This window comes from Shewanella sp. MMG014 (genome assembly GCF_018100775.1).
Taxonomy (GTDB): domain Bacteria; phylum Pseudomonadota; class Gammaproteobacteria; order Enterobacterales; family Shewanellaceae; genus Shewanella; species Shewanella japonica.
The window spans coordinates 288357-346027 of record NZ_JAGJDZ010000003.1 but is presented as its reverse complement, the minus strand read 5'-3'; the positions used below and the strand labels follow the sequence as shown (position 1 = coordinate 346027).

Sequence of the window (57671 nt, the reverse complement as noted above, 5' to 3'; positions counted from 1 at the left end):
TCACTTCTTCATAAGTCATAGACTGAATCGTTTCGTTGTCTGGGTTGTACTTCTTAATCGCATCCAACATGCTCATACGTGCGTATGGGCCACCAAAATCAACGGTGTGCTCGCCATATGGCAGTTGTGGTGAACCACAAAGTTCAGTTGCGATTGAACTTAGCATTTCTTCTGTTAAGTCCATTAGGTCGTTGTAATCAGCATACGCCATATAGAATTCCATCATAGTGAATTCTGGGTTATGACGTGGCGATAAACCTTCGTTACGGAAGTTACGGTTAACTTCAAACACACGTTCAAAACCACCAACAACAAGACGTTTTAGGTAAAGTTCTGGCGCAATACGTAAGTACATTTCTATGTCTAACGCATTGTGATGTGTAATAAATGGACGAGCTGAAGCGCCACCTGGGATGCTGTGCATCATTGGGGTTTCAACTTCCATGAACTCTTTTTTCACCATGAAGTTACGAATAGCAGTAACGACTTTAGAGCGCATGATGAAGGCTTCACGTGAGTCTTCGTTAACGATTAGATCAACGTAGCGCTGACGGTAGCGCGTTTCTTGATCTGATAGACCGTGGAATTTTTCTGGTAGTGGACGCAATGCTTTTGTTAGCAATTGGTACTCTTCCATGTTCACGTATAAATCGCCTTTACCTGAAAGGTGAAGTTGACCGGTTACGCCGACGATGTCACCAATGTCTAAACCTTGGTAAGTCGCTTTTAAATCTTTTTGAACATCTTTACCTGCATAAGCTTGAATGCGGCCAGATACATCTTGAATAACCAAGAATGGACCACGTTTAGCCATAACACGACCCGCAATAGAACGTTGAACGCCCATTTCTTCTAGCTCAGGCTTAGTGTAGTGGCCGTATTCTTTTTGAATATCAGCAGCCTTGTGTTTTCGATCGAAGTTGTTCGGGTGACCATTAGCAGGGCAGTTTTCGCGGATGTGATCTAGTTTCGCGCGACGTTCTGCAATTAACTTGTTTTCGTCTTGGGTTTGTTCAGTCATCTTCTTCTCTCGTTAAAGGCCAGATTTCAGGCTAGCTTCAATAAACTTGTCCAAGTCGCCATCTAAGACGCTTTGGGTATTTCGGTTTTCAACACCAGTACGTAAATCTTTAATACGGGCGTCATCAAGCACGTACGAACGGATTTGACTGCCCCAACCAATATCGGATTTGGCGTCTTCCGCGGCTTGCTTATCAGCATTTTGTTTGAGCATTTCTAACTCATACAGTTTTGCTTTTAACTGTTTCATTGCAGCGTCGCGGTTCTTATGTTGCGAACGGTCATTTTGACACTGCACGACCGTGTTGGTCGGTAAGTGGGTAATACGAATTGCAGATTCTGTTTTGTTAACGTGCTGTCCACCCGCACCAGATGCGCGGTAGGTATCGACACGTAAATCTGCTGGATTGATATCAATCTCAATCGAATCATCAATTTCTGGGTAAACGAATACCGAGCAGAAAGAAGTATGACGCTTACCAGACGAATCAAACGGTGACTTACGCACTAAACGATGAACACCAGTTTCTGTACGCAGTGAACCAAAAGCGTATTCGCCAGTAAACTTGATGGTTGCGCCTTTAATACCAGCAACATCACCGTCGGTTACTTCCATTAATTCTGGTTTGTAATCGTGAGCTTCACCCCAACGCAGGTACATACGCAACACCATGTTTGCCCAATCTTGGGCTTCGGTACCGCCTGAACCTGATTGAATATCTAAATAGCAATCTGATGCATCATGTGGTCCTGAGAACATACGACGGAACTCAAGTTCCTCTAGACGTTTCTCAAGATCTTCTAGCTCAGAACTCGCATCGTTAAAGGTTTCTTCGTCCTCTTCTTCAACGGCAAGCTCAACCAGTCCTTCAATATCTTCAAGGCCACTGTCCATATCATCAATGGTTTTGACCACTGCCTCTAAAGATGAACGCTCTTTACCCAATGCTTGGGCGTTATCAGGATCGTTCCATACTTCGGCACTTTCTAACTCTCGGGTGACTTCTTCTAAACGCTCTTGCTTAGCAGCGTAGTCAAAGATACCCCCGAAGAAGTTCGGTGCGGTCAGCGAGTTCCTTGATCTTGAATTTAACTGGATTTACTTCAAACATGATGATTTCTACTTTATGGAAATTTAGATTGCTGCAAACCGAGTATTCTAACCTATCGCTAGCGCTAAACCTAGGTCGTTTTAATGACTTTTTGTCACTTTAGTTGGCCATGATTACAATCAAGTAAGTTGAATAAGTTTGATGAACACATTAACTGACCATTTATGAATTAATTAGACATAAAAAAGAGCCAAGCAACAAACGTTGCAATGGCTCTTTTATCTCAGTAAATACAATGAAATTAACTCACTGTTGAGCTTTATAATTCAATAATGGATTTACACCTTAAATTGACTCACCAATGTCGATAAGTAATCGCCAGAGCTTGCAACAGAAGTACTGACCTCAGCCGCTTGCTGGCTAGATGACAGCAGCTCATTAACGATTTCTTGCACCGAGGTGATATTGCGATTAATTTCTTCCGTTACTGAGCTTTGCTCTGTCGCAGCTGTCGCAATCTGGGTACTCATGTCATTAATGCTAGTCACAGACGATGTCACCGCACCTAAACTTTCTGAAATCGCTTTGGATGAGTCCACTGAGCGCACACCACTTTTTTGGCTTTGCTCCATTGCATCAACGGCTTGCCCCACTAACTTATGTAGTTCAGATAGCATTTCATTAATCTCGACAGTGCTAGCCTGAGTACGACTTGCCAAGCTACGTACCTCATCAGCAACCACTGCAAAACCACGACCTTGCTCTCCTGCCCTTGCTGCTTCAATAGCCGCGTTCAATGCCAATAAGTTGGTTTGCTCCGCAATACCGCCAATCACAGATAACACTGAATTAATCTTTTTAGACTGCTCACTAAGTGAAGAAATATTATCAGCAGCGCTGTCGATTTGATTCATTAATTGCGACACTTCATTTAATGAAATATCCACACACTCTTGAGCCTTTAACACATAGTCTGAAGCATCATCGGTTGCTTCGGCCACACTATTGGTATTTTGCGCAACATCATTAGCGGTCGCCGACATTTCAGTAATCGCGGTAACGATTTGATCGACTTCGCTGTTGTGGCTATATAGCTGATTTGAAATGGTTACCGTTTGATCGTTTATGGTTTTTGCTGCGCCTTTAACCTCATCAGTTGCGCCTGAAACCTCGGTAATGATCGCCTGCAGTTTTTCAACAAACAGGTTAAAAGCAAGACCAAGTTGTGCAATCTCATCTTTACCGCTCACTGTTAACCGCTTTGTTAAATCACCTTCACCTTTTGCAATGTCGTTTAAAGACTCTGCCATGTTCTGGATTGGTGATACCATTTTGTGTGAGGCGAATACGACAATCATGCCTGTGACTAACGCTAATATGATGGCAAGAAGTAGAAACATCCCTACTTGTTCATTCATCTTCTCTTGTGTGTACTGACGATATTCAGTGATGGATGCTTCAATATCATCAATGTATGCACCAGTACCCAGCATCCAGTTGGAGTTAGGGATCATCACAGCATAACCGAGCTTTTCAACTAACTCGTTACTTCCTGGTTTGCGATAAAAGTAAGTAAAACTGCCCTTACCTGATTTAGCCGCATCTAATAACCCCACAACAATTTTGGTGCCATTAGGGTCTGCCATATCAATTTTATTTTGCCCTTCCAACGAATCGTTAACGCCATGAAAAATACTCAAACCGCTATCGTCATAAATGTAGAAGTAGCCAGCACTGCCAAATCTCAGTGCACGAAGTGCCGTTTTAAAGTTTCCGTTATCACCTAGGCTACGCTGATATTCATAAACTGCTGTGGCAATTTCTAACTGCTCTTTCATTTGATTGTTGCGTTCTGCTATCAATTCAGAGCGAAAATGTTGAATGTCTTCTTCTAGTGCGCTCTTCTCAGTAAAATAATAAATGCTCAGCATCACTGCTAAAATGAAACTAAGGGGAATTAATGCTAAACCTAATAATTTATTACGCAGGGACAAGTTTGACATCATGTTGTAACTCTCTCTCGATTCTTGTTATGGCATAATTATAGTTACAAAAAAGCATTCATTCTGATACATGTGTAACTTTTTAGTAAACAACTCGTGAGCTAGATCAAATAAAGCTTAATTAGCAGCATACACATGCACATTCATCTGAATAGTAACTACTTTCCATTAAAAGGCTGATTTATTGGTTAGTTAGCGTCAGGCACCATTAAGCCACCTTGATCCCACCTTAGATCAAGATCAAACAAACCCTTTTTTTGCGAAGCACAAGCAAGCCTTTCAGTTTAAATATTAGCAAGCGCACATAAATACAGCATGATGTGAGCAACACAACAAAACCTAGCCCCATATTCCTCAGTTAATGTAGATCTAATAAAAATCGGTATATTTTGTAGAACTAATAAAAGGCATGTAAAGCCAACAAAGAATCAAACAAGGCCTACAAGATGATTACACTCAACATAGACGGCAAATCATTGTCGGTTCATAGTGGAAGGAATCTTCTCCAAGCTGCACAGGAAGCAGGCATCCTTATTCCGAGTTTGTGTGACTCAACCTCGCCACAGTCAGCGCACAAACAAGACTGCAATTTGTGTGTAGTCGATATCAATAATAATGACGGTAGTTGCCGCAAAGCTAAGGCTTGTAAGACCCAAGTTACCGACAATATGCACGTCACCACCCAGAGCGCAGAATTAAGTGAACTTCGCCGTGATGCATTAACCCATATTTTGTCTGATCATTTTGCTGACTGTGAAGCGCCCTGCCAGCAAGCTTGCCCTGCAGGTGTGGATATTCAAAGTTACTTATTTCATATCGCCCAAGGTAATCACACTGAAGCGGTAAAAATAATTAAACAAACCTTACCGTTACCATTATCTATCGGCCGAGTTTGCCCAGCATTTTGTGAGGCTGAGTGCCGCCGTAGCTTAGTTGATGAGCCCGTAGCGATTCGCCAATTAAAGCGCCACGCGGCAGATTTAGATTTAGCTGATGAGCACAGTTATCAAATTGAACGTCAACCAGATACCGGTAAGAAAGTCGCCATCATTGGCAGTGGTCCTGCTGGATTAAGCGCAGGCTATTTTTTAGCAAATCAAGGCCATGAAGTCCGCATTATCGAATCAATGCCGCAAGCTGGCGGTTGGCTGCGTTACGGCATTCCTGAATACCGCTTACCTAAAGCAATCCTTGATAAAGAAATCGCCTTATTAACCGCTAATGGGTTAACGATTTCAACCAATACCCGACTGGGTGAAGATGTTCATTTAAAGCAATTAACTGATGATTATGATGCAGTTTGTTTAGCCATTGGCGCACAAAAAGCCGTGCCAATGAATTATCCCGGTAGCGACTTAACAGGCTGTTACTTAGGCGTTGATTACCTACGTGATTATTGCACCGATAAGCGTTTTGTCATTGGTAAAAAAGTCGCTGTCATTGGTGGTGGTAACACGACCATTGACTGTGCTCGCACCGCAGTACGCGCTGGCCATGATGTCACTATTATCTATCGTCGTACTCGTGATGCCATGCCAGCTGAGCCTTATGAAATCCACGAGGCGGAAGTTGAAGGCGTTAAGTTTCACTTTCTGACTAACCCCGTTGAAAACATCAGCGATGAAAATGGTCATGTCACAGCAATTAATTTAGCTAAAATGGCATTAGGTGAACCAGACTCATCTGGCAGGCGTTCACCTAAAGCAACTGGCGAAACCTTTATTGAAGCCTTTGATACTGTCATTGCTGCCGTATCACAAACCCCAGATATGAGCTTTTTAGAACACCCTGACAGTTACTTAACCAGTGGTGAAATTGCCTTAAGTCGCTGGAATACCTTTATAGGCTGCGAGCACACCATGTCTGCAGGGGTTGATAAATTGTTTGTGATTGGTGATTCACGCACAGGTCCTGCCACCGCTGTTGCTGCGATTGGTGATGGCCGCAAAGCAGCTGTTGCCATTGATAAACTGCTCAATCAAGGTTTGAGCTGTGAGCTAACGCCACAACAATTTAATGCCACTAAAGCCCCAAAAACAGCGTCACTAAGTACAGGACTTGGTGCAGACCTTTACCCGAGTACCAAGCCTGAGGCTCGTTATAAAATGGCTGAACTCACAGCCATTGAACGCCAACTTAACTTTAATGAAGTGGAACAAGGTTTTGAACATAGTGAGGCGATGAAAGAAGCGGCTCGCTGTTTAGAGTGTGCTTGTCAGGCTAACACTGATTGTAAACTGCGAGACTACGCCACTGAATATCATGTGGATGCTAAAGCACTCGATACCACACAAATGCAGCAGTTTGCCGTCGATAAGACCAGCCCGTTTATTCAGTTTGATGCCAACCGCTGCATCAGCTGCGGCAAATGCGTCGATGTGTGTGGTCGGCAAAGTGGCCATCATGCCATTCGATTTGAAAAAGACAGCTTTCAAGCGCTGCCCACTGATGTCATCGCTGAAACAGAACGCACTCGTCAAGCCCCTCGAGTGGGCTTTAAAGCAACGATGGCAGACAGTGATTGCGTTCAATGTGGTAACTGCGTGCAAGTTTGCCCAACTGGAGCATTGGTTGATGCACGTGATAAGCGTCAAGGCAGTCAGGAACAACTTAACACCACATCAACCATATGTACTTACTGCGGTGTGGGCTGTCGAATTAACGTCAGCGTATCACCATCCACAGGTAGAATATGCCATGTAGAAGGCAGCAATGATTCAGACGTAAACGAAGGTATGTTGTGCGTTAAAGGTCGTTTTGGTTATGACTTTATTCAAAGTGAGCAACGTCTTACCACGCCGCTTATTCGTAAAAATGGCGAACTAATTCCTTGCAGCTGGGATGAAGCCATAGACACCATTGCAGATAAATTCGCTCAGGTAAAAGCTAATAAAGGCGGTGATGCGATTGCCACCTTAGCTTCTGCTAAAGCCACCAACGAAGATAACTATTTGCTGCAAAAGTTCGTTCGTAGTGTGCTCGGTACCAACAATATTGATCACTGCGCCCGCCTATGTCATGCCAGTACCGTATCAGCGCTGCAGCAAAGTTTAGGTAGTGGCGCGATGACAAGCGATATCCCAGGAATTAAAGATTCGGATTTGATCTTTATTTTAGGCTCAGATACTTGTAATGCTCACCCAATCATTGCATCTAAAATCAAACAAGCGATCCGTCATCACGGTGCACGCTTGATGGTCGCCGATCCTAAACACGTATCTATTGCAGACGAAGCCGAACTCTATGTGGCGCAAAAGCCTGGAACCGATGTTGCCTTAATCAATGCCATTATGGCCGAAATCATCCGCAATGATTGGCATGATAAAGATTATATTGCCGAGCATACCGATGGCTTTGACGCAGTTATCCATACGGTAAAGCAACCTAAATACTCGTTAGAAAATGCCGCTAAAGTCTGCGGTATTAATGCAGAAAAAATTGCCCAGATGGCAAGGTTGATCGGCACTGCTAAAAAGACTGCGATTTACTATGCAATGGGCATTACGCAACATACTTCTGGCCATGACAATGTCACTGCAATTTCCAATCTGCAAATGCTATGCGGTAACTTAGGTCAATCTGGCGCGGGTATTAACCCACTGCGTGGCCAAAGTAATGTGCAAGGTGCTTGCGATATGGGCGCGTTGCCGCAATATTACACTGGCTATCAAAAGGTCGATAATCCAGATGTACAAGCGAAATTTGAGCAGCATTGGGATACTTCTTTATCGCCAAATGTGGGACTCACAGCGACAGAGGTGATGCATGCAATCACTAAAAATAAAGTCGATGCGCTTTACGTGATGGGTGAAAACCCAGTGCTTAGCGATCCCGATCAAGCTCACGTGTTAGCTGCACTAGAGAAAATACCGCTTCTTGTTGTGCAAGATATCTTTTTGACAGAAACAGCTAAAATGGCCGATATCGTGTTACCAGCTGCATCGTTTGCTGAAAAGCTCGGCCACTTCACCAATACAGAGCGCCGTGTGCAGCGGTTGCAACCCGTGCTCCCACCACCCGGTCTTGCTAAGCAAGACTGGAAAATAGTTCACGCTATTGCCAACAAAATGGGGGCTAATTGGGATTATGCTAATGAGCAAGCCATTACTAATGAGATAAACCTAGTGACGCCGCAATATCAAGGCATCACTTGGGACAGGCTCGACAATGATGCACAAGGCAAACCTAGCAAAGGTATTCAATGGCCATGTGTCAATGAGCAAGACTCGGGCACTGCGGTATTACATCAACATGGACCAATAAAAGGTAAAGGCTTATTTACTGCGGTTGAACATCGAAGTCCTGCGGAGCCAATTGATGATGAATACCCATTAGTGTTATCTACAGGTCGCTTGTTGGAACAATTCCATACGGGCACTTTGAGCCGTAAAACCCAAGGCTTGGATAAGCTGGGCTCACCAAGAGTCATGATATCGGTGTTTGATGCAGAGCAATTGGGCGTAAAAAATGGTGATACCTTGAAACTATCAACTCGTCGAGGTGAAATTGAAATCAACGCCTTTGTAACCAAACGAGCTCAAGCTGGCGTGTTATTTTTGCCGTTCCATTTTGCTGAGTCTGCGGCAAATAAACTCACCATCAATGCCATTGACCCTGTGGCCAAAATCCCAGAGTTCAAGGTGTGCGCGGTAAAAGCGGAGCGTGTTTCCAAACCTGTTCTCAGCCAGAAAGTGAGCAGCAATCAAGCTGACCCCGCATTAGCTTAACCCTCGATATCACTTCAGATAAACAAAAAAGGCAGCGTAATCGCTGCCTTTTGTATGCTTAACGGTTTAATTTACCAGACTGATTAAAGCACCTGTCGCGGCAAAGCCCAATACCAATAATACGATGTTAGGCTTGGCAATTTTAAGCACCGCAAAACCGATTAACACAAGTGCCATATCAATCGGTTCAATAACCGCTGAAGTAAACACGGGACTATACAATGCAGCGAGTAACAGTCCGACTACCGAAGCGTTAACGCCAGCAATCGCACCTGATATAGCTGGGCGTTCACTGATAGCATGCCAGCTTTTTAATCCCACCAGCATTAATAAAAAGCCCGGAATAAAAATCGCAAGCGTTGCGACAATCGCCCCTAAAATCGGTTGCTCCAGCCACAAATCAGCCCCTAAAAATGTGGCAAGGGTAAACATTGGACCAGGCACTGCTTGCGCTAACGCATAACCCGTTAAGAATCGATCTGAATCTACCAACTCACCAACATTAGCTTCAAGCAGCGGCAGTACCACGTGACCGCCACCAAAAACTAAACTACCCACTTGATAAAACTGAGCAAAAACTTGACCTAATGTGCCGGTTTGATTAATCAAATAAAAACTACTGAGCAAACCTAGGATAAATACCGCAAGCCAGCCATAATTCAAGGTTATTGGCGTATTTTCTGGGGTAATATTTTCACCTTTTGTCAGCACGACAAAGCCAATAATTGCTGCAAGTAATAAGACAACTATTTGGGTCAGTAAAGATGGAAATAACATTATACTTGCTGCGGTTGCAACCATTAATACCCGTGCGGTTTTACGTTGACAAAATTGACCAAACATCGCCAATGTGGCATCAGCAACGACGACAACAGCGAGCAACTTTAATCCATGTATAGCGCCCGATACCGCTGTGGTTTCAAGCCAGTGAGCACTGGTCACTGCTAATAAGAACAGCAAGAAAAATGAAGGTAAGGTAAAACCAACAAACGCAGCAATTGCGCCCATTAAACCGCCACGGTGATACCCAATGGCAAAGCCAACTTGACTAGAGCCTGGGCCTGGCATGAATTGGCTTAATGCAACCAAACTGCCATAACGTTTATCATCAAGCCAGTTTAGTTCGTTCACAAAGGTTTGTCTGAAATAACCAATGTGCGCAGCAGGCCCACCAAAACTAATAAAGCCTAATGCCAAAAAGCGAGTAAAAATTTGCCACATAATCAAACGACTTCCAATTCCATTTATATAAGGATTGAACTTAAATCGATTGTACTCAAACCGATTCCACTCAAACCGATTGACTCAACCAATAGTGCTCACATCAATAGTGCTCAACCCAATGTTGAAATTGATGGGTATGTTAACTTTTGAGTATATGACAGTTTAATTTAACTTTTATGACAAGCTGTAAAATTAGTTTATCCCTGTAAATGCGTTAAAGCCTTTTCACTCAAGCGCTTTAGTTCACGTAACTCTTCACTATCACCGCCGACCTTACAACGCATTAATTCTGGTATTTTTTTGGCCTTCTGCTGCAAAGCTTTGCCGTCCCCAGTAAGGTGCAACACTCTAACTCGCTCATCATCTTTATTACGATCACGGATAACCAACCCCTTGGTTTCAAGTCGTTTTAATAACGGGGTTAATGTGCCTGAATCTAAATGTAGCTTTTCGCCTAGAATTTTTACGCTAATGCCAGACTCTTTCCAAAGCACCATCATTACAAGGTATTGCGGGTAGGTCAGTGAAAGTTCATCAAGTAGCGGTCTATAAGCACGAATTAACGCATTGGTGGCACTATACATTGCAAAACAGACTTGGTTTTCAAGTGCTAATGGATCTAGGGTTTCGGTTGCAGGTACTTTACTCATGGCAAATGCTCCATGTTTTTTGGCAATATAACACTATGATTAACTATAATTTGGCCCATCTTACCACACTTTAATTGCGCACAAGTTAATCGCTTAATAGGCCGTTTAGTTTGAAGAACTTTTATCTCAAATAATTAAAGTTTGCTAAAGAGAAGCCGATAATGACATATCACCGATACCGAGTAAGGGTATCAACGTCGTATGTTAAGCCGTAACGTCAATAAAGTGAGAAACTATGTCTTTATCTATTAATTCACCATCAGCAATGCCTACAAATATTGATTCTGGTACTAGTTTAAAAGTCGCCGTAATGGCAAAAGATCAGCAAAAAGTTGAAGGCCAAATGGCTTTACAGCTAATTGAAGCTGCATTACCACAGCAATCAGCACCACAGCCAGTAGGTAATAGCGGTCATATTATTAGCACAAAAGCTTAATTCGATAGTTCAGCCAACGTTGAACAACGGCTAAAAACGCTTCATATTTAAACTGAATACGCTATGATTTGATTTATACGACCTTATAAAACAGGATGTTTATCATTATGCGTATTCAGATTTCAGCTTCGATCATTTGCCTTTTATTATTACTCCCATCTCAGTTAACTCTAGCTGAAGAGCCTGTCATGCCATCATTTGATTGCCAACAAGCTCAAGGCCAAGTTGAAGAACTCATCTGCCAAGATAGTCACTTAGCCAGTTTAGATGTTGAAATTAACGAGATGTTTACCAAACTTAAATCTCAAACCAGTAATGATGAATTATCTCAGTTAAAAGCCTTTCAGCGAGGTTGGATCAAAGGCCGTAACGATTGTTGGAAAGCAGAGAATATAAAGTCATGCGTGCAAGATTCTTATGAGTCTCGACTCACAGAGCTACAAATTGCTGCTGGCGAGTTTGAAATACCTGAGCCAATTCAATATCTATGTGGCGAAACGGCCAATGGCAATCTTACCAAAATTACCGCTTATTTTTATAATGACACCGCAATACCAGCAGCGATGCTGACGGTTTCCCCCAAGAGCCAATACCTTAAAACGACCAATTTTGCTTTGTTAACTCGCACCGCATCAGGTGCCAAATACCAAGGACAAAATTTTAGTTTTTGGACTCATCAAGGGGAAGCCATTTTCAGTCAGTTTGAGCAAGCTGATCTCAACTGTATCACTCACGAGTAATGTCGTTACCAGTCTCAGGCATCTCATATTTTCAATGACATTGGCACATAAAAAAACCATGTCATTAGACATGGTTTCAATTCAGGTTAACTGAGCGCTATTAAACCTGTATCACTCAAGGCTCATCTCATCATCAGTCTCTGAAAACTCATGTTCACAGTGACATTAGCACATAAAAAAACCATGTCATTAGACATGGTTTCAATGCAGGTTAACTGAGCACTATTGCATCTGTATTAGTTCAGTATTGTATATCCACGATTAGCCATACAGTTACGAACGACTGTTTCTTTTTCAGCTTCGTAATTTGCTTCGTTTGCACGTCTATCACGTGAGCCGCCGAGTAAACCTGATGCTACACCGATACCTGCACCAATTTTAGCGCCGTCAGAACCACTACCACCAGCGATGGCAGTACCTGCAGCGCCCACTGCAGCACCTTTAGCAGCGCTACTGATTACGCCTCTTGAGCTATCATTTTTCTGTACTTGCTGAGACATTTCAATGCATTGATGTTCGTCATAAATAAAATCTTTATCATCTACGCCAGTTTTATCATAGATAATGTTTGCACTTGCTGAAAAAGCAAAAAAACTGAGTGAAAGTAATAATAGTTTTCTCATTGGGATGCCTCAAAAATTGAAAGGGTCAATCTGCATTGCAATAACGACAAGGCTGCGCAATACAAGTAATAATAACTATCCTAGCTAAATATTAGTGTAAAAACGGAATATCGTGTTTCACGAATGGAATAATACTGTTTAATCGACTTATTGGTTTTATTGATATTTGCGTTAATTATTATGGAGCTCACACAAAAAAAGCAGCGATGATCGCTGCTTTTTATTTTCTGCATCATGCTGACTTAATTCAGTTTACTGCTTTCATAGGTATGGCACATTTGTTTAGCTTGCTCTTCGTCATATTCGCGCAGGCCGCTCAAAACAAGGGTTTTAATACCCGAACCAATAACCTTGCCTTCGCTCTTTAGTGCAAACTGCAACGTCACATCTCCACGTTTGCCGGTGATTTCCATATGCTGCTCTACCAGCTCTAAGCTCATTTCACTAAATTCAAAGGTGTCTAATTGAAAAGACATGCTTTCATAAATCACTAATGGTCTATTTGGATTTATCATCATGCCGTATTCTTTCATCATAGGCACTAATACATGGATGAAGTTGAGACCAGAAAAAGCCACATAGCTTTTAATAAACGCAGCAGTTTGGGTATCGCACTGACAAACGTCACCCTGACGTTCAATGTGAAGGTATTCTTTACCTTTAGTATCGCAAATACTAAATTGCTCCCCAGCTTGCTTATCTAGTGTGAGTTCAACACCATCACCGACCATACCTGCAAATTTAAATTGCATATTTTGACTTAAGCCAAATTCAGTTAATACCAAGGCAAACAACAAATCGCCTGGCACACAAAAGCGTTTTGCGCCGACGTTGTGGATAGGATTAAAATCTTCAGCTACCAGTTTTGCGAAGTCACTGGCTTGTTGCGCTGAAATAAAAACACTTTGGTCTTGCTTGGCATAATAAGGTGACAAAAACATATACATCCATTCATTATTATTATGTGAAAGAAATCCCTCTCTCGGTGAGTTGGGCTTTTTGTGGCATAGAGTGTACTAGAAAAACACCAAAACACTCAGCCGATGACTATAACAAGCATAAGCTGCTGAAAAAATTAATTTATTTTAACTTGGGCGAGTTTTTAAAGGAAAAATACTTACTAAAGTGTCGAAATGAATACTTAAATGGGTTCAGATATATCCCCATTAACGTATCGTGCCCAGGATTTCCTGTTACGCCAATTTTTAGCTCACTTACGCTTGATGCCTTAATCAAACTACCATAAGCCCGATCCCATATTGCTAATGCTGAACCTAAATTAGTGTCTCTATGCTCTTTGGCAATACTGTGATGCACTTGATGTTGTGCTGGGCTGATAAACCAATTCTCAAGCTTATCTCCCCATGATAGCCAAATATGGCTATGACGAAGGTTTGAGCCAAATACATTGAATAAAAATACAAACACATTAGCACCTAACACATCAAACATTTTCAAATTTGGACCAAACAGATAATAACCGATCCCAACAGCGATCCCTTGCGTGAGTGCCATACGACAAGCATACAAGTAGCTTTCCACTGGGTGACTTCGATAAATAGTGAATGGCGTCATGACAGATGCTGAGTGATGAACTTTATGAAACTCCCATAAAAACGGTACTTTATGTAACACCAGATGCAAAATAAACCGAGTAAGATCATCAAGAATAAATAACAATACAGTAAATACTGCAATCACGATGGTGAGGTTTTCGGTAAGAGGTTGGATTGAGCCAAATAGCTTCTCTAAGATATCACTGAGTCCAAGCGCTACAGGCACCATAGTAAATAACAATGGCGCAAACAACACCGCTTTTAACAGCTTGTTGCATACTAACAAGAGGTAGTCGTGTTTTGCGGAGCAGGATAAGTAAATTTCAGCAGGTAGTAAAAATTTGCCAAAGCTTTTTAACGATTTATCAGTATGCAAGCGCCAATATACTGGTAGCGCTAGTAGTATCGCTCCCACTATATAAAGCCCAAAGATACGTTTATTTGCATCTAAAGGATATGACAACAATTCACCAATATTACTCGAAAAAAACTCAACTACAGGCATGCTAACCTCTATTTGCCAGCCTTTATTGCTCACTGCAATGAGGGTTATAAAGCCTCATCCACATCATCACAGTGAGCAATGCGTTATCGCATCTTAATTAAAAACGATACTGGTAACCAATTTGAAATTGTTGTGGCTTGCTCGGTCTTGCGCCATAAGGTCTGCGACTGACAATTTCTTGTGTATCAAATACATTATCAGCTTTAACGTAGACTAAGCCATACTCATTAAAATTATAACTCGCTGACATATCTACCACAGTTAATGCTTCCGTTTTACTGCCTGATAGCACCACACCGTCACCCGATGCTTCAAGCATTTCACCAATGTAACGTACTATCATATTTACGTCCCATTGGTTACTTACTAAACCTAAGTTAACTGATATTTGGTTTTCAGGTAAATAAGGAAGCTCATCACCCGCTTCAATGTCGCCCCACATATCAAAACCCGATTCAAAACTCGTTTTAAACTCTGACTCTGTATAGGTGTATGACACTGATACAGGAAAATCTAAGTTATCAGTTAACGTAAAGTCATAACCCGAGGTTAGCTCAAGACCAATCACATCAACTTCGCCACCATTGAACTCAGTATCATCATCGCTGCCACAGCTTGAGAACTGACAACCTTCTTTAAGGTTACTAATGTCGTTGAAAAAGCCAATAAGCTCTAAGTTAAAGTTTCCATCATTATAGCGACCACCTAGCTCATAGTTGACGCTACTTTCCGTTTCAATAGAAGGGTCTTGCTTAGGGCTTGTTGGTAAGAAACCTTCATGCACTCCAAACAATAAACCGGCTTCATCAGATAAAGCGTAGAATAAACTTAAACTTGGCAGCCAGATGCTGGTTTCTTTTTTCAAATAATCTTGCTCGGCACCTGGTGCACGATTTTGATATTCAGCATCAATAAACTCTCCACGAACACCGGCAGTAATATCGAGTGCATTGATACTAATGGTGTCTTGTAGATATATCGAAATAGCATCTGTGCTTTCGCGATCGGTTGTAGACGCTTTAGTCGCCACACCATCTGAAACCAACTGCGCATTTTGCATAAAATAATCATCAGTGGTGTGATCGCGCTCAATTTGATCTTGATGGAAACGTGCACCAACTTCAAAATGATTGTTATAACCGAGTAAATCCATATTCCAATTTAAATCAGACTGGATACCTTGGGTAAAGTAGGTTCTATCATTGTTACCCAAGGTCATTTTCTCATATTCAGCGACACTGTCTTGTTGCCCTGTTAATATTTGATAAAAGCGTTGGTTCGTCTCATCTTTATCTGGGTCGGCTAAGATCTCTTGCAAGCTTCGATTAACTAGGCCACCTTTAAATCCATTGACCTTATACCATGCACGTTCAAAATCATTTCGATACACACGAGTGGTTAATTCAAAGTGATCATTCGTAACATAGTGGTTGAATTGAAATTGGGTGTGAGTCCAATCCATATTATCGAGTTGGCTAGCCACATAACGACGATTAGGGTTAGCCGCAAAATCGTCATCACTTAAGCCTAAGTAGGTTTCATCTGAGGTTTCATTTGCATAGGCAAGTTTTAATTCAAAGACTTGATTTACTGTTTCACCATCAAGGTCATAGCGCAGCTTTGCCATCAGGTCATTTTTTTCAAAGCCTGTCTCACCGCCACCATCAAGCTCTTTAAAACCATCAGCCTGCATGTGCACGCCTTCAATTAAAAAACCAAAATTATCAATGGTGTCACCATAGTAAGCATGCGCTTTTGCTAACCCATCACTCCCCACAGATACATCAACTAAGCCTTCAGAGCTTTGCGGTACAGCACGGGTTACCATGTTTAACGAACCCGCTACGGTATTAGGGCCATATTTAATGGCTGCGGGGCCTTTAAACACTTCAATAGAAGTCATCTTAGACGTCATTGGGAAGTAATATGCCGATGCAGCAGAGTACGGCGCAGGGCCAATAAGTACCCCATCTTCCATGATATTAATCTTTTTACTACGTTCAGGGGTTGCACCACGAAAACCAATGTTTGGTCGTAAACCATAACCGTCTTCTTCACGAATATTCACGCCAGGTACGCTGTATAACACGCGGTTAATATCATCAAACTTAAATTGTTCAAGTGCCAGCTCATCAATCAATGTCGCAGAGCCCGTCGTTTTATTTAAACTCTGATCACGACCGATGATTTGCATTTGCTCCATGTAGCTATCATTGCTTTTAGCTGTTTCATCATCTTCGGCAGCAATGGCACTGTAACTTAGCAAAGAAGATTGAATGGCTAACACTAACGCTAATTTTTTAGTCATCAATAAACGATTCATTAGTCATTGTCTCCTGCTGATGTTTGCGGTAATTCTAAAGCCAAGGTGTTAATAAAATCAGATTTCAACGTATCTGTAACTGCTTTGACATCTGCGTGAGTTTCAACGACTTGTTGTTCATTATCAGTTAACGTTGCCGCTAAGCTTTGCTCATAGGCTTGCGCATTGGCAATGGCCGCATCAATACTTTGGGTAATCAATGCTGCTGTTGTTGCATCATTTTCATCAACGAGGTAATCATCGAAGCCAATACCTTGATCGCCTTCATACAAGGCTTTTAAAGCAATTAAGTTACTGGCGATATTATCAATTGAGTGAGCAGCTAGAGGAGATTCAACATCTTCAGGACAAACACTGGTACCACAGGTATTAGCAAAATACCCTAGCGGAGTGGCAAGCTTGCCATCTTTAGTGACACTGTCGATATAAAACAATGCATCACTGAGTTTGTTAACCGCTTCATGTACGGTAGCAAAACTACTTCCAGCCTCTCCCGCTGATTTTAATGTTGCAGCATAACCATTTTCACCAGACCACTCGGTAACAAGTTGATTGGCATTGTTGTTAATATCTTTTGCAACTTCGGCGGCAAACTCACAACGAGCAAGACGACGTGACTCATCGGTACGATTATCCCATCCTTCTGGAGTCACACTACCTGTGCAGCTATGCTCAAGGCTTGGATTAAATAATAAATACTCTAATGCCACCATGCCTTTACGTGCTGGAGTACGTGTTGTGATGTCATATGGAGTACCGTTAATATCGTTGTTCTCAAACGAAACAACATCTAAATCAACCCCACAGCGACTCATTACAGGCCAAGAATAGATCTTGTTTCTTAATGCGCCATCATCATTTAATAATGGGCCAATTTGCATCATTTCAACACGCTGCCATTGATTCATGGTCGTGCGCCAGCTTTGTGCTGCTGTTTCTGTTGCTGAAGTGAGTGCAGCATTGTCAATGCTACCTTGTTGTAAACCAGCTTCTGCTTGACATAATGCGGCGATATCATTGGCTTGAGTTAAACTTTTAGCTGCAAACTGCTGGAAGGTCGGCGTAATAACACCATCGACAATATTGCTAATTAATGCGGCTTGGTCAAAATCTGAAGAGGTATCTCCGTTATTACCGTAATCAGCGCCAGCTTCACTGCTGGTACTCTCGTTACAACCCACTAAAAAAGTGGCACTCATTGCGAGAAATAACATGGATAATGAATGCGGTTGTTTCATAAAATTCCCTTACTCTAAAAACGACAAAAGCTCGGTGTTTTTCAACACCAAGCTTTTTACTAATGTGAGGTCATATCACAATAGGATTTACCAGTTAGCAACGTTATCTGCATCAAGCTCATAGCTAGCTTGTAAAATATCACGCGCTTCGGTTAAGTCTTCGATATATCCATCAACATCACCCGTTAATTCTGGCTGTGTTGCGAATAATTCATGAACAGTTTCGAAGTCTTCATCACTGATGACAGCGTATTCACTGAACTGTAAACCTAATGCAAAACCTTTCATTTCTGAGTAATGCTTCGCTAGATTTTCGTAGTTGAAATCAGCACTGTCACCGCCAGTTGCTAGTGGTGCCAAATCAGCAGACACATCATTGATGTAATGAATAACTGTCGCAACGATTGCATTTTCCCATGCTTTCACACCCGCCATTGCATAGGTTTCAAGCTCAGTCATTTGAGCCTCAGTTAAAGCACTGCCCACGTTATCATTGATGATTTTACGACCAGCAATAAATGCTTCCATTGCTTGCATGGTGTAATCCGTTGGCATTGCATTATCAGCAGTACCTAAATCACGCTTTGCTGCATTGACAGATTGGCCAAAGTTGTACTCTGAACGTAAATCAATTTTGCCGTCACCGTCGGTATCATGTGAGCCATTCCAGTCCGCACGACCTTCATCTTCTGTCACCTTACCGGCAATTTCTACATCGCTGTATTCAAGGTAGTTACGCGCTGCACCAAAATAGCCAAAACCTTCATCAAATTGATGCTCAAGGTTAGTGTAAGCAGCACCATCTTTAGCAGGGTTAATGTTGTCAGTCGTTAAGCCCTTACCTTCAGTATCAACACCAAAGTAATCATCTGCTGATTGAGAGTAAGTAATAGACATTAATAAGAATTTTTGAATTAATTGTGCTAAATCAACACCGTTTTCATCAATATATACTTTCGAGATGTCATTACCACGAACGTCTTGACGTACTTCACCGTTAATTTTAGCAACTGCATTATCAGCTAAACGATCAAATAACATATCGATAAGTGCTGAAGGTGTTGTAGAACCTTTCGCGCCCCAACCTGCAAATGCACCGTTATTCCAGTCTTCATGTTGACCAGTAGCATCATTACCAGCCACTTTATCAGTAAGGTTTTTGTATCCTGTTAGCTCAGAGATAAGCCCATCTTTTGAGTTATCAATAAAGGTAATCGCAATATCAGGGTACTGAGTATCTTCATCAGGGTTGTAGAAGTAATTCAACTTAGCCAGTACTTCATCTTTCGTTGTTAATTCGTTGCTGTCGATTTCAGCTTCTAATGTAGAAGAGATGTATTGATTTAATTCAGCAATTAAAATGTGACGAGCATTTTGGCCAGTATAGGTCACACTTGACTCGCCATCATTTAACTTACTGTCAAATACGTAGCGATCCATGATGTCATTAACCGTTACAGTCACGTCTTTGGTAAACGTTGCACCATCGCCATCCGTTGCTGTGATGGCTAAAGTAAATTCTGTTGATTCTGCAGCATCGGCATCTAACACAACACCGTCAGCTAATTTTAGTGTTGTGCCATCAATAACAAACTGGTCACTGGTCAATGAGAAAGTATGAGAATCACCAGCATCACTATCAGTTGCAGACAAAGCACCTACTGTCGCGCCAGCAGTGTTTTCATCAACAGTTGAATCAGAAAGAGAGATATCAGTTGGTGCAGAATTAGTGGGTTCTGTAGTACCAGAGCTATCAGAAGAGTCTGAACCACCACAAGCTGTAAGTAAGCCTAATGAAAGTGCGATAGTTGTCGCTAATACTGTTTTATTAAGTTGCATAAATTTCCCTTGATACAAAAACTGTAATTGTGAAACCAAAATGTTAATGACTTATCGATTGAATGATACATAAATGCAAATGATAATTCATCTTATTCGCAATATTTTTTTAACCATTGCTAATTTATGCTTGACTAAACTTTATCCATACGCACCAAAATTAAACTAAGCCTTTGAAAATAAACTATATAAATTCCACCCTATAAATTAAAACCAAACAAAAAGGGCTGCTCAAAGTGAGTAGCCCTTCTAGTAAAATCGATGTAGCACTATCTATATAGGCTATTTAATGTACTGAATTGTTATTAATTAATAATCTTTTGCCACCAAGAACGTTCATCACCGCAATTATCTACTGGGTTATAACTATCAACTCTCGCTGGTAGTGCTACCACATTATCGCAGTCAGCTTGCTTAGCGACACCTGTACTTCTATCAAAGTAACCTTGAGTAACGCCATTAACGGGCGTCATACGTAAGCCCAAAGGTGGACGCTGCTTTAAGAACGCTTGATAGACGGCCATGGCACCACTTGAGCCATATAATCCCGTTTTTGAATTATCATCCTGCCCCACCCAAATGGCAGCGACATTTCGCTCATCAAAGCCTGCAAACCAAGAATCTCGACTATCGTTACTGGTACCCGTTTTGCCCGCTAAATCCACATTAGGAAACGCTTGGCCTAATCGTTTTGCAGTACCATTTTTTACCACCTGATTCATCGCATATTGGACTAAAAAGTCAGTCGCGGGTTCTAGTCCTTGTGTTGCGCTATCACGGCTCACTTTTAACGGCTGATTATTCGTATCTAACACTGCAGTAATCGAACTTAATGGTCGATAACGACCGTTATTGGCAATGGTTTGATAAACTTGGGCAACCATATATGGAGAGCCATTAATAGCCCCTAATAGCATTGAAGGATAGCGAGGGATCGTCTCACTCCAGCCTGCACTGCTCATGGTTTTAGCTACGTTATCCACGCCAATTTCAATCCCGACGTTCACCGTCGGGACATTCATCGAGTTTTTAAAGGCTGTTAGTAATGGCACTTCGTCTCTGAACACTTTATCGACATTTTGTGGTGACCACGTCTTACCCTGACCGTTTTGTAAGGTAATCGGTTTATCTGCCACTGGAGATGCCAAGTTATATTTGTGACCTTGTTGTAATGCTGTGGCATACACAAAGGGTTTAACTAACGAGCCAATGGGCCTGCGGATTTCAACAGCACGATTAAAGCCATCAAAGCTAGGTACTCTGTCACCTACCATAGCGGCAATCCCATTCGTGTACTTATCTGTAACGACCATGCCCACTTGCACATTTTTCGCTCTTTCATCCAGCGTTTTCATGGTAGAAACTACGGCTTTTTCAGCTGCATCTTGTGCCATAGGATCTAACGTGGTGTAGACCTTCACACCTGACTGTTGTAATAAACTATCGCCATATCGACTGCGTAGTTCATTTTTAACCACGGCAAAAAAGGCTGGTAACTTTTGATGTACCGATTTATTAAAGTCACGCAAGCCTAGAGGTGATTCAACTGCGGCTTTGTATTGTTCAACATTTAACTTGTCGTCTTCCATCAGTAGACGAAGTACCAAGTCACGTCGATTTTGCGCACGCTCTGGTGAGCGCCATGGATTGTAATATGAAGGCCCTTTAATTGCTGCGATCAAAAATGCTTGCTGTGAAACAGTGAGCTCTGCAATCGGGCGACCAAAATAAAACTGCGAAGCTAATCCCATACCATGTACGCCACGAGATTTGTCCTGCCCCATATAAACTTCATTTAAATAAGCTTCGAGGATTTCATCTTTGCTGTAGCGAAAATCAATAATGATCGCCATTAACGCTTCACGGATCTTACGTACAATCGAGCGCTCACTGGTTAAGAAGAAGTTTTTCGCCAATTGCTGGGTTAGCGTTGAGCCACCTTGAACGGTGCGCCCCGCGGTAATATTAACGATAGCAGCACGAGCTATGGCAAATGGGTTAACGCCATGATGTTCATAAAAACTGCGATCTTCTACTAGGATCAGTGCATCTACAATGGCTTGCGGCATCTCTTCTGTTGGCACAAATAATCTATCTTCACCACCTGAAGCTAAAATTCTATCTAACAATACAGGCTCTAAATGAAATACGGCCATTTGGCGTTTGTCTGACATACGCTGCACCGATGACACACCTTGGCTATCGAATGAAATCATCACTCGCTGAGCAACTTGATCGCCTTCGGGATGTAAAAACGGTCGACGCCATAATTCTATTTTGCTGCTTGATGCAGAAAACTCACCGACTTGCCTTGGGTTAGCGACTTTACGATATCCCAGTAATTTAAGCTCTGACAATAATTGCGGATGGCTAATGGCAGCGCCTGGATAAATCGCCATTGAGCGACTAAATACTTGGGCTGGTAAATGCCATTTCTGACCTTCAAATTTTCGGGCAATGATTTGATCGAGATAAATACCGTAAGAGCTAACGATAACTAAACCGATTAAACCCAGTTTCCACGTAAATGACCAAAGCGTTTTCCATTTCGAGCGACTATTTTTTTTGGGATTAACTCGTTTGACGCCAGATTTCTTGGGCGATGATTTTTTAGCAGGTGCCTTTTTAGCTGGAGCCTTTTTAGACGAGTCTTTTTTTGCCGTAGGCTTTTTTATTCTGTCAGTCATAATTTGCGTAATTCTATTTCGTCCTTGGCTATTACTTTAAGCCTGGCGTTTTCTTTTTAGTAAATTTGGTTGCTGTCGTGTTGGCAGGGTCATCTGGCCATAAATGACGAGGGTATCGGCCTCGCATTTCTTTCTTTACTTCAACATAAGGCCCTTGCCAAAAACTGGCTAAATCTGCAGTCAACGCTATTGGACGCTGCGCAGGTGATAATAACTCCATGGTAACCACCAGCTTACCATGAAGCAGTAATGGACTTTGTGATAAACCTAATGCCTCTTGCAACCTTACCCGTAATAAAGCACGGCCACGAACCGAATGACTTGCTAGTACTTCATCTGGCGCTTGATCGATATCTTCGCAGCCTTTATCACTCGCTTCGTCAATTTGATAATGAATAGGCGCTGATGTTCCAGTCGCCATTTTCCAATGAGTCGGCAGTAATTCATTTAAGGTTTGCTGCTGAGACCAAGTTAATAAATTTTTAACTTGGCTCAATATATCCAGTTTTTGTAATTTAGCAATCGAATTAACATCGACTAAATACGGTGCTAGCCACTCAGGTAATGTCGCTAATAAATCAGCGCTTTCTAACGATGGCCAGTCATACTCTGGTGCATATAACTGCGCAAGTTTTACTCGGCATTGTAACTGATAAAACCCCTCTTCAAGGTTAAGAATACTTAACCCTTTAGATTGAATGTGGCTGATTAGCGCTTGGACAATTAAATCTGAATCAACGTTAGACTCAAGCGAGCGACTCACAATAAGTTCACCAATTTTCTGCTGCTTTTCAGCAAAAAACCGTCCTTTTGCTTCGTCCCATTCACAAACTTTATGTTCGGATATAAGCAAACCTAAGTCGTGTTTAAGGTGCTCGGGGTTTATCGCAGCAGCTAAATATACCCGCCCAGCATTGCGCCCTTGAGATTCTTGAAAGTCGGCCACAACAAGCCATTCATGGGTCGACATATTATCTTCAATATCAATCGTTACCCCAGTACCGTTACTAAGCCTAAATCCTTGCTTACCACGAGCTTGAGCAATTCTATCTGGGTATGCCAAAGCCAGTAATGTGCTGATATCACGACTTGCAGCATCACGAGCAAGTTGTTTAATGTCTGAGGAAACTGATAATGACGCTTGCCATTTGTTAACTTGTGCCGCCATCAAACCTTGCGTAGCTAGTGGTAGATACTGGCTAATATCGACGCCTTTTTTCGGTAGCCCGCGCGCTTCTAACACCGCAGCTAATAAACACGCCAGCGACACTAATTCCGGTTGCTTTTGCGTCTTAGCCAATACAGTCGATTGCAATAGCATATGTGCTAACCGAGGATGGCAGCCTAACTCATAAGCCGCTTTGCCATGTGGCGAAATTTTATGATTAGCATCCACAAGCTCAAGTTGCGTTAATAACTGCCACGCTTTTTGTTGATGAATTGCGGGCGGCGCAGTAAGCAGTGGTAAGTTTTCAATATTGCTTTCCCCCCAATAAGCACATTCTAATGCCATGGTGGTTAATTCACTGACACTGATTTCAGGCGCTTCAGCTTTAGATAATCGGCTTTGTTCTTCTTGCGCCCATAAACGCACACAACAACCTGGAGCAAGTCGTCCAGCACGACCTGCACGTTGGATAGCAGAAGCTTGGCTAATACGTTTAAGAGATAGTCGGCTCACGCCAGTACGAGGATTAAAGCTTGCTTCTCGCTTATAGCCACTATCGACAACAAGGGTTATTCCATCAATAGTTAAACTGGATTCAGCCACGTTGGTTGCCAGCACAATTTTACGTTTGCCTTTCGGCGCACCAGCAATTGCGTTATCTTGCTCAGCTGGCGTCAGATCACCGTAAAGAGGGCATAGAAGAAATACCTGTGTATCAACCTTTTGACTTAATAAACGCTGCAGTTTATTGATCTCCCCCTTACCGGGTAAAAAGGCGAGGATAGAGCCCATTTGATATTGCTGCGGCACATGTGATGAGTTGTTTTTTACAGATTCTGCAATCACATTGGCCATGTGTTCTAGCCATGGTTGTTGCCGAGTCACTGGTCGATAAACCTGTTCAACATCAAAGCTGCGCCCTTCACTAACCAATAGTGTCGCCTCAGGCATAAGCTGCTGAAGCGGCAAGCCAGCTAACGTCGCCGACATTGCGATAAGGGTTAAGTCATCCCTTAAGGAATCTTGTACTTCTAGAGTAAGTGCTAAACCAAGGTCAGTAGGTAAGTGGCGTTCATGAATTTCGTCGAATATGATCACATCAATTCCATTGAGCTCTGGATCTTGCTGGATCATACGAGTGAGTATACCTTCGGTGACTATTTCTAAGCGCGTATGACGACTAACCTTAGTGTCACCTCGAACACGATAACCAACGCTATCACCTACTTTCTCACCTAATGATTGAGCAATAAAATGTGCCACACTCCGAGCGGCGACTCGCCTTGGTTCAAGCATCAATATTTTGCCGTTAATACTTGGCCAACTGAGCATAGCCAAGGGCAATGCCGTTGACTTACCCGCTCCAGTAGGGGCTTCAAGAATAATTTGACGATGTGTTGATAGCGCTTGTTGCAGTGGCTCGAACAAGGTTTGAATAGGTAATTGGCTCAAAAAAATAACTTACACAAGAAAAAACTGAAGTCAGTTTACTCACAATCGCTTGTTGATGCTATCTCAACAAGGGTTGTGTTATGTCTGCGCCATATGACAAAGAAAGGGTTGATATGATAAGTTTTCGCAGCTTCGCTTGGCCTATATTCAGTCGTTCAGCCAAGGTTGTCTTAGCCCAGAATCTAGTTCCATTAATCGTGTCGGCTTACCAATCGCGTAACCTTGAGCATAATCTACACCTAATTCACGCAATAAAAGTCCGATGTTTTGATTTTCAACAAACTCGCCAATCACTTCAAAATCCATGTCTTTACCTAGCTGGCAAATAGCAGACACAATGGCTTTGTCACTGCGATCATCACATACATTCACAACAAATTGACCATCAATTTTGACGTAATCTACATCAAGGCACTTCAAATAAGCAAAGCTTGAGAAACCTGAACCAAAATCATCCAAGGCAAGTTTACAACCAAGCGGTTTTAACAAATCAATCAAGGCTGTGGCTTGTTCAAGTTGGCTAACTGCGGCAGTTTCAGTGATTTCAAAACATAACTTATCAACTAATTCAGGTTCAACCATTAAGCGCATTTCAAGCCAGCTCATGAATTTACTATCTGATAAAGACACTGCAGATAAATTCAGTGAAACCATCTTAAGGTCGTCCCAGATCTCCATATGCCTTGAGCCCCACTTCAACAAGTTGTCGATAACCCAACGATCGATACGAGATGCGAGGTTATAACGCTCAGCTGCAGGTAAAAATACTCCAGGAGAAACATAGCGGCCATCTTCTTGAACCATCCGCAGTAAAATTTCCATATGAATGCCAGTATCTTTAGAAGACAGCGGCTCTATCAATTGGAAAAATAACTCAAACTGGTTAAGCGCTAATGCCGAGATAATATCCACAGACGCTAGCATTTGATTATAAAGCTGGTGCATTTGCGGATCATTTTTACTGTAAAAGTGCCAGCGATTTCGGCCATCTTCTTTCGCAATCCGACAAGCGGCATCCGCTTGACTCATGACGCTATAAATATCTTCTGAGCGGGAGTTAAGCTCGGACATGCCCATACTCATACTGACGTTATGAGTGATCTCCCCCCATGTGAATTCATGCTCTGAGAGTTGCTGACAAATCCGGCTCGCCACTTGCTCTGCTGAGGCTTTATCGGCGTGATACATTAAAATACCAAACTCATCGCCGCCTAAACGGGCCACAATATCCCCAGTACGAAGCAGAAGACTCAAGCGCTTGGATACCTGACAAAGCAATTCATCACCCGCTTGATGTCCACTGACATCGTTAATGACTTGGAATTGGTCCAGATCTAAAAACGCAACACAAGCAGGTAACCTATCTTTCTCATTTATGGTTTCTTCGAGCATCGCCTCAAACTGCACCCGATTAGGTAAGCCTGTTAGCGGGTCATAATTTGATTGAAATGACAGTTCATCTGCTAAACGATATCGCTCAGAAATATCTTCAACCATCATGAGTAGTCGATGCTCAATATCAAGAGCACGACAAAAACTCATTTTATACCAGTGCTTAACACCTGAAACGATCAAGGGCAGTTCACACCAAGATTGGTGTAATGCGCCTTCTCTAACAATGTGTAAACAGTCCTCAAGCAATAAATGATCATCTGAATTAATCACAGAAAATAGACTTTTGCCTATGGTAAAAGGCAGGCTTTGACTGGCGACATGATTTTGATTACTGACATTATTGTCAGTACCAATCAGCGCACACGCTACAGGTAATTGTTGGAATAACTCAAGGTATTGTATTTCTTTGTTTTGCAGTAATTCTGATACTCGAGTGAGCTCTGCATGTGAGCAAAGCTTTAGCGCAAATTCATTAGTGAGATAAAACTGGCAATCATCTCCACCAGTAGCATGTACCGACCAATTAGCTTGGTGTTGATAAGGGATGAGACACAGCCGAGTATGACCGATTTGCGCCACATGATTAATCAATAGTCTTATCGGCTTCGCTAAAGAATGACAAAATTGATTTAGTCCATCCACTAATGGCGCTGAAAAATGTAAATCATCATGTTCAACTTGGTCACAATGAGGAAATAACCCACTATGGTTATTCAACAAGAGTTGTTCACACAAGTCAGGATAAGAAGCGAGTGATAAACCGAGTAACTCTGCTGTTTGCGCATCAGAGTCATACACTTTTAAAGCATTGGCTTGCACAACACAGTCACTGGTGATGTGTTCTGATATTTGAGACAGTACGATCACTACGCCGTCACAGTCTAGTTTCTGCGTTAATCGCTCAACTTCTGCTGTGACTTTCTCTGATGATAAAAAGCGACTTAATTCAGATGACTGTTCACTGACCCATACCGATTTAAATTCGCTATCAACCATTATGCGACTCATTAATATTTGGCAATGTAGCTCTCATTATTGCTAAGATTTATCCAACCTCATGTTCGATAAATTCAATGGATTTTGTGCTGCTTGCATTAATCTTAGATTAAAAACGACAACTTTTTACATTAAATTAATTGTATTTAGTAACTAAATTACCCCATTAGCGACCCGCAAGCGATACAATTTGATTCAAGATATTTATAAGGATGGACTAATGTCTAAAAGTGTTAACAAACGCACTTTTGTCGGTTTTTCGGTTGGTGATTCAATCGCCAATGAGTTAAAGGCACAGCAAACCTTCATAAAGCCGTTAGTCGCTCAGAAAGCTAAAACCGTAGCAAAAGAGAACTTTCATATCACTGCCGCTTTTTTAGGAAATACAAGCTTGGCTGATAGGGTTGCACTTGGGCGCTTAATTGAAGCAGAAACCTTTCATGCTTTTACCGTATCAATGCCCCATATTGCTCATTGGCCACAAGCTAAGCTAATTTGTGCAGAGGGGATGGCTGTTGATAAGCTATCTTACATAGCCAACCAATTACAGAATATGGCAAAAGAATTAGGCCTTATGCAAAGTCAACACGACTACCGACCCCATGTAAGCTTATTTAGACATTGCACCTTACCAAGTGAGCAAACAAGTTTTCCATTCTTATTAAAGGCACCGATTACCGTCACAGCAACACAACTGACGTTATTTGAATCCCTCAATTTGCCTGGTGGGGTTAAGTATCTACCTATTCAGCACTGGCCTCTTACGCCATAAGTTCAACTGCTGTTCCAGTGGTTCAGTTTTGATGAAAGCCCAATAAAAAAGCCGCAATATTGCGGCTTTTTTATCTTATTAGCGTCAATACGACACTATCGAATTTACTCTTCTAGCAAAGCGGCAATAGTAAGTACACCATGCCCTGTCGCGCCAGCGCTCCATAACGCTGAATCAGAAGATGAGTAAGCCGCGGCTAAATCCATGTGTAACCAATTCATTCCCGGCGTGACAAAGCGCCACAAGAAGCCTGCGGCATTAGATGCACCACCTGCTCCACCACCTTTCATAGCACGACTGTTAGCTGTGTCAGCAAAAGGAGAAGGACACATATCTTTGTGCCATTCATTTAACGGTAATGGCCAAACATTTTCAGAAACGTCAGCAGCTTTTTGTTGCACACGTTGTAAGGTTTCAGTTTGTGGCGAGAATATCGCATTATAATTATCACCCACTGCCATCACTGCAGCACCAGTTAGCGTAGCAGCATCAATGATCAATTCAGCCCCGGTGTCTGATGCAGCTTGCAAACCATCCGCTAAAACAAGACGACCTTCTGCATCAGTATTTACGACTTCTACAGTGACGCCATTTTTGTAAGTCAGAATATCGCCCAATTTATATGCATGGCCACTAATTAGGTTTTCCGCACAACATAAGAACAACTTGACGCGTTTATTTAAACCGGCTTTCATTGCCAAGCCCAGTGCCGCAGTAACAGTTGCAGCACCGCCCATGTCACACTTCATGTCTAACATGCCAACAGAAGGCTTAATACTGTAGCCACCAGAATCAAATGTGATGCCTTTTCCGACTAACGCTGTCGAAACAGGTGCATCATCACCAAGCGGATTAAAATCTAACACTAACATTGCAGGTGGACGCTCACTGCCACGCCCAACAGCGTGCAAACCAATCCACTGCTTTTCAAGTAGTTCTTGACCTTCAACAATTTCGTAGCTGACATTGTCACCACCAATCGCTTTTAACCAATTAGCAGCATGATTGGCGAGTACCACTGGTGACAGCTCTTCTGGTGTCTCATTGACTAACATACGTGCAAAGCTAGCCGCTTCGAAACGATGGGTTAATGTGGTTTGAGTCGCTTCATCGCCACACCAACGTACTTCAAACTCGCCTCTTGCCGTTGTAAAGCCTTGAGAGAAAGCCCACTGTGAGTCGATATTCCATAATTCACCTTCAAGCTGGACACTTGTAACACCTTGAGCGCGAATTTTTCGAGCCGCCATTTGTACCTGACGAAGTACATCCGAATCAGTTAAATGAATTAACGCTTGATTACCTTGATAAGTCACACTTGCTTTACCCCAAAGGCTTTGTGGCGCATCTTGTGTTAGGGCAACGGTCATTATTTGCATTATTTTGTCCTTATTATTCTGCTTGTGCTGTTCTTTTTAGTGCTGTTTAGTTTTTTAATCGTTGTTGTGCTGTTCTTACATTGTAACGTATGTTTCCAATGGGCTAAGTGTACTGTAAATCGGTAATGAAACGAGACTAAAACCAGCACAAAGATTAATATTAATTGTTAAAAAGAATGTACTGCTAAAAATAGCCACTCACAGTAAAATCAACCTAGCATTCGCTCTTACTTATGCGCCCTTGAATAGTAGTTGAAGTCATACAAGCCCATGATATAACCTCTGCCTAAATAAAGTGAAAGTGATGATGCCAGTATGCATTCACTCCAAATCACTCAGCACTCCCAATCAGCCCTTTATTGCCTGGAGCACACTTTCTTATGGACTTTACCCCACCTTTACAAAAAGGAACGTTACTCAAACGCTATAAACGCTTTTTAGCTGATGTAAAACTAGAAGATGGTAGTGAGATTACCATTCATTGCCCAAATACTGGCTCAATGAAAAACTGTTTATTCCCAGGTGAAACCGTTTGGTTTTCTACATCTGACAACCCTAAGCGTAAGTACCCACATACTTGGGAAATCAGCGCTACGCCAGAGCAGCACTTAATCGGTATTAACACAGGACGTGCTAATGCCTTAGCCGAAGAGGCAATTAAATCAGGTGTAATCACTGAGCTTTCGGGTTACGCCAACATTCAACGAGAAGTAAAATACGGTGACGAAAATAGCCGAATTGATATTTTACTGAGTGATGACACACAGGCGCTGTGCTATGTAGAAGTGAAAAGTTGTACATTATTAGAGCAAACAGTAGGGTATTTTCCTGATTCTGTCACAGCTAGGGGGCAAAAGCATTTGCGTGAGCTAATGCATATGGTTAGTCTAGGTCATAGAGCAGTGTTATTGTTTGTCGTACAGCATTCAGGCATTAATCTCGTTCAAGCGGCAGAGCATATCGATCCACAATATGCATTATTACTTAAACAAGCGGTCAATAGCGGCGTTGAAGTTTTAGCTTATCAAACTGAAATCTCAGCAACCTCAAGTATCATTACCCGTTCATGCAAAGTTATTGTTTAGTTCAAAAATGAAAAAAATACTAATCAAATAGTTTGCCACGCTATAGAGTTTCTGCTATAGATAGCGGCCATAAATTTTACGACGCACATAAATCGCTAATTATTACAGGAGATGCGTTATGCCTGAAGGCACCAAAAAACTCGGCGTACTCGCTATCGCAGGTGTAGAACCTTACCAGGAAAAAGCTGGTGAGGAGTATATGGGTGAAGAGCAACGTGGTCATTTTAAAATGATTTTAGAAGCTTGGCGTAACCAGTTACGTGAAGAAGTTGATCGCACGTTGAACCATATGCAAGACGAAGCTGCAAACTTCCCAGATCCAGTTGATCGCGCAGCCCAAGAAGAAGAGTTTAGTTTAGAATTACGTGCTCGTGACAGAGAACGTAAGCTGATTAAGAAAATTGAAAAAACACTGCAAAAAATTGAAGAAGATGATTTCGGCTTCTGTGATTCTTGTGGCGTTGAAATCGGTATTCGCCGTCTTGAAGCTCGTCCAACTGCTGATCAATGTATCGACTGTAAAACACTTGCAGAGATCAAAGAAAAGCAAATGGCTGGCTAATACAGCAACCACTGAGAACTGTATATTCAGCTTATCAGATCGTAGGGCGAGATTATTCTCGCCCTTTGTTTTGGTATTTTTTATCGACTTCCACGCCAAAATCAATTTTGTACTGAACGCCCTTCTAAACATATATAGCAATAATAATGGGCAACAATAAGAAAGGCTCAATACCCTTTCTGATAATGATTTTGCTAACTTAATGTGTTCAACATTTCGATTTCAATTAAGGGTTTTGTCGTGAACTCACCAGATTACATTGGCCGCTTTGCCCCTTCCCCTTCTGGCCCTTTACATTTTGGCTCACTTATCGCTGCACTGGGCAGTTTTTTAAGAGCAAAACATCAGCAGGGCCAATGGTTAGTCAGAATCGAAGACATTGATCCCCCAAGAGAAGTTGCCGGTGCGAGTGATGACATACTCAGAACACTTGAAGCTTATGGCTTACACTGGGATCAAACAGCGTTATTTCAACGTGATCGTAGCGAAGTTTATCAACGGCATATTAATGAATTGCTTAGCAATGACCAAGCATACTATTGCCAATGTACTCGTAAACAAATTGGGTTAATGGGTGGCACTTATGACAGTCGTTGTGGCTCACTATCACCTAGGTTAACCCAAGGTGCGATTCGTATTCGCAATCATGCAAAAGTGAGTCAATTTCACGATGTTGTGATGGGAGACGTTAGCGTAGGTGATGATTTTGCTGGTGAAGACTTCATTATTAAGCGAAGCGATGGCTTATTTGCCTATCAACTTGCTGTAGTCATCGATGATGCTTTTCAAGGGATCACTGAAATTGTTCGTGGTTCTGATTTGCTAGAAACCAGTTGCAGACAATTGAGTATGAATAATATTCTTGGTTTTACTTCACCAAGCTGGTTGCATTTACCCCTTGCTTGTACCAAGCCTGGCTTTAAATTATCAAAACAGAATTATGCGAATGCTATCGATGTAAAACACCCTCAGGCCAGTATTAACGCCGCCTTGAGTTTTTTAGGTCAAGCAGAGGTTGATACCGATAATGTCGATATCATGCTAAAACAAGCTATCGAACAATTTAAGATAGCCGATATTCCTCAAGTATCTGAGATTCTGATAGCGCAGTGATATACTCATTAGCTTACAATTGGTATATCATAGCCGCCAGATTTTTAACCATTTAATTCTAACCATTAATCGTATCGTTCGAGGTGTATTATTTTTCGCCGTATTAGTCAGTTCTGCAGACAACTGTTTGAAGACAATAAATCCACTCCTGTCAATGAACCAGAAGTTCAAGATGACGGTCTTCGCTTGGACATTGTCACCAGAGATGCCCATACAATCTCTCGACGTCAAATCAGTGAAAATGCACTTAAAGTACTTTATCGACTCAGCAAGTCTGGCTATAAAGCTTACTTAGTTGGCGGTGGTGTTCGCGATATTTTATTAGGTATGGAACCAAAAGATTTCGATGTCGTGACTAATGCGACCCCTGAAGAGATCAAAAAATTATTCCGTAATAGCCGACTCGTTGGTCGTCGATTTAGATTAGCGCATATTGTGTTTGGTCGTGACGTCATTGAAGTGGCAACGTTTCGTGGTCATCACGGTGAAACTGATGACAAGATTTCGAAATCGAATGCTGAAGGCCGTTTATTGCGTGATAACGTCTATGGCGAAATCGATGAAGACGCTGAGCGTCGTGACTTTACCATCAATGCACTTTATTACGACATCAGCGATTACTCTATTCACAGCTATGGCGGCGGTATTCGCGATCTTGATGACCGTACCATACGTTTGATAGGCGATCCTGAAACCCGTTATCGTGAAGACCCTGTCAGAATGCTACGCGCGGTTCGTTTTGCGACAAAACTCGATATGAGTATCGAATCCAAAACGGCTGAGCCCATTAACGCATTAGCGCCATTATTAAAAGATATCCCAGCCGCAAGAATGTACGAAGAAGTACTCAAGTTATTCTTTGCCGGTAAAGCAAAAGCTAACTACGACATGATGCGTGATTTCGGTTTATTTCAGCCATTATTCCCGCAAATTTCAGCACTGATAAAAGAGCAGCCAAACGGCAATACAGCCAAAATGCTTAATGCTGTAATGACGAATACCGATTTACGTGTTAGCCAAGACAAACCTGTTACACCAGCGTTTTTCTATGCAGCGTTATTATGGTACCCATTAAAACAACGTGCTGATGATATTGCCCTAGAAAGTGGTTTAAGCCATTACGATGCGCACGTCGCCGCAATGGGTGATGTGATGGAGCAGCAATGCCGCACTATCAGTATCCCACGTCGATTTAGCACTCCCGCTAAAGATATTTGGCAATTACAACTGCGTCTTGAGCGAAGCCAAGGCACTCGTGCCTTTAAACTGCTTGAGCACCCTAAGTTTCGCGCTGCATATGACTTACTGCTGTTACGTGGTGAAGCTGAAGGTGGCAATATAGGGAAAATTGCGACTTGGTGGAAATCATTTGTTGAAGCAGATGAAACAGAGCGCTCTGACATCGCTAAAAGCAGCAATAAAAAAGGCCCTAGCCGCAACAGAAACGCCCATCAGCGCAAACGTCGTCGCCCAAAGCCTAAATCAGATAACTCAGGTTCATCTGAAGTAAAACCGACTAACAAAGGTTAATCATGAGCACCACAGTCTATGTGGCGTTAGGCGCAAACCTTAATGACCCAGTACAACAACTTGAAGATGCGGTACTGGCGTTAAGAAGCATTGCAGAAAATAATGCGGTGACCATCTCGCCGCTATATCGCTCTGTGCCTATGGGGGATGTTGAACAGCCAGATTATGTCAATGGGGTAGCAAGCTTTAACACGAACTTGACTCCCATAGCCTTACTTGATGCCTTACAACATATTGAAAATACCCAGGGCAGAGTCAGAGAAGTCCGCTGGGGGCCTCGTACATTGGATCTTGACTTGTTGCTTTATGGGCAAGAGTGCATTGACACACCAAGACTCACCGTCCCCCACTACGGCATGAAACAGCGCAGTTTTGTACTCATTCCATTGGCAGACATTAATCCGCAATTAATACTGCCTTGTAATACTGAATTAACACACTTAATTACCAGTGAAATGCGGGCTGAATTAGTCCAACTTTAATCAGCACTTAGCAATACGCACCGCAAATCGATAACTTGAATATGAATAACTTTTAAGAGTTTATTATGTCAAAAGTCACTAGCTCAACCCTTATCAAATTCAAACAAGAAGGTAAGAAATTTACCGCACTCACCGCATACGATGCGAGCTTTGCCGGCGCATTTGATAATGAAGGCATCGACGTTTTGTTGGTTGGCGACTCATTAGGGATGGTACTTCAAGGCCACAACGACACCCTACCTGTTACAGTCAATGATATTGCGTATCACACAGCCAGTGTTAATCGAGGTTGCAAGCGAGCGTTACTGATCGCTGATATGCCGTTTATGAGTTATGCCACGCCAGAACAAACCATGACCAATGCCAGCACCCTAATGCAAGCAGGGGCAACCATGGTCAAACTTGAAGGCGGTGAATGGCTACTAGAAAGTGTGAAAATGCTGACTGAACGCGGTATTCCAGTCTGTGCACACTTAGGCTTAACGCCTCAATCAGTACACGTATTTGGTGGCTTTAAGATTCAAGGTCGTGAAGAAGACAAAGCCCAACAAATGGTCGATGATGCATTAGCACTTCAAGCTGCTGGCGCTCAGTTATTGGTTGTTGAATGCATCCCTAGTGCGCTAGCAAAACGTATCACTGATGCGCTAACGATTCCTGTCATTGGGATTGGAGCGGGACGTGATACTGATGGTCAGATCCTTGTTATGCATGATGTACTTGGGATCTCTAGCGGTTACATCCCTAAGTTCTCTAAAAATTACTTACAACAAACTGGTGAAATTCGAGCAGCAGTAAGAGCCTACATTGAAGAAGTGGCTAATGGTACATTCCCAGCTGACGAACATGCGTTTAATTAATAACGCACTCTTTAATCGTTTATAGGTCAATATCAATGATTACCACAGCGAACATTGCTGAAATTAGAGCGCAAGTAAAACAGTGGCACATGCAAGGCGATACCGTTGCCTTTGTGCCAACGATGGGCAACCTTCATAAAGGTCACATTACCTTAGTCACTGAAGCACTAAAACGTGCGGATCATGTGGTCGTATCAATCTTTGTTAATCCTATGCAATTTGGCCAAAACGAAGATCTTGATGCCTATCCAAGAACGTTACAAGCAGATAGTGAAGCATTGGTAGCCGCTGGCGCGGAACTCTTGTTCACCCCCACACCAGACATTATTTATCCTAAAGGGTTAGCGCAACAAACCTTCGTAGAAGTCCCTCATATTGGTGATGAGTTTTGCGGTGCAAGTCGACCAGGTCATTTCCGTGGTGTCGCTACTATCGTTTGTAAGTTATTTAATATTGTTCAAGCTGATGTCGCCGTTTTTGGCCGTAAAGATTACCAACAGTTAATGGTCATCACAGCTATGGCTGAAGATTTATCATTACCGATTGAAATTGTAGGCATTGACACAATACGTGAAGCCTCAGGTTTAGCGATGAGCTCGCGAAATGGCTATCTAACGACAGAGCAAAAACAGCAAGCTGCCACCATTAAACGGACCATGGATGCAGCTGCGCAACATGTTATGGATGGTAAAACAATCACTGAAAGCGAGGCTGTAGCCGCTGACATGTTGACCCAAGCAGGCTTTAAAATAGATTACTTTTCAATAAGAAATGCTGTCAATTTAGCCATTGCGACTGCAGATGATAAACACCTTGTTATCTTAGCTGCCGCCTACCTTGGCAACACACGATTAATCGATAACCTCACTTTCCAACGTTAATCTATTCACCACTTGCCCTGTAAGACTTAGCTGATTTTTCACTAAGTCTTACATATTTAAAGCAAAGTTCTTCAGTGCCAATAAAAAATCTACTGTCAAAAAACTGGTTTTCTCGTTAAAATTAGGCCATAGTAAAAAAGTATACCTACATTATCGTTACAACCGACTATAATGATTTACAAACTTCTAGAGCCAATGGACATTGGCCAACTAGCGGTAAGCAACGGATATATTTTTTAACAAAAGGTGTTAAAAGGATATTTGTTTATCAAAAGGATATGTGGCCGCATGCCAATTAGACTACTACTAACATTGATGATTGTATTATTTATGGGGCCGACGTTTGCCTCTGCAAATACAATATATAAGTGTATGAAGGACAACAAAATTGCCTTCAGCCAAACGGTCTGTCCGAAAGAATTTCGTCAGCATAAAATTGAATATGAATTAGGTATCACAACCGAAGTCGATTCTGACAAAGTCGTATTAAAAGAAGATCCGTTAAAAGCACTATTGAAAAAAGAAACCATCTCAAAAGAGAAACTGATCCAGTTGCTCGATAGTGAGGTGTATCGCCTTAAACAAGAAAATAGCTATTTTGAAATTTTACGTGCAAGCGAAATACAAAAGCTAGATAGAAATCGTTACTGGCATAAAAAAGAAAAAGATGATCCAGACTATGTGGAAGATTTAGGTGAAATTAATCATCGCTTTGATGAGTTAATGAAAAATAACCGTCATGTCATCATCGTGCTCATCGAGCACAAAAACAAAATTCTTGCTGAAAGCGCCAATGATGGCGCTCTAGCCAAAGAAGAAGGCTAACGAACTCTTAGGCCGTTAGCCTTTACTTTTCTCACATTTAAGCATTGTCATCTTGAAAACTTAATCAGGTTTAAAGACCCCTATCACATCACCTGTGGCTTTTTTGGCAACTTTCGCCTCAGTTTGTTGCTCACGATAATCACAATCTGTGCATTCTACAGTTTCAATCCCATTTTCTTTAAATAACTGAATGCTATCTTGCGCATGACATTTAGGGCATTTAGCCCCAGCTACAAAGCGTTTCTTAATTTTTGTCATAATTTTATTATTTTTCTTCTACACATTTATCAATTCAATATCATTATTTTGCCATAGTTGTACTAATCCAGTCTCGCTCTGGTATTAAAAAACTGTCAATTACGCTATTATCCCTGCACTTTTTGTCTTATCACCAATCAAGTTGCTATTCATGATTAACATCAGTCAAGCCCAGCTCATCCGTGGAACAAAAACCTTACTCGATGACGCCGATCTCACCGTATACCCTGGTCATAAAGTTGGCCTAGTAGGCGCAAACGGAACCGGTAAGTCTTCATTGTTGGCCTTGATTTTAGGTAACTTACAACTCGATAAAGGTGATTTTAGCCTTCCAGCAGGCTGGCAAATTGCGACTGTAGCGCAAGAAACGCCTGCATTGGAAGTCTCAGCATTAGAATACGTGCTTGATGGTGACGTTGAGTTTAGACAACTTGAGGCTCAACTTAATCAAGCACAAGAAGATAATGATGGTCATAACATTGCGCTTATCCATGGCAAAATTGACGCTATTGGTGGCTATGCAATCCGATCACGAGCGGGGGCATTATTAGCGGGCTTAGGTTTTAGTGAAACAGAACAAAGTAGCCCAGTAAAAAGTTTCTCTGGTGGCTGGCGTATGCGCCTTAACTTAGCACAGGCTTTATTATGTCGCTCTGATCTTTTACTTCTCGATGAACCTACCAACCACTTAGATTTAGATACCATGTATTGGCTTGAAGGTTGGATTAAAGCATATCAAGGCACACTGATCCTTATCAGTCATGACCGTGACTTTATTGATGGTATTGTGGATGAAATTGTTCACGTCGAGCATGCAAAGCTTAACTATTACAAAGGTAATTACAGTGCCTTTGAACGTATTCGTGCTGAACGCCTATCGCAACAACAAGCCGCATTTGAACGTCAACAAAAAGAACGTGCCCACATGCAATCTTTTGTCGATCGTTTCAGGTATAAAGCCAGTAAAGCCAAACAAGCTCAAAGCCGCTTAAAAGCCTTAGAAAAAATGGCTAACCTGTTGCCTTCTCAAGTAGATAGTCAGTTCCATATGGCATTTAGAGAGCCTGATGCCCTACCAAATCCGCTAGTGACCATGGAAAATGTTTCTATTGGTTACGGTGATAAAACCATTTTAAGTGAAGTAAAGCTCAACCTTGTGCCAGGGGCTCGTATTGGCCTACTTGGGCGCAATGGTGCAGGTAAGTCGACCTTAATTAAGCTGCTTACTGGAGAATTAGCACCGAAAACAGGTAAATACCAACCTAATCCAGGACTAAATATTGGTTACTTTGCCCAGCATCAAATCGAATTTTTAAGTTTGGATGATAGCCCATTGCAACATATGGTGCGGTTAGCGCCAAATGCCAAAGAGCTTGAATTACGTAACTTCTTAGGTGGGTTTGGCTTTAATGGTGATATGGCTTTGTCTGCTGTCGGGCCATTTTCAGGTGGTGAAAAAGCCCGCCTGGTATTAGCGCTATTAGTTTGGCAAAAACCAAACGTTTTGCTATTAGATGAACCCACCAACCACCTTGATTTAGAAATGCGTCATGCGCTGACAATGGCCTTGCAAACTTTTGAAGGTGCCATGGTCATCGTGTCACATGATCGACATCTTTTACGGTTAAGCTGTAGCGATTATTACCTTGTAGACCAAGGCGCTGTTAAACCATTCCAAGGCGACTTAGACGACTATCATCAATGGCTGCTTGATGCGGCAAAAGCTGCACAACCGGTTTCAGATGATAATAATGTAAAGCCAGCAGTCGATAAAAAGCTGCAAAAACGGTTAGAAGCAGAGTTGAGACAAAAGGTATCGCCTTTACGTAAGCAACAAATCAAACTTGAAACTCAACAGCAAAAAATAACCAGTCGTTTAAGTGAGCTTGAAACAGAATTGGCAGATGGTTCACTGTATGAAGCTGAAAATAAAGCTAAAATGACGAAAGTGCTCAATGAACGAACAGAACTGACTCAAGCGATGGATGAAAGTGAAATGACTTGGCTAGAGCTACAAGAGCAAATCGAAGTTATTGAACAAGCATTTACGCTTAGCTAATTAAGTTATCAGTATTATTGGGGGGTTAACACTGTCAGCCCCGCTTGAATCACATAACGTCATTCAAGCAATGGAGTACCAATTTACAACAGGGCTAGAGTAGACAGGAACAAGCCCTATTGATGGACGCTAATATTTAAGGAGAAATAGCCAGTGCAACAGTTTAATTCGTTACTTTGGCGTGATTGTGATAACCGTTACGCCACTCATCGTTTAAGCTATATTAGCGTGCAAGACGATTATCAGGTCAATATTAATCTCCTTTTACTCGCTCAATATCTCGACCAACAGCAGCACCCTTTAGCGCTCGCTCAATGGGAAAGCTTAGCTGCAACTATTGAAGATTGGGATACCAAAGTGGTTTCGCCTTATCGTAAATTACGCCGCCTAGCAAAAACCTATTTGCAACCGGGGGAGTATCAACAGATGTTGGATATCGAGCTCATGATGGAGCGAAAAACCCAGCAAATGTTGCTTAAAAAGCTGAATCAGTTTGAAGCAGAAGGTGTTAGCGTGGTTGTTAACAATGACAATGACACCTATAACACGGACAATTATTTGTGTTTATTTGGTATTGATGCTGACTACTTTACCGGTCTGCAATCTGCTTAACATCATTTTGCTGGTTATCGCTTCTCAATAACCAGCAAAATGTTTATTAAAGATATCTAGCCTAAATTCTTAGCTTTACCTTCTTAACGATTAGGTTTTTTGTGTCATAGGTTGATGTTGTGGTAGCTTCAATGAAATCACTGCAGCCAACGCAATAAATCCACTTGAAATCCACAGGCACGCTTCTAAACCGTATTGCTGAAACACCCAACCAGACAGCAATGTGCCTATCAGTCTACCCATGGCATTTGCCATGTAATAAAAACCGACATCGAGAGACACGCCGTCTTGATCTGCATAGCTGACAATTAAATAGCTATGCATCGACGAATTAACCGCAAACAAGCCGCCAAAAATCAATAAACCACCGATCAATACTGTTTGGCTATGCCAGTCTGACACCAAAGCCAAAGCAATCAATCCAGGAATAACAGCTAATATCCCAGCCCAAACAAATGCGCTTTTACCATCCGGCACCTTGCCTTGCTTTTTACCAGTAAAGTAAGGAGCAAAAGATTGCACAGCGCCATAACCGATAACCCATGTCGCTAAAAAACCTCCGACAGACCAATGATCCCAATTAAACTGACTGGCTAAATACACTGGCAAGGCTACGACAAACCAAACATCTCTAGCAGAGAACAAGAATAATCTTGCGGCAGAAAGGTAGTTTATCGTGCTACTTTTAGAAAAAATCTCAGTAAATTTCGGCTTAGCTGTGGCCTTACCCATTTCACTTTTTAAACTAACAACACTGAAGAACCATACCAACAACAATGCCAGCGCCATAATCAAAATAGCAACTTGGAAACCAAATAGACTCAATAATGCACCACCTAAAAAGAATCCGACTCCTTTTAAGGCATTTTTAGAACCTGTTAAAATGGCGACCCACTGATAAAGCTTACTTTCCGCTCCAGCTGGTACGAGTGTTTTAATGGCGCTTTTAGCACTCATTTTATTCAGGTCTTTTGCAATACCAGATAGAGCTTGCGCTGCCATCACCCAGACGACAGTTAACCATTCGTTAGGAACGAGTAGCATTGATAATGCAATCACTTGCATACCAAGGCCGATATTCATGGTGCGATTTAATCCTACCCTCGCACCTAACCAGCCACCCACTAGGTTAGTCACAACACCAAAAATTTCATAAAACAAAAACAACATCGCAATTTCAATCGGGCTATACCCTAGCCCATGAAAGTGCAGCACCACCAGCATCCGCAAGGCGCCATCAGTTAATGTAAACGCCCAATAGTTGCCGGTCACAATTAAGTATTGTTTTATTTCACTAGGCAAATTTGCCAATTTAGTCATAAAAGACATCGCAATAACCCTATTTACTCTATCCGCTTCCAAATTGACTAGGAGTTAGCTTTATCTTGTAAACCCACTAAACGCATTAACTCTGCGGTGCGGTTTGCATAGCCCCATTCATTGTCGTACCACACGTATAATTTTACTTGAGTACCATTTACCACCATGGTCGATGGAGCATCAATAACTGCTGAACGAGGATCAGTTTTATAATCAATAGACACAAGTGGTCTTGTTTCATAACCCAGCACCCCCGCTAGTGGGCCTGCTGCAGCCTCACTCAATAATGCGTTAACTTCCGCTTCCGTGGTATTTCGGCTCACTTCAAACACACAATCTGTAATTGAAGCATTGGCTAATGGCACACGAATAGCGTGACCATTTAAGCGCCCTTTTAATTCAGGGAAAATATGAGTGATTGCCGTAGCCGATCCCGTTGTTGTTGGAATAAGGTTCATGCCACACGCTCTTGCACGACGTAAATCTTTATGGGGTGCATCAAGGATTGTTTGGGTGTTTGTAATGTCATGAATCGTTGTCATTGAACCATGCACAATCCCAAGTGATTCATGAATCACTTTAACCACTGGTGCTAAACAGTTTGTAGTACATGATGCAGCAGTAACAATCGGATGGATAGCTTGATCGTAATCTTGATGGTTTACGCCCATAACGACATTTAACACACCGTCTTCTTTTACTGGAGCAGTAACCACAACACGTTTTACACCTTGATCTAAATAAGCTTGTAATTTTGCTTTGGTCTTCATCACACCTGATGCTTCAATCACCACATCACAATTAGACCAATCGGTATCTGCAATCGCTTTATTCGCTGTACAAGTGATTTTATGACCATTAACCTCAATGACATTATCATTGGCGATAGCTTCATGTTCCCAGCGACCATGGACAGAATCAAAGTTAACCAGATGCGCTAACGTCGCAGCATTACCAGCAGGATCGTTAATCTGGATAAACTCAACATCTTCCCAATCAAACGCAGCACGAAAAGATAAACGTCCCATACGGCCAAAACCGTTAATTCCTACTTTAATTGTCATAAGTCACCTTCTTAATTCATTCATCGTAATTTGTCGTGTTGGTTTACAGCCCAGTGTATTTGTCATTGTGCTGCATGTGCGTTAAGCAAGGTTAGCAGCACATTTCATTAGGTCGATTAGGCATCTCGGCCAATCGCTTTACATCATTGGCAATAAATTCACTATTAGACTCAGCAGTTTGAGCAATCATCGTTTGTATCCATTGCGGTAGTTGAGGATTGACTCGGTAATAAACCCATTTACCTTGACGTCTATCAACAAGCAGTTCTTCTTTTCGTAGCTGAGCGAGATGGCGAGAAATCTTCGGCTGACTGTCATTTAACGCGGCCATTAACTCACACACACACAGTTCATGATTAACAGAAATAAGGAGTAAACTGCGTAGGCGAGTTTCATCAGCTAGGCATTTAAAAAAGACATTGGGTTGCATAAACACTCTCTCCACTTGGCTCATATCCTAGAAATGCATGATAAAAGCCGCACAGTTAAATCAAATAATATGCCGATAATATATATGGATAAGCATATATGTACAATTCCATATACGTATTTTTCGCTAGATAAAAATGGTTTGATAACCTAAGTTAAAAAGCATCAAATTAACTCATTGTTTTGGTATAAAAAAACCGACGCAATGGCATCGGTTTTTATTCACATGAAATAGCTCATTTATACACTAGGCGTTGTCGGCTTCAATCGTTCGGCCAATAAAGTAGCATTTCTTGCAACAATGCCATAAATCGATAGCTGAGGGTTTGCACCTAAGCTAGTTGGGAACATTGAGCCGTCCATAACTGATAAGTTTTCGAAATAATGAGACTGGCCTTCACTGTTAATCATTGAGATGCTTTTATCTTCTCCCATTGCGCAGCCTCCCATGACATGAGCGGATGCCACAATGGTTTTTAATAAACCTATGTCCATAGTCGCAATGGTCTCTTTAGCTTGTTTCCAGCTTAATTGCATCCCTACGCCATCATTTATTGGCAACACTTTTTGTGCGCCCGCAGCAAACTGCAATTCAGCCATAGTCGCAAAAGCACGTCTTGCGGTGTCCCAAAATGGTTTTTCAAGCGGGTAATCTAATGCAAAGCCTGAATCTGTTAACCTAACTTGTCCACCAACACTATCTGCAGAATAGCCATCTCTTACAAGCGCTATCATTACCTGTAAATTATTAAAGTGGGTCATTAACTCTGCATGACTTCGCCCGTAGCCGATAGTTTTAGATGCGATTAACACAGGATGAATCGGCGGCACTTCCAATTTATAGCCCATTTCGCCTGCTGCACCGTCGCGCCATACAAATTCATCAGAATAAATAGACTGAGGCGCACCACTGTGGCCATCAATTTGTTTGTCAAAAATACTTCCCGATAATAAGGTCGGGTGTAGAAAGGTTTTACCCAGTAATTGATGAGGATCTGGAGTCTTTGCCCGCATCAAAATTGTCGGCGTATGTATCGCGCCAGCACTTAAAATATAATGTCTTGCACTAAAGGTGAGCTTACTGCCACGATTTGAAGAGTGGGCAGTGAGACTGTCAACTTTATCCACTTTATGTGCTAAATCAACAACCTTAGCATTTGAAATCAAGGTTGCACCATGAGCTAGCGCACTGGGAATGGTTGTAACCAACATCGACTGCTTTGCATTGACTGGACACCCCATGCCGCAATAACCTGTATTCCAGCAACCTTTAACATTGCGTTTAATGACAGTGTATTCCCATCCAAGCTTTTCACAGCCCTCTTTTAATGCAGCGTTATTCAAGTTGGGCTGGAATTGCCATTCGCTGATATTCAGTCTTGCTTCCATCTTTTCAAACCAAGGCAATAAGCTTTGGGATGAAAGCCCTTTGACAGATTTTTCTTGCTCCCAAAAAGCCAATGCATTTTCAGGAGTTCGAATTGAAGTCGTCCAGTTAACCGTGGTTGAGCCGCCAACACTGCGTCCCTGAAAAATACCAATGCCTTTATCAGAGGTTTTCATCGCTGCTGCTTGTTGATATAAGTTGGGGTAAGCAGTGCGCTCTTCCATATCAAAATCTTGTGAAGATTTAAGCGGCCCCGCTTCAATCATGATCACCTTTAAACCGGCTTCGGTAAGAATTTCAGCCGCGGTTCCGCCACCTGCACCAGTACCAACAATCACAACATCAGCTTCAAAATGTTGGTCTTCTGTCAGTAAGTTGGCATCAATATGCTGCCAGCCTTCATTTAGTCCAGTGATGATTGGATCGACAATATTTGCTGCCATTTGATACTCCAGGATCTGTTGTTATTGTTGTTGCGATCAAATAGGTTATGCATCAAGAAAGGTGGGTTTTGCATAATGTAATCGCCCCCAGTGTTCGGGACAGGCGTAGTAGCTCGATACAATCAATTCGCGCAGCCCTATGTAAGCTGTCTGCATCATATCTAAAAAGTGGTGGCGCCACTGTTCTAACATATCGTTTAACTCAGCCGGGGTTCTTAACATTAGCGGCGTGATGCTACTGGTTAAAATCAGCAAGCCAAAGCGAGACTCAAGCATTGATAATAACTGAGATAATTCTTGTTGTTGCTCAGTGGGTAGCACGCTAATCGTTTGGTTAATCGCATTAATGGTTCGATTTAAAAATGCCTCTCGATAGTTAGCCACTTCTGGTAATGCTCCGTCCATAAATACAGGGATAAGCACACTAAATAGCAAACGGTGTGTGTCGTCAGGGCTATCACTCACTTCTGGTGTATACAAGCTCACGCCTAATGCCAGTGCCGCGGTACCAGTAAATGCTCCAGTTAAAAAGGTTCTTCTTTTCATTATCATCCCTTTATTGACATTGCCTACCTACTGAGTTGTGCACTCGCATTTTCAAAAGCTCTTGGCTTGATTGAAACGCGCCAAATCTGTTGCCTTAAAAGCAACTATGCTAAAGTGAACTCAATCAACATTTAAACACACGTTTGAATATTAACAAACCACTGTATATAAAATAACCCTATGAAAAAGCGTTTTATGCCACCTTGGTGGGCCGTAAGCTCCCATATTCAAACGATTTTACCTGTATTCACCAAAGTGGACAAACCAGAGTTAAAACGTCAAAGACAAGAGTTACCTGATGGCGATTTTATTGATTTAGACTGGTTAGCGACACCGGTTAATGGCAAGCCGATTTTAGTTATTTTGCATGGTTTAGAAGGCAGTAGTGACTCACATTATGTCCGCAGAATGTTGCAAACGGCCAATGATCATCAATTGTGTGCTGTTGTGCATCACCATCGCAGCTGCTCAGGTACCCCAAACCGTTTAGCTAGGAGCTATCACAGCGGTGATACTCAAGATATTCACTTCACGCTATCCCAATTAAAACGTCACTACCCTGATTCACCATTATTAGCAGTAGGATACAGTTTGGGTGGAAATGTATTAGCTAAATATCAAGGTGAGCATGGTCATCAAAGCCAATTAGACAAAACAGTTATTGTTTCTGCGCCTTTATGTTTAGCAGCTTGTGCTAAAAAACTAGAAAGTGGATTTTCAACAGTTTACCAGCAACATTTAATCAAGCAGTTACAACAAAAAATGCAGGACAAACTCACTCAACAACACTTAACGAGTTCCATGCCAGTGACTGCTAATGAAATTGATAAATTAACCACATTTCATTTATTTGATGACAAAGTCACTGCGCCTCTGCATGGCTTTAATGATGTATTTGACTATTATCAACGTGCTAGCGGTAAGCCATTTTTGCAGCATGTTCAAAAGCCCACATTGATTATTCACGCTAAAGACGACCCCTTTATGACTGATGCAGTGATCCCTTCTGAGGACGAATTATCAAAGCATGTAGAATACGAGCTTCATCATCACGGTGGTCACGTCGGTTTTATTTGTGGCGGCACACCGTGGAAACCTAAGTACTATTTAGAATCCAGAATCATCTCTTTTATGACGAGTTAACCCTATGCTAATCCCTTTCGAAGCCTTACAACAGTTACCACCAGATACGCTCAACAACCTCATAAAAGAGTATTTATTCACTCAGGTAGAGGATGGGTCATTCGGTCAATTAGATGATGACCAAATTCAGTTGGCCATTGAAAAATGCAAACAGTCACTGAAACAAGGTGAATTAAAAGTCGAATACAGCGAGGATGATGAATCAATCGCTATAAGACATAAAGATCAGATTATTTACCCTACGGCGGACTTTGATTAAACTTCGCCATGCTCAGTATGTCTTTGCAATTTAAACCTTAGATAAATCATAACAGTGGCTCAAAATATATACATTAGCGACTGCTTAGATATTCATTTTGATTGGTATAATATTGACCTAAAAGGTTTCAGCCCGTATAAATAGAGTCTGTTTTTCTTCGAGTTTAATCATGAAAGTGTTAACGATGAGCAGATCGACAACACGTAAACTGTCTCAGAACTTTAACTAATTTTCACGTTTGATCTAGGTAGGATAAATGTCCACAAAACATCCCATTATTGCTGTTACAGGCTCTTCAGGCGCTGGCACAACCACGACCACGACTGCATTTACCCACATCTTTCGTCAATTGGGCATTAATGCTGCTTTTATTGAAGGCGATAGCTTTCATAATTTCACCCGTGCAGAAATGGAAGTATTGATCCGCAAATCTCAAGCTGAAAATCGTAATATCAGTTACTTTGGGCCAGAAGCCAATAATTTCGTCAAACTTGAAGAGTGCTTTCAAAGTTATGCTGAAACAGGTCAAGGACAAACACGTAGTTACCTTCACACATTTGATGAAGCAGTCCCATTCAATCAAATGCCTGGTACATTTACCCAATGGCACCCGTTACCAGAAAACACCGACATGCTGTATTACGAAGGACTACATGGTGGTGTTGTCACAGAGGATGCTGATGTTGCCAAACATGTGGACTTATTGATTGGCATGGTGCCAATCGTCAATCTCGAGTGGATTCAAAAGATCATTCGAGACACCTCTGATCGAGGTCATAGCCGTGAAAAAGTCATGGGGTCTATTGTCCGCAGCATGGACGATTACATTAAACATATGACGCCGCAGTTTTCTCGTACGCATATTAACTTTCAACGTGTACCCACGGTAGACACCTCTAATCCGTTCAGCGCAAAAGATATCCCAAGCTTAGACGAAAGCTTTGTCGTTATTCGTTTTCGCGATATAAATAATGTCGACTTCCCGTATTACTTAAGCATGATTGAAGGGGCATTTATGTCACGAGTGAATACTTTAGTCGTGCCAGGTGGCAAAATGTCATTAGCTATGGAGCTGATTTTAACCCCGCTAATTAAAGACTTAATGAACAAGAAGACAGCCGAGAATGAATAGTACTCTCTGTTTCAATGGTAAAGTCTAATATTGAAATGAGTAAATAAGTTGTTGCTGTTAAGCTTGATTTAAGCCATAGCCCTTATCATTCTGGCTATCGGGATTTCAGGCGAAAGAACGATAGTTGATGTGCTCATGGGTGTTAATTCCCCCATCTTTATCTGTTAGCGCACTTGGGCATATCAGCAAACCCTCTTCACGCTCGACTATACAAAATTTACACGAAACCTAATCTAATGATGCTAATAAGCGTTTAATTTCTTCACGGACATTATCTACCTGCTCTACAATTTGACTGGCTGCTTGTTCATCATCGTGCATTGAATGCCACTGAGTTGACCAAACTTGAGTTAATTCGACAGACTCCTCCGCAACCGCTTGATTGGTTAGGCTACTTAAATCAGCAATAAGTCCAACCTTAACCCAGCCTACACGTGGATTTCCTTGTTCTAGGTTATTGTCATAATGTGCTGCGTATACTAACTGTTGAACTTCAGCAAGTTCTAATAGCATCTCAAAACAAGCCGTTCTGACATTACTATTATTCTCTGTTATTTCCATCCGCCATACATTGTAAGAAAACCCCATAAGCGAAAACAGCACACTGAAAATAACGGTGAGTTGATAAAGCTTCATATTATTTGGCATTCCAACTCCTTAACGATTTCGTGCAGGACAATCAAAACCAGTTTAGTTAAAACAAGTGCAGCCTTAATCATAGATAATAATGATTCAAAGCAGAGGAAAATTGCTAAGTACACATTTGGAGTGACACCTAATTAGCACCAGATACAAAAAACGACCCTTAGGTCGTTTAATTCATCATGTACTGAAAGAGAGTTGGAGTGTTGAGCCTATGCCCTCACTGATAATCAATCGCTTTCGAACTCGTGCAGCTTAATTTAATTCATCAGTGGGATAATTTCACGATAGGCTTGTTTTTGACGATATTGCTCTAAACGCATAATAAATTCATCACTTTGGGCCACCGTTGGATTTTTCTCTAATGCTTCAATAGCTTTTTGCTGTGTATCCACAGCAAGTTCAAATTCGCCTAACTCAGCATATGCCGCAGCGAGATTATCTAAATTAGTAGGATCTTCAGAGTTATTTTCAAGTAATTGTAACGACAGCTCCACAGCACGTGAACCGTCTCGGTATTGCTCTTCAGGACACGTTGCTAAAATCCAAGCCACATTTCCCAGTGCTATAGCATCGCCTACTTGGGTAAATTGCTCTAATGCTCTGCCGCAATTACGCTCAACACCATCGCCACCAGCAGAGTAAATAAAGCCTAGACGAAAATGTGCTCGCGAATCACCTTGCTCAGCAAGGACTTGGTACCACTTTTCAGCAACAGCCAAGTCACGGGGTAATAAGTTTCCTTCAAAGGATAAATCTGCAATCGTTTGTTGTGCTTTAATATGATCTTGTAATGCAGCTTGCTCAACCCAATACAGGCCTTGGCTGGTATCTTGATCAACAAATCGCCCAGCCAAGCTCATCAAGCCCAGTAAGAACTGCGCATCTGCATTTCCGTCTGCAGCACGTAATTGAATATGTACCAACTTGCTAGCAGCTTGTGATTCAAGCGAAGCAGGTATAGAAAAAGCATGGGCAGGTAATACAGCAGCGCCACTGAACAATAACGAACATGCTAAACCTAGATTGACTAGCTTCTGAGAATATTTCACTTCAACCTCTACGACATCGACTTCACTTTGATAATCGAATTAACAATAACTATCAATTGCGGTTTTTACAACAATGGAAAGTGAATTCTAAGTGCAAAATATTGTAAATGACTCAAACATAGGAACAAAAAACAGGATAACTTTATCAATAAAACAGCTTAGATGACTTGATAAATAATTTAAGCCGCACTAAATTAGATGAACATCGTTAGCTAATGTAGCAAAAAAAATTTTAAATTTAATAAGTTAAATAGTGTACTGGCAGCATTTTTCATAATGTTAAACTCGATCTTCATCAAAGTTTTGTAAACATAAGTCAAGTACAATTACTTTATTAGCTAGTCCTTACTTTCATTTTATCAATCGAGGAAATACACATGGCTCTGATTGGCAAGCCTAAACCTGATCCAACTTTGGAGTGGTTTCTTTCACACTGTCACATCCATAAATACCCAGCGAAAAGCACCTTGATCCACGCAGGTGAAGAATCTGATACCCTTTACTACATCGTGAAAGGTTCAGTCGCAGTATTGATTAAAGATGAAGAAGGAAAAGAAATGATCCTTTCTTACCTTAATCAAGGTGACTTCATTGGTGAATTAGGTTTATTCGAAGAGCAAGCAGAACGTACTGCTTGGGTTCGTGCAAAACAACCTTGTGAAATTGCTGAAATTTCTTACAAGAAATTCAAGCAGTTAATTCAGGTTAACCCTGAGATTCTAATGAAGTTGACCGCTCAAATGGCTTACCGCTTACAAAGCACTAGCCAAAAAGTGGGTGACTTAGCCTTCCTAGACGTTGCAGGACGCATTGCACAGACTTTATTACATCTTGCTAAACAGCCAGATGCAATGACTCACCCAGACGGCATGCAAATCAAGATCACTCGTCAAGAGATTGGTCAGATTGTTGGTTGTTCACGTGAAACTGTTGGCCGTATCTTAAAAATGCTTGAAGAACAAAATCTTATTCAGGCTCACGGTAAAACTATAGTGGTTTACGGAACACGTTAAGTTAAGCTTCAGCTTGATTTAAGGGTGATTAATTAAAGTGATAATTAGTAAATCTAATTATCACTTTTTTTATGGGAGTCTTTCCGATGAGGCAGCTATCTGTGCTACTTATCAGCGTTATTGTAACTACTCTCAGTTCCCTACCCGCTCACGCAATTAAAAATGAGCTTCAACATGACGAAGTTCAGCGCTTGGTCACATCAGGTAGCATTCAATCACTTGATTATTCCCTTACTTTACTTGCACAATACTGTGATGGTGAATTAATTGATGCCAGCCTCTATCAAGAGGATGATAAATGGCGTTATGATTTGCAATTAAAGTTAAAAAAAGGGCATGTCATCCATTTATTTCTCGATGCAACAAATGGGATGCCAGAGTCAATGGACCAACTACCAAGTGAATGCCAAATAAATGAAACTGCTACTCGTTGAAGATAATACCCTTTTAGTTGCTGAGCTTGAAAAACAACTAAAACAAGCTGGCTATGTCACCGATGTTACCGACAAAGCTGTTGAAGCTGATTACCTAATAAAAGAAACACAATACGACTGTGTCATTTTAGATATTGGCTTACCCGATGGTAATGGCCTAACGCTAGTGGAATCTTGGCGAGAAAAAGGCATCGACACACCAGTAATAATGCTGACAGCACGTAGCCAGTGGCATGAGAAAGTAGAAGGCTTCAATGCAGGTGCTGACGATTACCTCGCAAAACCTTTCCATGCGCAAGAGTTATTAGCACGTGTGCAAGCCCTTATCCATCGTGCCCATGGCCGACTCAATACCGCGTCAAAACAATTAAGCTATGGCGGCATTACTCTTGATGAAGCTGAGCAAAGAGTCCACATCGGTGAAAATCATTATGAGCTAACGGCAATGGAATTTAGATTATTAAAAATATTCCTGATGTCGCCTAAAAAGTTGTTGTCCAAAGCCCAACTGACCGACAAACTTTACCAGTTTGATGATGAAAAAGAGTCTAATGTGGTCGAAGTTTACGTGACTCATTTACGTAAAAAACTCGGTAAAACAGCTATTGAAACTCGTCGTGGCCAAGGATATATCTTTCACGGCATCGTAGAATGATTTCAATCCGCAGTAAGCTAAGTCTCTGGCTTAGCGGACTCATTATTATTGCAACAGTTATTGGGCTCATTTTGTTTGAGTCCATGCTGCGACAAGCTTTTCACGACTCCATCATCAATCGTCTTGAAGAAGATTTAGAGCACATCATTCTAGCCAGTCACATCAACTCTGGCGAAATCATCATAGATCAGAATGAATTATCCAGCTTTTACAAACCCGCATACTCAGGTCGCTACTTTCAATTCAACTCTGACAACCAAGTGATCCGCTCACGCTCTTTGTGGGATGTTCAGCTTGATATTGAACTGTTAGCACAAAATCAAACTCGAGTGTGGCAAGCCAAAGGCCCAAAAAATAATGACATGCAGTTATTATCTATAGGCATTGGCTCAACTAGCGGTGATAAAGTGGCCACGTTAACTGTGGCACAAGATTTAAGTATTGGCAGACGGGTCTTCAGTGAAGTATTTGGCACTAAATTGGCCATCAATATCGCTATGTTATCAGCGATGATTTTTGGTATTTTTATTATCTTACGCCAATCATTTAAGCCGGTTAAATATATCCAAGATTCCTTAGCTAAATTACGCCAAGGTGAAATTAATGCACTTGAGCTTAATCAAATACCCGTTGAAATTAAGCCGCTCGCTGAAACTTACAATGAACTGCTTGATTACACTGCCAATCAAATTGAACGTAGCCGAAATAACCTCGGTAATTTGAGTCATGGATTAAAAACCCCATTAGCCGTGATGCAACAACAGGTAGAAGTGCTTGGTCTGTCTAACCCTGAAGCAGCCGAAGCGATGCAGCAGCAGTTAGACCAAATCCGCAATATGATTGAGCGAAAGCTCACTGCAGCCAGAATTACTGGTGATATGTTGCCAGCAGCTCAGATGGTCATTCCGCGAGACTTTGAAGCGTTAACTTCAACGTTAGATAAGGTTCATCATCAAAAGAGTATTACCTGCGACATTCAGGTTGAAGCAGATATCGCTCGACTGCCTATCCATCGAGAAGATGGAATGGAATTATTTGGTAACTTACTCGATAACGCCTATAAATGGGCAGAATCAAATATTAGTTTAACAATAAAATCGATTAGTCAAGTGCTCACACTATACATCGAAGATGATGGTCCAGGTGTCAATGATAGCCAATTAACCCAGCTAACTAACAGAGGGAAACGGTTAGATGAGGGCGTAATGGGTCATGGGCTTGGCCTGTCTATCGTAAAAGAGATTATAGAGCAGTATGGTTACTCTTTATCATTTAGTCGCTCAGCGCGCTTTGGCGGCCTTTGTGTCACGATTGTGTTTGATAACCCCAAAGTCAAAACGCTAAGTTAACCTTATTGTATTAGCCGAATCGCTTTTCTAGCCCATTCAATACAAAGTTAAATTACAAAAAAGCCCTGATAGTGCACTACCAGGGCTTTTTATTACACGTGTTTGTATGTCGATGACTTACCCAGCAGCGTTAGTGCTTTCAAATATCTTATCTGCAGATGCCGCCACAAAGCCTGTATATAAGTTGCCATCTGCCATTGGGTAACGGCGAGCAAACTCATAAAAACAAGTAGGGATTTCAAGTTCACCATCAGCAAAGTCAACTACCATACGGTCAGCCATTGTTGAAGATTGCTCAAGTAACACTTCTGGTGAGCCTTTCACTTCGCCACCCGATGTATTTAATGTAAAGCCAGCACCTTTAAGCGCTTCATTAACGGCTTCAATTTTTTCAAACTCTGGTAATGCGTTAATCGACACAGTGAAATGGTTTGCACGGTAGCCAATCGCAGCCACCCAAGCAGCATACTCACTTTCTGCTAGTAAGGTGTTATAGCTGGCCAAATCAACTTGCCAATGACGGCCTGAATATAAGAAGTTATCCGCTTTAGTATCTGCAACATCAACTTGATCAATTAAGCCATGAATAATGGTTTGTGCAGCTTGGCTAAACTCTTCAACTAACAGTTCAGAGATAAACACTTTTGGCTGATTAGGATCTGGATGTTCAAAGTGCTTAGCAACTAATTTTTTCTGCTCAAAATTATAGTCACCACAAGCTACATAACCAATTGACTCAAAATGTGCAGCCAGTACAGACAAATTAACTTTAGCAATGTTAAACGTGCGCAGCGCAATATGATCATTAATGATCGGCTCACCCTTGCTTAGCAATTGGTGAATGCTGTCTGCTGATGGGGTCATGTTAATGTAATCTTGCCAAAGAGCAGCAAATAATGCATTTACGTCAGTGTGCATAAAAAAATCCTTCTTTAAAAAAGGCAATGACCGAAAGTCATTGCCTTAAGTCAGCGTCACCCAATACTAGATTGATAGTCCTGGGCTTAAATTAGCAGGTAAACTCACACTGTCAGCTTCAACAGAAGCAACAGGATAAGCACAATAGTCAGCAGCATAAAATGCGCTTGCTCTATGGTTACCAGAAGCACCTACGCCACCGAATGGAGCCGATCCTGATGCACCTGTAATTTGCTTGTTCCAGTTAACAATACCGGCACGAATACGTGCTAAGAAGTAGTCATAATCTTCACGGCTGTCAGCCAAAATACCTGCAGACAGGCCATAACGTGTGTTATTAGCCATATCAATCGCTTGGTCAAAATCTTGGTATCTTACAAGCTGTAACAGCGGGCCAAAATATTCTTCATCAGGCAGTTCGGCAATGGCAGTAACATCAATCAGACCAGGTGTAACAAGACCAGTACCTGATTCAACATGTGTTAATTCAATTAAAGACTGGCCTCCTAAGGCTTGTAGTTCAGCTTGGGCTGCAACCATACCTTTTGCTGCGCCTTCTGAAATCATTGAGCCCATAAATGGTTGTGGTTGAGCATTCCAGCTACCCACTTTAATTTGCTTAATGGCGCTAATTAGCTGCTCAATCAATGCATCACCCGCTGCACCATCTTGCACATATAAACGACGAGCACAGGTACAACGCTGACCTGATGAGATATAAGCAGATTGAATAATATCGTGCACGGCCGCTTTAGTGTCATTCACATCCTTGATAATGAGTGGGTTATTCCCCCCCATTTCAAGAGCAAGAATTTTACCTGGATGACCTGCGTATTGCTGATGCAATAAGTGACCAGTACGAGAACTACCTGTAAAGAATAAACCATCAATTTGAGGGTGCGATGCTAATGCTTTACCTGTTTCAAGCTCACCTTGAACAAGATTAATCACACCTTGTGGTAAACCTGCTTTTTCCCATAATTTAAGCATTTCTTCAGCCACTTTTGGCGTTAACTCTGAAGGCTTAAATACCACGGTATTACCTGCAAGCAATGCAGGAACGATATGACCATTAGGTAAATGACCAGGGAAATTATAAGGACCAAATACAGCAACAACTCCATGTGGCTTATGACGAAGAACAGCACGCCCTGCCGGAATATCATTGGTTTCTGTACCTGTACGCTTATCATGGGCTGCAGCAGACAAACCAATTTTGCCAATCATTGCACCGACTTCAGTAGCTGTTTCCCACTGAGGCTTACCTGTTTCTTGAGCAATCACTTCAGCCAATTCTGCTTTGTGCGCTTCAAGTTCACTTCGATACGCTTCAACAATCGCTAAGCGAGCATCGTAACCTAACATGAACCAATCAAACTGTGCGGCTCTTGCGGCATCGATTGCTGTATTAACTTGGGCCGCTGTCGCTGTTTTACCACTCCAAATCACCTCGCCATTTGCAGGGTTTACAGAAGTCACATCATGGCCTTCACCATGAGACCATTGGCCTTTAATAAATTGTGTCATTTGTTTGTGTCCTAAAGTTCTAGTACGCGAATATTATCGCCTGCTGCCACTTTTAATGCTTCTGCCAATTCAGGGCTAAGCGTGACATTGTCATGTTTATCAGAGACTAAGACTCGTGCAGAAGTCGCACGATAATCCGCTAATAATGTATTAGCGACGATGTATTGATGATCTGCATGTGGCATTTTGCCAATTTTGACGGTCAGCTCACGGCTTTGTTGAACAGAGCGGATATCAGATAAAGCACATTCAACTGTCGGGCCGCCATCAAAAATATCGACGTAATTTCTAAATTTAAACCCTTCAGCCTGCAGTAGTTTGAGTGCGGGCTTAGTATTACGATGAACTTCACCAATCACTTTTTGCGCTTTTTTAGGTAATAAGCACACATGAATTGGGCTTCTTGGCATCATTTCAGCCATAAAGGCTTTTTTGCCCAAACCTGATAAATAATCAGCTTCAACAAAGTCGATACCTAAGAAATGGTCTTGTAACCACTCATAAAAAGGTGAGTCGCCTTTCTCATCACTTACACCACGCATCTCAGCAATCACTGTGCTACCAAAGCGTTGCTCATGTTGAGCAAGGAATAAAAAGCGAGAACGAGATAGCATACGACCGTTATAACCACGACGGTAAGCTTTATTGAGAAATAACGTACATAACTCAGCAGCGCCTGTGTAGTCATGGCATAAGGTGAGTGTTTCAACTTCATTACGCACTGATATTTGCTTTGAATGGTACACTTCAGTACCTAAGCGGTAATGATAAAACGCATCTTCCATTCCAACGGCAGCTTCAATACCACAGGTACCGACAACTTCATTGGTTTTAAGATCTTCAAGCACCATCAAATAACCTTCATCAAAAGGCTTTTCAACTTGCTTGGCAAAAGAGGCTTCTGCACGAGCAATTTTCGATCTTAATAGCTCTTCGTTCACAGGTAGGGAGGTAAACCCGTGGCCTGATTCAACAGCTACTTTGTATAGAGCATCGTAATCACTGGCGCGAATTGGTCGAATGATTAGCATCAAACTCTCCTTGAAATAACCAAATAAAAAATGACATGAGCAACACTCACTTCATTTCATTGGCAATCCAAACTAAAAAGCGCAGCTTAACGCTGCGCCAATAGATAGATTAACCTGCTACTACTTTAGCTACTGCACGTTCAAAACGCGCTAAGCCTTCAGCAATATCAGCTTCAGGGATAACAAGAGACGGCGCAAAACGCACTACGTTAGCACCAGCAATCAGGCTCATTAGACCTTCAGCAACAGACGCAACAAGGAAATCACGACTGCGACCAGCATACTCTTCGTTTAACACGGCACCAAGTAACATGCCTTGGCCACGCACTTCAGAGAATACGTTATATTTAGCGTTAATTGCTGCTAAACCGTCACGGAACAATTGCTCACGGTGCTTAACGCCATTTAATACTTCAGGGGTATTAACCACGTCCATCACAGCATTACCGATAGCACACGCTAAAGGGTTACCGCCGTATGTTGAACCATGAGTACCAATTTTAAGATGTGCTGCAATTTTGGCAGTGGTTAGCATTGCAGCAATTGGGAAACCACCACCTAATGCTTTAGCACTGGTTAAGATGTCAGGTACGATATCAGTCCCCATGTAAGCAAATAACTCACCTGTACGACCTACACCAGTTTGTACTTCATCAAAAATAACTAAAGCATCATGCTTATCAGCTAGAGCACGCACTGCTTTTAAGAATTCTGGGTCACCATTGATGATCCCGCCCTCGCCTTGTAATGGCTCAAGCATAATGGCACACGTGTTATCTGAGATAACCGCTTCTAATGCGGCGATGTCATTAAATGGTACGTGCGTAACGCTTTGTGGCTTAGGGCCAAAGCCATCAGAGTAAGCAGCTTGCCCACCCACGGTCACAGTGAAGAAAGTACGGCCATGGAAAGCTTTATCAAATGCAATGATTTGATCTTTTTGTGGACCGTGATTTTCAAGTGCGTAACGACGAGCCAATTTTAGGGCTGCTTCGTTTGCTTCTGCACCAGAGTTAGCAAAATAAACACGTTCTGCGAATGTTGCATTGACAAGCTTAGTCGCTAGTTCAAGTGCAGGCTCATTCGTCATTACGTTAGATAGGTGCCACAGTTTTTCACCTTGTTCTTTGAGGGCGCCAACCAATGCTGGGTGACAATGACCTAAACAGTTCACTGCAATACCACCAGCAAAATCAATAAACTCATTACCTTCTTGGTCCCAAACTCGGCTACCTTCACCGCGAACTGGGATTACAGCTGCAGGCGCATAATTAG

48 protein-coding genes (2 of these 48 cut by a window edge) are annotated in these 57671 nt (G+C 41.9%); 21 read left to right on the top strand and 27 right to left on the bottom strand.

Annotation, left to right across the window (positions count from 1 at the left end):
• From lysS to J8L86_RS06785, 3 genes are all read right to left on the bottom strand, one after another.
• Nucleotides 1-1021, bottom strand: partial view of a lysine--tRNA ligase gene (gene lysS, locus J8L86_RS06795; protein WP_065109468.1) — the 5' portion only. Its footprint begins 482 nt before the window's first position; 1021 of the gene's 1503 nt are visible here — the first part of the coding sequence; the start codon lies at nt 1019-1021; its stop codon lies beyond the left edge, outside the window.
• Between the two features lie 12 nt (nt 1022-1033).
• A protein-coding gene (gene prfB, locus J8L86_RS06790) for a peptide chain release factor 2 (protein WP_197495536.1) occupies nt 1034-2132 on the bottom strand; the annotation gives its coding sequence in 2 pieces (ribosomal slippage) (nt 1034-2056 and nt 2058-2132; 1098 coding nt in all).
• Between the two features lie 278 nt (nt 2133-2410).
• Nucleotides 2411-4075 (bottom strand): methyl-accepting chemotaxis protein, encoded by a 1665-nt coding sequence (locus tag J8L86_RS06785; protein ID WP_211029615.1) that lies wholly within the window; start codon nt 4073-4075, stop codon nt 2411-2413.
• A 446-nt stretch (nt 4076-4521) separates the two neighbouring features.
• Here J8L86_RS06785 and fdhF point away from each other — a divergent pair, with 446 nt between their 5' ends.
• Entirely contained in the window at nt 4522-8802 is a 4281-nt protein-coding gene (gene fdhF / locus J8L86_RS06780) for a formate dehydrogenase subunit alpha (RefSeq protein ID WP_211029450.1), read from the top strand.
• A 66-nt stretch (nt 8803-8868) separates the two neighbouring features.
• Here fdhF and chrA read toward each other — a convergent pair whose 3' ends face one another.
• Together chrA and J8L86_RS06770 are read right to left on the bottom strand one after the other, a co-directional pair.
• Nucleotides 8869-10023, bottom strand: a complete 1155-nt coding sequence (gene chrA / locus J8L86_RS06775; RefSeq protein WP_211029448.1) for a chromate efflux transporter — start codon at nt 10021-10023, stop codon at nt 8869-8871.
• A gap of 200 nt (nt 10024-10223) precedes the next feature.
• Nucleotides 10224-10676: a MarR family transcriptional regulator gene (locus J8L86_RS06770; protein ID WP_055024912.1), complete on the bottom strand. Its 453-nt coding sequence runs from the start codon at nt 10674-10676 to the stop codon at nt 10224-10226.
• 235 nt (nt 10677-10911) lie between these two features.
• On the opposite strand from J8L86_RS06770, the gene J8L86_RS06765 reads away from it, so the two are divergent.
• Nucleotides 10912-11112 (top strand): hypothetical protein, encoded by a 201-nt coding sequence (locus tag J8L86_RS06765; RefSeq protein WP_055024913.1) that lies wholly within the window; start codon nt 10912-10914, stop codon nt 11110-11112.
• A 107-nt stretch (nt 11113-11219) separates the two neighbouring features.
• Complete coding sequence (locus J8L86_RS06760) at nt 11220-11852, top strand: MliC family protein (protein WP_197495535.1); 633 nt, start codon at nt 11220-11222, stop codon at nt 11850-11852.
• A gap of 236 nt (nt 11853-12088) precedes the next feature.
• On the opposite strand, the gene J8L86_RS06755 is transcribed toward J8L86_RS06760, so the two are convergent.
• From J8L86_RS06755 to J8L86_RS06715, 9 genes are all read right to left on the bottom strand, one after another.
• Nucleotides 12089-12475 carry a glycine zipper family protein gene (locus tag J8L86_RS06755; RefSeq protein WP_055024915.1) on the bottom strand — a complete coding sequence of 129 codons (387 nt, stop codon included), beginning with the start codon at nt 12473-12475 and terminating at the stop codon, nt 12089-12091.
• Nucleotides 12476-12717: 242 nt separating this feature from the next.
• Nucleotides 12718-13416 (bottom strand): DUF3581 domain-containing protein, encoded by a 699-nt coding sequence (locus J8L86_RS06750; RefSeq protein ID WP_055024916.1) that lies wholly within the window; start codon nt 13414-13416, stop codon nt 12718-12720.
• A 139-nt stretch (nt 13417-13555) separates the two neighbouring features.
• On the bottom strand, nt 13556-14536 hold the full coding sequence (locus tag J8L86_RS06745) for a sterol desaturase family protein (protein WP_211029446.1): 981 nt from the start codon (nt 14534-14536) through the stop codon (nt 13556-13558).
• Nucleotides 14537-14633: 97 nt separating this feature from the next.
• Nucleotides 14634-16859 carry a TonB-dependent receptor gene (locus J8L86_RS06740; protein ID WP_247663248.1) on the bottom strand — a complete coding sequence of 742 codons (2226 nt, stop codon included), beginning with the start codon at nt 16857-16859 and terminating at the stop codon, nt 14634-14636.
• The gene (locus tag J8L86_RS06735) at nt 16859-18097 is read right to left on the bottom strand and encodes an imelysin family protein (RefSeq protein WP_065109463.1); all 1239 of its coding nucleotides are present in this window, start codon (nt 18095-18097) and stop codon (nt 16859-16861) included. The genes J8L86_RS06740 and J8L86_RS06735 overlap by 1 nt, the downstream gene beginning before the upstream one ends.
• 87 nt (nt 18098-18184) lie before the next feature.
• Nucleotides 18185-19936 (bottom strand): DUF4856 domain-containing protein, encoded by a 1752-nt coding sequence (locus J8L86_RS06730; RefSeq protein ID WP_211029444.1) that lies wholly within the window; start codon nt 19934-19936, stop codon nt 18185-18187.
• 305 nt (nt 19937-20241) lie between these two features.
• Nucleotides 20242-22623, bottom strand: a complete 2382-nt coding sequence (mrcB, locus tag J8L86_RS06725; protein ID WP_211029442.1) for a penicillin-binding protein 1B — start codon at nt 22621-22623, stop codon at nt 20242-20244.
• A gap of 31 nt (nt 22624-22654) precedes the next feature.
• Nucleotides 22655-25243, bottom strand: a complete 2589-nt coding sequence (gene hrpB, locus J8L86_RS06720; protein WP_211029441.1) for an ATP-dependent helicase HrpB — start codon at nt 25241-25243, stop codon at nt 22655-22657.
• A gap of 147 nt (nt 25244-25390) precedes the next feature.
• Nucleotides 25391-27634, bottom strand: a complete 2244-nt coding sequence (locus tag J8L86_RS06715) for an EAL domain-containing protein (protein ID WP_211029439.1) — start codon at nt 27632-27634, stop codon at nt 25391-25393.
• 220 nt (nt 27635-27854) lie between these two features.
• Between J8L86_RS06715 and thpR the strand changes: the two genes are divergently transcribed.
• Complete coding sequence (gene thpR / locus J8L86_RS06710) at nt 27855-28406, top strand: RNA 2',3'-cyclic phosphodiesterase (RefSeq protein ID WP_065109459.1); 552 nt, start codon at nt 27855-27857, stop codon at nt 28404-28406.
• Nucleotides 28407-28510: 104 nt separating this feature from the next.
• Here thpR and pepB read toward each other — a convergent pair whose 3' ends face one another.
• Complete coding sequence (gene pepB / locus J8L86_RS06705) at nt 28511-29785, bottom strand: aminopeptidase PepB (protein WP_080916766.1); 1275 nt, start codon at nt 29783-29785, stop codon at nt 28511-28513.
• A gap of 380 nt (nt 29786-30165) precedes the next feature.
• Here pepB and sfsA point away from each other — a divergent pair, with 380 nt between their 5' ends.
• The 8 genes from sfsA to J8L86_RS06665 all read left to right on the top strand — a co-directional run bounded on the left by sfsA (nt 30166) and on the right by J8L86_RS06665 (nt 37123).
• Complete coding sequence (gene sfsA, locus J8L86_RS06700) at nt 30166-30870, top strand: DNA/RNA nuclease SfsA (protein ID WP_211029437.1); 705 nt, start codon at nt 30166-30168, stop codon at nt 30868-30870.
• A gap of 118 nt (nt 30871-30988) precedes the next feature.
• On the top strand, nt 30989-31432 hold the full coding sequence (gene dksA / locus J8L86_RS06695) for an RNA polymerase-binding protein DksA (protein WP_055024924.1): 444 nt from the start codon (nt 30989-30991) through the stop codon (nt 31430-31432).
• 240 nt (nt 31433-31672) lie between these two features.
• Nucleotides 31673-32545, top strand: a complete 873-nt coding sequence (gluQRS, locus tag J8L86_RS06690; RefSeq protein WP_211029435.1) for a tRNA glutamyl-Q(34) synthetase GluQRS — start codon at nt 31673-31675, stop codon at nt 32543-32545.
• Nucleotides 32546-32731: 186 nt separating this feature from the next.
• Nucleotides 32732-34075: a polynucleotide adenylyltransferase PcnB gene (pcnB, locus tag J8L86_RS06685; protein ID WP_225442104.1), complete on the top strand. Its 1344-nt coding sequence runs from the start codon at nt 32732-32734 to the stop codon at nt 34073-34075.
• Nucleotides 34076-34077: 2 nt separating this feature from the next.
• Nucleotides 34078-34557 carry a 2-amino-4-hydroxy-6-hydroxymethyldihydropteridine diphosphokinase gene (folK, locus tag J8L86_RS06680; RefSeq protein WP_065109456.1) on the top strand — a complete coding sequence of 160 codons (480 nt, stop codon included), beginning with the start codon at nt 34078-34080 and terminating at the stop codon, nt 34555-34557.
• A 65-nt stretch (nt 34558-34622) separates the two neighbouring features.
• Nucleotides 34623-35417 carry a 3-methyl-2-oxobutanoate hydroxymethyltransferase gene (gene panB / locus J8L86_RS06675; protein WP_055024926.1) on the top strand — a complete coding sequence of 265 codons (795 nt, stop codon included), beginning with the start codon at nt 34623-34625 and terminating at the stop codon, nt 35415-35417.
• 35 nt (nt 35418-35452) lie between these two features.
• A complete protein-coding gene (panC, locus tag J8L86_RS06670) occupies nt 35453-36298 on the top strand; it encodes a pantoate--beta-alanine ligase (protein WP_211029433.1) in 846 nt (281 codons plus the stop codon).
• Between the two features lie 288 nt (nt 36299-36586).
• On the top strand, nt 36587-37123 hold the full coding sequence (locus tag J8L86_RS06665) for a hypothetical protein (RefSeq protein ID WP_065109453.1): 537 nt from the start codon (nt 36587-36589) through the stop codon (nt 37121-37123).
• Between the two features lie 60 nt (nt 37124-37183).
• On the opposite strand, the gene J8L86_RS06660 is transcribed toward J8L86_RS06665, so the two are convergent.
• Nucleotides 37184-37381, bottom strand: a complete 198-nt coding sequence (locus tag J8L86_RS06660) for a YheV family putative zinc ribbon protein (protein ID WP_055024929.1) — start codon at nt 37379-37381, stop codon at nt 37184-37186.
• Nucleotides 37382-37532: 151 nt separating this feature from the next.
• Between J8L86_RS06660 and J8L86_RS06655 the strand changes: the two genes are divergently transcribed.
• Nucleotides 37533-39440: an ABC transporter ATP-binding protein gene (locus J8L86_RS06655; RefSeq protein ID WP_065109451.1), complete on the top strand. Its 1908-nt coding sequence runs from the start codon at nt 37533-37535 to the stop codon at nt 39438-39440.
• Nucleotides 39441-39593: 153 nt separating this feature from the next.
• Nucleotides 39594-40052 carry a DUF2390 domain-containing protein gene (locus J8L86_RS06650; protein WP_055024931.1) on the top strand — a complete coding sequence of 153 codons (459 nt, stop codon included), beginning with the start codon at nt 39594-39596 and terminating at the stop codon, nt 40050-40052.
• A gap of 90 nt (nt 40053-40142) precedes the next feature.
• Here the strand turns inward: J8L86_RS06650 and arsJ are convergent, their stop codons facing one another.
• From arsJ to J8L86_RS06625, 5 genes are all read right to left on the bottom strand, one after another.
• The gene (gene arsJ / locus J8L86_RS06645; protein ID WP_211029431.1) at nt 40143-41381 is read right to left on the bottom strand and encodes an organoarsenical effux MFS transporter ArsJ; all 1239 of its coding nucleotides are present in this window, start codon (nt 41379-41381) and stop codon (nt 40143-40145) included.
• Between the two features lie 38 nt (nt 41382-41419).
• Entirely contained in the window at nt 41420-42436 is a 1017-nt protein-coding gene (locus tag J8L86_RS06640) for an ArsJ-associated glyceraldehyde-3-phosphate dehydrogenase (protein ID WP_065109448.1), read from the bottom strand.
• Between the two features lie 91 nt (nt 42437-42527).
• Nucleotides 42528-42866, bottom strand: coding sequence for a metalloregulator ArsR/SmtB family transcription factor (locus tag J8L86_RS06635; RefSeq protein WP_065109447.1), 339 nt, complete (start codon nt 42864-42866; stop codon nt 42528-42530).
• Between the two features lie 239 nt (nt 42867-43105).
• Nucleotides 43106-44695 (bottom strand): GMC family oxidoreductase, encoded by a 1590-nt coding sequence (locus tag J8L86_RS06630; RefSeq protein WP_065109446.1) that lies wholly within the window; start codon nt 44693-44695, stop codon nt 43106-43108.
• Nucleotides 44696-44740: 45 nt separating this feature from the next.
• Nucleotides 44741-45241, bottom strand: a complete 501-nt coding sequence (locus tag J8L86_RS06625; protein WP_055024936.1) for a hypothetical protein — start codon at nt 45239-45241, stop codon at nt 44741-44743.
• Between the two features lie 180 nt (nt 45242-45421).
• Here J8L86_RS06625 and J8L86_RS06620 point away from each other — a divergent pair, with 180 nt between their 5' ends.
• From J8L86_RS06620 to J8L86_RS06610, 3 genes are all read left to right on the top strand, one after another.
• Nucleotides 45422-46384, top strand: a complete 963-nt coding sequence (locus J8L86_RS06620) for a hydrolase (protein ID WP_065109445.1) — start codon at nt 45422-45424, stop codon at nt 46382-46384.
• A gap of 4 nt (nt 46385-46388) precedes the next feature.
• Nucleotides 46389-46643, top strand: a complete 255-nt coding sequence (locus J8L86_RS06615; RefSeq protein ID WP_055024938.1) for a YheU family protein — start codon at nt 46389-46391, stop codon at nt 46641-46643.
• Between the two features lie 256 nt (nt 46644-46899).
• Entirely contained in the window at nt 46900-47775 is an 876-nt protein-coding gene (locus J8L86_RS06610) for a phosphoribulokinase (RefSeq protein ID WP_055024939.1), read from the top strand.
• A gap of 228 nt (nt 47776-48003) precedes the next feature.
• Here J8L86_RS06610 and J8L86_RS06605 read toward each other — a convergent pair whose 3' ends face one another.
• Both J8L86_RS06605 and J8L86_RS06600 read right to left on the bottom strand, forming a co-directional pair.
• Nucleotides 48004-48423, bottom strand: a complete 420-nt coding sequence (locus J8L86_RS06605) for a hypothetical protein (protein ID WP_211029429.1) — start codon at nt 48421-48423, stop codon at nt 48004-48006.
• 254 nt (nt 48424-48677) lie between these two features.
• Nucleotides 48678-49421, bottom strand: coding sequence for a tetratricopeptide repeat protein (locus tag J8L86_RS06600; protein ID WP_231919123.1), 744 nt, complete (start codon nt 49419-49421; stop codon nt 48678-48680).
• Between the two features lie 425 nt (nt 49422-49846).
• Between J8L86_RS06600 and crp the strand changes: the two genes are divergently transcribed.
• From crp to J8L86_RS06580, 4 genes are all read left to right on the top strand, one after another.
• The gene (gene crp / locus J8L86_RS06595) at nt 49847-50482 is read left to right on the top strand and encodes a cAMP-activated global transcriptional regulator CRP (RefSeq protein ID WP_055024942.1); all 636 of its coding nucleotides are present in this window, start codon (nt 49847-49849) and stop codon (nt 50480-50482) included.
• 86 nt (nt 50483-50568) lie between these two features.
• Nucleotides 50569-50916 (top strand): hypothetical protein, encoded by a 348-nt coding sequence (locus J8L86_RS06590; protein WP_055024943.1) that lies wholly within the window; start codon nt 50569-50571, stop codon nt 50914-50916.
• A complete protein-coding gene (locus J8L86_RS06585) occupies nt 50897-51571 on the top strand; it encodes a response regulator transcription factor (protein ID WP_055024944.1) in 675 nt (224 codons plus the stop codon). The genes J8L86_RS06590 and J8L86_RS06585 overlap by 20 nt, the downstream gene beginning before the upstream one ends.
• Complete coding sequence (locus tag J8L86_RS06580) at nt 51568-52920, top strand: sensor histidine kinase (RefSeq protein ID WP_211029427.1); 1353 nt, start codon at nt 51568-51570, stop codon at nt 52918-52920. Before J8L86_RS06585 ends, J8L86_RS06580 begins: the two co-directional genes overlap by 4 nt.
• 117 nt (nt 52921-53037) lie before the next feature.
• On the opposite strand, the gene J8L86_RS06575 is transcribed toward J8L86_RS06580, so the two are convergent.
• From J8L86_RS06575 to J8L86_RS06560, 4 genes are all read right to left on the bottom strand, one after another.
• Nucleotides 53038-53838 (bottom strand): DUF1338 domain-containing protein, encoded by an 801-nt coding sequence (locus tag J8L86_RS06575; RefSeq protein WP_211029419.1) that lies wholly within the window; start codon nt 53836-53838, stop codon nt 53038-53040.
• 66 nt (nt 53839-53904) lie between these two features.
• The gene (gene astD, locus J8L86_RS06570; protein ID WP_065109440.1) at nt 53905-55365 is read right to left on the bottom strand and encodes a succinylglutamate-semialdehyde dehydrogenase; all 1461 of its coding nucleotides are present in this window, start codon (nt 55363-55365) and stop codon (nt 53905-53907) included.
• An 11-nt stretch (nt 55366-55376) separates the two neighbouring features.
• On the bottom strand, nt 55377-56396 hold the full coding sequence (astA, locus tag J8L86_RS06565; RefSeq protein ID WP_055024948.1) for an arginine N-succinyltransferase: 1020 nt from the start codon (nt 56394-56396) through the stop codon (nt 55377-55379).
• Nucleotides 56397-56505: 109 nt separating this feature from the next.
• Nucleotides 56506-57671, bottom strand: the 3' portion of a protein-coding gene (locus J8L86_RS06560; protein ID WP_055024949.1) for an aspartate aminotransferase family protein. It continues 52 nt past the right edge of the window; the window shows 1166 of its 1218 coding nt (coding positions 53-1218); the start codon falls outside the window, past its right edge; it ends in the stop codon at nt 56506-56508.

Bases quoted from the DNA above. Each gene is read 5' to 3' on its own strand.
- J8L86_RS06785 (WP_211029615.1), bottom strand. From the start codon at position 4,075: ATGTCAAACTTGTCCCTGCGTAATAAATTATTAGGTTTAGCATTAATT.
- fdhF (WP_211029450.1), top strand. From the start codon at position 4,522: ATGATTACACTCAACATAGACGGCAAATCATTGTCGGTTCATAGTGGA.
- chrA (WP_211029448.1), bottom strand. From the start codon at position 10,023: ATGTGGCAAATTTTTACTCGCTTTTTGGCATTAGGCTTTATTAGTTTT.
- J8L86_RS06770 (WP_055024912.1), bottom strand. From the start codon at position 10,676: ATGAGTAAAGTACCTGCAACCGAAACCCTAGATCCATTAGCACTTGAA.
- J8L86_RS06765 (WP_055024913.1), top strand. From the start codon at position 10,912: ATGTCTTTATCTATTAATTCACCATCAGCAATGCCTACAAATATTGAT.
- J8L86_RS06760 (WP_197495535.1), top strand. From the start codon at position 11,220: ATGCGTATTCAGATTTCAGCTTCGATCATTTGCCTTTTATTATTACTC.
- J8L86_RS06755 (WP_055024915.1), bottom strand. From the start codon at position 12,475: ATGAGAAAACTATTATTACTTTCACTCAGTTTTTTTGCTTTTTCAGCA.
- J8L86_RS06750 (WP_055024916.1), bottom strand. From the start codon at position 13,416: ATGTTTTTGTCACCTTATTATGCCAAGCAAGACCAAAGTGTTTTTATT.
- J8L86_RS06745 (WP_211029446.1), bottom strand. From the start codon at position 14,536: ATGCCTGTAGTTGAGTTTTTTTCGAGTAATATTGGTGAATTGTTGTCA.
- J8L86_RS06740 (WP_247663248.1), bottom strand. From the start codon at position 16,859: ATGAATCGTTTATTGATGACTAAAAAATTAGCGTTAGTGTTAGCCATT.
- J8L86_RS06735 (WP_065109463.1), bottom strand. From the start codon at position 18,097: ATGAAACAACCGCATTCATTATCCATGTTATTTCTCGCAATGAGTGCC.
- J8L86_RS06730 (WP_211029444.1), bottom strand. From the start codon at position 19,936: ATGCAACTTAATAAAACAGTATTAGCGACAACTATCGCACTTTCATTA.
- mrcB (WP_211029442.1), bottom strand. From the start codon at position 22,623: ATGACTGACAGAATAAAAAAGCCTACGGCAAAAAAAGACTCGTCTAAA.
- J8L86_RS06715 (WP_211029439.1), bottom strand. From the start codon at position 27,634: ATGGTTGATAGCGAATTTAAATCGGTATGGGTCAGTGAACAGTCATCT.
- thpR (WP_065109459.1), top strand. From the start codon at position 27,855: ATGTCTAAAAGTGTTAACAAACGCACTTTTGTCGGTTTTTCGGTTGGT.
- pepB (WP_080916766.1), bottom strand. From the start codon at position 29,785: ATGCAAATAATGACCGTTGCCCTAACACAAGATGCGCCACAAAGCCTT.
- sfsA (WP_211029437.1), top strand. From the start codon at position 30,166: ATGGACTTTACCCCACCTTTACAAAAAGGAACGTTACTCAAACGCTAT.
- dksA (WP_055024924.1), top strand. From the start codon at position 30,989: ATGCCTGAAGGCACCAAAAAACTCGGCGTACTCGCTATCGCAGGTGTA.
- folK (WP_065109456.1), top strand. From the start codon at position 34,078: ATGAGCACCACAGTCTATGTGGCGTTAGGCGCAAACCTTAATGACCCA.
- panB (WP_055024926.1), top strand. From the start codon at position 34,623: ATGTCAAAAGTCACTAGCTCAACCCTTATCAAATTCAAACAAGAAGGT.
- panC (WP_211029433.1), top strand. From the start codon at position 35,453: ATGATTACCACAGCGAACATTGCTGAAATTAGAGCGCAAGTAAAACAG.
- J8L86_RS06665 (WP_065109453.1), top strand. From the start codon at position 36,587: ATGCCAATTAGACTACTACTAACATTGATGATTGTATTATTTATGGGG.
- J8L86_RS06660 (WP_055024929.1), bottom strand. From the start codon at position 37,381: ATGACAAAAATTAAGAAACGCTTTGTAGCTGGGGCTAAATGCCCTAAA.
- J8L86_RS06655 (WP_065109451.1), top strand. From the start codon at position 37,533: ATGATTAACATCAGTCAAGCCCAGCTCATCCGTGGAACAAAAACCTTA.
- arsJ (WP_211029431.1), bottom strand. From the start codon at position 41,381: ATGTCTTTTATGACTAAATTGGCAAATTTGCCTAGTGAAATAAAACAA.
- J8L86_RS06640 (WP_065109448.1), bottom strand. From the start codon at position 42,436: ATGACAATTAAAGTAGGAATTAACGGTTTTGGCCGTATGGGACGTTTA.
- J8L86_RS06635 (WP_065109447.1), bottom strand. From the start codon at position 42,866: ATGCAACCCAATGTCTTTTTTAAATGCCTAGCTGATGAAACTCGCCTA.
- J8L86_RS06630 (WP_065109446.1), bottom strand. From the start codon at position 44,695: ATGGCAGCAAATATTGTCGATCCAATCATCACTGGACTAAATGAAGGC.
- J8L86_RS06625 (WP_055024936.1), bottom strand. From the start codon at position 45,241: ATGAAAAGAAGAACCTTTTTAACTGGAGCATTTACTGGTACCGCGGCA.
- J8L86_RS06620 (WP_065109445.1), top strand. From the start codon at position 45,422: ATGAAAAAGCGTTTTATGCCACCTTGGTGGGCCGTAAGCTCCCATATT.
- J8L86_RS06615 (WP_055024938.1), top strand. From the start codon at position 46,389: ATGCTAATCCCTTTCGAAGCCTTACAACAGTTACCACCAGATACGCTC.
- J8L86_RS06610 (WP_055024939.1), top strand. From the start codon at position 46,900: ATGTCCACAAAACATCCCATTATTGCTGTTACAGGCTCTTCAGGCGCT.
- J8L86_RS06605 (WP_211029429.1), bottom strand. From the start codon at position 48,423: ATGCCAAATAATATGAAGCTTTATCAACTCACCGTTATTTTCAGTGTG.
- crp (WP_055024942.1), top strand. From the start codon at position 49,847: ATGGCTCTGATTGGCAAGCCTAAACCTGATCCAACTTTGGAGTGGTTT.
- J8L86_RS06590 (WP_055024943.1), top strand. From the start codon at position 50,569: ATGAGGCAGCTATCTGTGCTACTTATCAGCGTTATTGTAACTACTCTC.
- J8L86_RS06585 (WP_055024944.1), top strand. From the start codon at position 50,897: ATGAAACTGCTACTCGTTGAAGATAATACCCTTTTAGTTGCTGAGCTT.
- J8L86_RS06580 (WP_211029427.1), top strand. From the start codon at position 51,568: ATGATTTCAATCCGCAGTAAGCTAAGTCTCTGGCTTAGCGGACTCATT.
- J8L86_RS06575 (WP_211029419.1), bottom strand. From the start codon at position 53,838: ATGCACACTGACGTAAATGCATTATTTGCTGCTCTTTGGCAAGATTAC.
- astD (WP_065109440.1), bottom strand. From the start codon at position 55,365: ATGACACAATTTATTAAAGGCCAATGGTCTCATGGTGAAGGCCATGAT.
- astA (WP_055024948.1), bottom strand. From the start codon at position 56,396: ATGCTAATCATTCGACCAATTCGCGCCAGTGATTACGATGCTCTATAC.